The organism is Dyella koreensis (assembly GCF_044904565.1).
GTDB lineage: Bacteria > Pseudomonadota > Gammaproteobacteria > Xanthomonadales > Rhodanobacteraceae > Dyella_D > Dyella_D koreensis.
The window spans coordinates 1-54,364 of sequence record NZ_JADIKD010000009.1 but is presented as its reverse complement, the minus strand read 5'-3'; the positions used below and the strand labels follow the sequence as shown (position 1 = coordinate 54,364).

Below are 54,364 nucleotides of genomic sequence, written 5' to 3'. Positions count from 1 at the left end.
TGCACACCGAGCGATTGGATCTGGTCCTGATCCATCGCCCTGATTATCTGATGGACGCCGCCGCATTGGCCGACACCTTCGCCACGCTCATTCGCGAGGGCAAAGTGCAGCACTGGGGTGTCTCCAATCACAGCACCAGCCAGTTCGCGCTGTTGCACCAGCGGCATCCACTGCTGACCAACCAGGTCGAGCTGTCTCCGTTGCGGATGGATGCGCTGGACGACGGCACCCTCGACCAGGCCCAGCAACTGGGCCTGCGCCCGATGATCTGGTCGCCACTCGGCGGCGGCCGCCTGTTCACTGGCCAGGACGAGCAGGCCATCCGCGTGCGCGAACAGATGACCGCCATCGCCGCGCACCATGACATCAGCCTCGCCACGCTCGCTTTTGCCTGGGTGCTGCGTCATCCCTCCCGTCCTCATACCATTACTGGCACAGGCCGCATCGAAGGATTGCGCGAAGCCATCGCTGCATTGGACGTGCAGCTCGATGCGGAAGACTGGTATGCGATCTGGACGGCAAGCAAGGGTCATCCGGTGCCCTAAACACACATCACATCCAGGCCAAGATGGCCTAGGGTTTGTCTTGTCGACGGTGTACCTTCGGGCCTTCCCGAAATATCCCCTGGGGAGCCAGCCATGGCCAGCCATAACCCGGTCGATGTCGTACCCAGTCGCGAGCAGTTGCTGCATGCCTTGTACGAGGCGGCGGAACTCGAGCACTGCCTCATGTGTACCTATCTCTATGCCGCCTTCTCGCTGAAGTCGTCATTGGATGAAGGTCTGACAGCCGAGCAGCTCGATGCCGTCACGCGCTGGCGGCGCACGATTGTGGAAATCGCCACCGAGGAGATGGGGCATCTGGCATCGGTGTGGAATATCACCGCCGCGCTAGGTGGCGCGCCGCGGGTCGGGCGCTCGAACTTCCCACTTGACCCCGGCTACCTGCCGGCCGGCGTGGTAGTGAAGCTGGCGCCCTTCAACAGAGCCACGCTGCAACACTTTATCTACCTGGAACGGCCCGCCGATTCCACCGAGATGGATGGCGAGGGCTTCGCTCCCGAGCGTGTGTTCGTGCGCGGTGCCGATGGTCCGCGCCTTACACCGATGGGTGTGGATTACGACACCGTGGGCGCGTTCTACGAAAGGCTGGGCGAAAACCTGCGCAAACTGGTCGACGCGCAGGGTGAAGCCAATGCGCTATGCGGTGACCCGGCGCTGCAACTATCCGACGCCGATGTCTCCCTTCCGGGCGCCAAACGCGTGATCTGCCTGAAGACCGCGCTGATCGCCTTCAACGCGATCGTGACCCAGGGCGAAGGCGCGCAGCAGAACGCCGTAGGCTCGCACTATCAGAAGTTCGCGGCCATCCGCGATGAGTATCAGGCACTGCTCGCCGCCGATCCCTCCTTCGTGCCTGCGTTCCCCGCAGCCACCAACCCGGTACTGCGCCGGCCGCCGCGTCCGGAAGGGCGCGTGTGGCTCGAAGATGCCAGGGCCATCGCTACCGTCGATCTGGCCAATAGCGCCTACGGTCTGATGCAGCGCCTGCTCGCTTATACCTATGCGGTCCCCGCGCCGGATCCGGACAAGATGCTGGCGCTGGATCTGTCGATCGGCCTGATGCATGCACTGGTACCGCTGGCCGAGCGCGCGGCGCGGCTGCCCGCCGGCCCATCGAATCCCACCTGCCATGCGGGCGTCACCTTCATTACCTTGCGCGATACCGCAGCGCTGCCGCCTGGCCCCAGTGCGCGCCGCTTTTTCCGCGAGCGCATCCAGCAGCTGGCGGATGCCGCCGTGCGCATGAACGAGGGTGGCGACGCCCGTACCGCCGCGGCGGCTTCGATCCTGTCCCGGCTCGCGCAGAACGCCGTGCAGAACTTCGATCTCGCCAGGCCCGCGCCCTCGGCCGCGGCACCTGTCACCGCGCCGCCTGCTCAACCATCGCCGCCGACTTCCGTGCAGGACGGCATTGAGCAGGTCGAAGGCGAGAAGCTGACCCTGCTGTTCGAAGCAAAGCGTTGCATCCATGCGCGCTTCTGCGTCACCGGCGCACCCACGGTCTTCCTTGCCAATGTGCAGGGTCCGTGGATCCATCCTGACACCATGGATGTGGAGCGGCTGGCGGACATCGCCCATGCCTGTCCCTCGGGCGCCATCCAATACAAGCGGCGCGATGGCCGTCCGGACGAAGCTGCACCGCCGGTCAATCTCGCCGCCACGCGCGAGGCCGGGCCGTACGCATTCCGCGGCGACCTGCGCCTGAACGGTGTGCCCGCCGGTTTTCGCGCCACGCTCTGCCGCTGCGGCGCTTCCAAGAACAAGCCGTTCTGCGACGGCTCGCATCACGACATCGGCTTCAGCGCCACCGGTGAACCACCGACGGGAACGGCAACTGATGCACTCGTTGTGCGCGACGGCCCGCTGCATATCGATCCGCAGACCAATGGCCCATTGAAAGTGCGCGGCAATCTAGAGATCACCAGCGGCACCGGCCGCATGGTGGCGCGAGTCACCAGCGCCTTTCTGTGTCGCTGCGGCGGCAGCCAGAACAAGCCGTTCTGCGATGGGACGCACGCCAAGATCGGTTTTGTGGCGGATTAAGTCGATAACGATCTTCTTCAGACAACCAAGCCATTCGTATCGGGACACCTAATGCACACGAACGAACAAGCGTTGAAGCGTGGCCTGCAGGAACGTCATATCCGCCTCATGGCCCTGGGATCGGCCATTGGCGTAGGTCTGTTCCTGGGCTCGGCCAACGCGATCAAACTCGCCGGGCCGGCGATCCTGCTCTCCTACATCATGGGCGGCGTAGCGATCTTCATCATCATGCGCGCGCTCGGCGAAATGGCGGTGCACAACCCGGTGGCCGGTTCCTTCAGCCGCTATGCGCAGGATTACCTCGGACCACTGCCGGGTTATCTCACCGGCTGGAACTATTGGTTCATGTGGCTGGTGACTTGCGTGGCGGAAATTACCGCCGTCGGTATCTACATGGGCATCTGGTTTCCGGATGTGCCGCAATGGATCTGGGCGCTGGCGGCACTGGCCGCGATGGGTGCGGTGAATCTGGCCGCTGTGAAGGCTTATGGCGAGTTCGAATTCTGGTTCGCCATGATTAAGGTAGTAACGATCGTGCTGATGATCATCGGCGGCGGCGCCATGATCCTGTTCGGCCTCGGCAACCATGGCGTTGCGACGGGCATCAGCAATCTGTGGGCACATGGCGGTTTCATGCCCAATGGCGCGCAGGGCATGTTGATGGCGTTGCAGATGGTGATGTTTGCCTATCTCGGCGTGGAGATGATCGGCCTCACCGCCGGCGAGGCGGACAACCCGAACAAGTCGATTCCCGACGCGATCAACTCGGTGTTCTGGCGCATTCTGATTTTCTATGTCGGCGCGCTGTTCGTGATCCTGTCGATCTATCCCTGGAACGAGCTGGGCACGCACGGCAGCCCCTTCGTGATGACCTTCGAACGCCTCGGCATCAAATCCGCCGCGGGCATCATCAACTTCGTGGTGCTTACCGCCGCATTGTCGTCGTGCAACGGCGGCATCTACAGCACCGGCCGCATGCTCTACAACCTGGCCCAGCAAGGCCAGGCGCCGCGGGTGTTCGCGGTGACCTCGCGCGGCGGCATACCGCATCGGGCCATCCAGATATCCATCATCGCCTTGCTGCTCGGCGTGCTGCTCAACTATCTGGTGCCGGCGAAAGTCTTTGTGTGGGTAACGTCGGTCGCCACCTTCGGTGCGATCTGGACCTGGGGCGTGGTGCTGATCACGCAGATGAAATTCCGGCGGAGCCTGAGTGACGCCGAACGCCAGCGGCTGGTTTTCCGCATGCCGCTCTATCCCTATGCCTCCTGGGTGGCGCTGGCATTCCTGGTGCTGGTGATCGGGCTGATGGCGCATTTTCCGGACACGCGCGTCGCCTTGGTGGTCGGGCCGCTGTGGCTCGTGCTGCTGACGGTGCTGTACTACGTGTTTGGGTTGGGCAAGCGAGAACTCGCCGAGAGCACGGGCTAGGTCAGGCGCATGCGAGCGCCGCAGTCGTACCTGCGGCGTGCGCTGGATGTTTCTTTCAGTCCGAGGCGGAAACCTGGCCTTGCAGTTCCGCGAGCTGACGGCGCAGCGCTTCGTTCTCGGCGGTCAGCTCGATCACGCGCTGGCGTAGTGTGTGGAGCTCGCTGTCGTCTGTTGTGTCTTGCGCGGGCGTGACTTCATCGCGCGGCTTGCGTTTTGCCTCGCGTACGCGCCGGGCAACCTGCTTGAGTTCGTCGCCGCCGGCCACCGCCGCGGCGCGCTGTTCTTCGACCGGTAGGCTGGCCACGGCAGCCGCGGCGTTGATCGAAAGAGTACCGGCTTTCACCGCGGCGACCACTTCTTCCGCGGCCTGCTTGTGGATCTTCTCGATCATGCCGACCTGGCTGTTGCTAAGGCGCGCTTCGCGCGCGATGGCCACACGACTGGGCAGAGGCTCCGGCTTAGGCGCGTCGGCAGGGGTGGCGGCGACGGGAGTGGCGTCTTCGGGCGCATCGCTGACAGCTTCCGCTGCGGCTTGCGCGTGTGCCTGGTCATCGACTTCGCGAGCACCAGCGCGTCGCGCAGCCAGGATTTCCCGCTTGCGCAAGGCCAGTACGCCGCGCTGAAACGGAGAAACGCTGCGGCGGCCCAGATGCTGGTCGATCATCCACAGATGCACATCGGCCATGGAGCGGAACTGGGTGTTCTGGATGGTCTGAAACGGCAGGTCATGCTTGCGGCAAACGCTGTAACGATGATGGCCATCGACAAGCATGTCGCCCCACAGCACCAGCGCATCGCGGCAACCCTCGGCCAGGATGCTCCGCTCCAGCGCGTCGTACTCCTCCGGCGTCATCGGGTCGATATAAGCCTTGAGTTCTTCATTGACAACAATGTCCATGCACGCGAAAACCGGAGAGCCAAAAGGGGGCGCATTGTAGAGAGAGCGAGCCAACTTGACGACCGCTGGTGCCGCCCAGGACGCGTCTTGCTCCGTGTGCAGCCATCCACCATTTGCATGATTGACGCCCCTTCCGGTGGCGCGTAGCGTCATTCAGGTGCCTGGGTGATTTCGCCGGGCACCGGCATCCGACCAACGATGGCAAACATGCGCTGTGCAGTCTCCGCCCGAGCACCAGCGTAGTCACCGGAATTTCGTACAACGCGATGCCGCTCGCTGCCGCTGGTTCTCATGCCGCGGCATCGACTTGGGCGGAGCAAGCCTGCCGCCTGGAACGGGAGCCCACACGTGGGCGCTGATCGCGCGATCAGCAGTCAAGGACCCTGGACCATCTCAACGTAGTGCGGAGGACAAGTCATGGCAATCGCAATGTATCGAAACGCGAAAGTGGTGTTGATCGCGCTGGCGTGTGTCTGCGCCGGACCCGTGTTGGCGCAGGACATGGCGACGGTGGCACCGAAGAACACCAAGGTGCTTGTCGACAACGCGCAAGTAAGAGTGATGGAAGTAAGCGCGAAGCCCGGCGAGAAAATCGGCATGCATTCCCATCCGGGTTCTGTCGTGTACTTCGTCACATCAGGCAAGACCAAGACGACGCTGGCGGATGGAAAGGTGACCGAGTCGGAACACAAGGCAGGGGAGGCCGTGTGGAACGAGCCAGTGACGCACAGTAACGAGAACATCGGCGCGACGGCCGTCAAGGTGATCGTGGTGGAAGTGAAATCGGCGAAGTAGTTGGATGCGGGCGGGAGGGGTATAGACCCGCGGATACAGCAGGTGCCGTTGCACGCGTAGCTTGAAAATAAGAAGGTGGAGGCAGTTGGGTGAATCCAGTCATCGTTGATCACACGATGAGCGACCCGACTGCCTCCATCTCTATGGGGGCCGGGATCGGATAGCGATGACTGAGACAGGTTGAGTCAAGCAGATGCGAGCTGTCTTGACTGACCCCGTTCCTGTGTGGGCACCATGGATGCAAGCGGAGCAATGCAACGATCCTTGTATCCCTGGCTTAGTTCAGAGGTGCCCCATGTCCTTCCAAACGGCCTCCTGTTCCTGCGGGAAACTGCGCATTCAAGTCGAAGGTGATCCGCAAGGGGTCGGCGTTTGCCATTGCTTCGCCTGCCAGCGGAGGACGGGCAGTGTCTTCGCGGCCCTGGCCAGCTATGCCGCTCCGTTCAAGGTCTCAGGCGTTGCCACCGAATACGTTCGCGTCGGCGATCAGGGTGCCAGGTTTATCTACCGGTTCTGCCCCGTCTGCGGGACCACCGTCTTTCATACGGAAGAAGGCGATGACGAATCGGTAAGTGTCGCGGTGGGAGCCTTTGCCGATGCCGGGTTTCCGCCACCGCAGGTATCCGTCTATGACAGTCGCCGGCATTCATGGGTCCGGTTGCCGGCCGATGTGACCGCATTTAGCAAAGACCCCGTGTAGTCACACCCGCGCCGCAGGCAGGAACAGCGGCATGGCCGTTCGTCCCGATCAGAGGATGAGACGACCGATTTTCTGAACAACTATCCGCGGCGGGTCGAGCAGCTACTGTCCGATCCCTAGTCCTGGGTTGCCAACTTTCCAGGCCCCTGACTGCAGGCCGTTGCATCGCTGCGAATATCATGTATACACTGTATACATGACTCGCCTGACGACCGCCGAGAAGATCCTCCGGGCTGCGCACCGCTTGTTCGATAGCGAAGGTGCCGAGGCTGTGACCATGCGCCGCGTAGCCGACGCAGTGGGCATTACGCCGATGGCGATTTATCGCCATTTCCCCAATCGCGATGCTCTGCTGAAACGTCTCTCCGACGACAGCTTCAATAGCGTCGCGCATGAATGGAAGGTGCGTACGCGCAGCCCTGACCTGATCAAACGATTGATGGCATTGGCAGAACCCTATCTGGATTACGCGCTGACGCATCCGCATCTGTTCGACCACGCCTTTTCGGTGCGTCGCGATGATGCGCGGCGCTATCCCGAGGACTTCCGCGCAGGCCTCTCGCCCACGTTCAACGTCATAGTCGACGCGATCGTCGAGGGCATGGCCAAGGGTGTGTTGAAGCAAGACGATCCGCACGACGTGGCGATGGCCATATGGGCGCAACAGCACGGCCTGATTGCCCTCTACCGCGCTGGACGCTTCAGTTATGACGAGGCGCAGTTCCGCGCCTTCTGCAAGCAATCGCTGGGGAGATTGATCGATGGCATCAAAGCCTGATGGTGTCGCGCTGCCGGTCTGGCTGACGGCGACTGCGTTGTCCGCGTTGGCCTGGTGGTTCGGTAGCGGACTACAGCCTGTGTGGTGGGTGGCCTGGCTCGCGCCGTTGCCGGTGCTGTGGCTCGCGCCCCGGGTACGCGCACCCTGGGCGGCGCTGGCCGCCTTTGTGGCGTACGCGGTTGGTGGGCTCAATCTGTGGGCGTATGCGCATACCTACATTGGTCTTCCGCTGCCAGTGATCGTTCTTTTCATCGGTGTGCCCTGCCTCATGCTGATGCTGTGCGTTCTGCTGTTCAGGCGATTGTTGCTGCGCGGCCATGCTCTGGCGGCGGCGCTGGCGGTGCCGACGATGTGGGTCGCCGCCGAATACATCTACAACCTGCTCTCGCCACACGGCACGTTCTTCAACATCAGTTACACGCAGATGGATGCGCTTGCAATCATCCAGCTGGCTGCCGTGACGGGTATCTGGGGTGCCGGGTTCCTCGTTCTTTTCCTTCCAGCCGCTCTCGGCGTGCTGACAGCGCCGAAGATCACGACACGCAACCGTGCATGGGTGGGCGCTGTCGTCGCGGTCTTCATCGCGGCCACTGTTGCCTATGGTGGGTGGCGGCTGCAGGCGCCGGCCACGGCGACGATGCGTGTGGGTCTGGTGTCGCTGGGCCATGGGCAGCCCGCATTGAGCGAAGCCAGGGGGCAGGCGCTGGAGGCGCGTTATGTGGATGCGCTAAACCGGCTGGCCAGCGCCGGTGCGCGGACCGTGCTGATTCCGGAGACCTCGTTCTCGACGGCCGATGCCAGCATCCCGGCCTTTGCGGAGCTGGCGAAACAGCGTGAGCTGACCATAGGTGCAGGAGTCGATTTCAAGGGCGATCTGCAAGGCCGCCGCAATATGCTGATGGTGTTCCAGCCGGGCGTGATGTCGCCGGCTACGTACAGCAAGCATCATGTGCTCATTGGTCTGGAGGATCACACGCCGGGCGACAGCTACACCATGCTCGAGGGAACCCCGCGGACTGGTCTGGCGATCTGCAAGGATCTGGATTTCCATGACACGGGCAGCGCCTATGCCACTCGCCATGCACAACTGTTGCTGGTGCCGGCTTCGGACTTCGTCGTCGATGGTTGGCTGCATAGCCGCATGGCGATCATGCGCGGCGTGGAAAGCGGCTTCGCCATGGCGCGCACCGCACGCTCCGGCCGCCTTACGCTCAGCGACGATCGCGGCCGCGTAGTCGCCGAGGCATCCAGCGAAAAGCAGGATGCCGAGCTGGTAGGCGATCTGCCGCTGCGCGAAACGCAAACGCTGTACGCACGATGGGGCGACTGGTTCGCATGGCTTGACCTGATCGCTCTGGGCGGGTGGTTGCTGCTGGCCTTCATGCCGCATCGCCGGTAGATCCAGCATTACGGCGGCTACGCTGGGCAAGGGGTGCTCTGAGGCGCCCCTTGGGCACCGCGCTATAGGTAAGATGCGCATATGCCTGCAGAGCTCGTTCCGGAAAGCACACTGACCTGTCCGCATTGCGGCTTTCAGGCAGTCGAAACCATGCCGACGAATGCCTGTCAGTTCTTCTACGACTGCAAGGGTTGCGGCGAGCTACTGCGCCCGAAGCCCGGCGACTGTTGCGTGTTCTGTTCTTACGGCGATGTGCCGTGTCCTCCGATTCAACAGCAAAGTTCCTGCTGTGCGAAGCCGGCGGCACGCTAAGCGAAAAACCATTTCCTTCCAAGGATTAATCGATGAGCAAGCCACCCCAGACAGGCGCAGAAGAAGGGCAGGGTGCGGCACCGACCTCGGCCGTGCCGCACATGGGCTCGCATCATTCGCCGGCCGAGCGATTGATCGACAGCCTGGATATCGCGGAGAGCGATGAAGTACTGCATGACTCCGCGTTACGCGATTCGGCGCTGCGCGCACCGAAGTAAGGGACGTTGGCGGGTCCGGCGTGTAGGGATCAGAACCGGTCAGTGCCGGCCAGGTAACGCCATTGTCCGGGCGGCAGGCGCGACATAGGGATGCGGCCGATGCGGATACGCTTGATCGCCAGAACCTTCAATCCGACCGCCTGGCACATGCGCTCGACCATGGTGGGCGAGATGCGCTTCAAGGCGAACCGAAGGTTGTTTTCGTTCTGCCAACTCACCTTGATCGGTGGCAGCGCGTAATTGTCGAAACTGAGCCCGTGATTGAGCAAGGCCAGGCCGTTCGGCGCCAGCGTGCCGGCGACTTCGACCACCAGCTCCTGCTCGATGCGATCGAAGTTTTCTTCCAGATTCCGCTTCACCCGCCAATCCTGCGTAAACACCAGCAGGCCGCTGGCGTGATCGGGTAAAGGCAAGGGCGATTCCAGCCGGGCGAAGTGGCGTTTCAGGGGGCGCACGCCGGAGGTGTCTTCGTCCGTGTGGCTCGCCATGCTGATGAGCGCGCGCGCCTGATCCGTGGTGAGGCCTGCCGGCTTGTGCAGCACCAGGGTGGCGGCTTCGGCCGGCGCCAGTTCGGCGTGCGGGTCGATCTCGACGCGCTGGTCCGTCACCTTGAACTGCGGTTCTTCCACTGTCTCGCCATCCACCCGCACCCAGCCGCCTTCGATATACATCTCGGCCTCGCGCCGCGAGCACTGGGTCATCGCGGCGACGCGCTTGGCGAGGCGGACAGGTTCGGTCATCGACGTGGCCAGAAGGAGGGATGCGGGCATTGTATGCGGCATGGCGCCAGCCGCAGGCGAAATCGTCAGAGATCGCCTGCGCAGGAGCCTTGAACATGCGCCTAGAACCGATACTGCGCGCCTACCGACCACAGCCGCCGCGGCTCCAGCTGCAATCCGTTGACGTGCTGATAGATCGGCAACTGCACAAAGGCGAACGCATCGAATCGCGGCGTGATCTTCATGCCGATGCCGGGACTGAGATACGCCAGCACCGCGCCACTGTTCGGGCGATCCGCTTGCCCACCGCTCTCGCGCTGCTCGCCATGCAGGTTCAGTTGCAGCTGCGGGGTAAAACGTCCGGCATCCAGATAGCGCAGCCCGAAATTGATATTGAGCGAGTTGCCGGGACGGAAGTGATCGCGTGACGTCATCGCGATTTGTGCCATGGCCTGGCCGAAGTAGCCGATCGACTCGGTCACGTAGCCGAACTTGTACACGCCGAGCAGCGCGTCGGTGGTGCCGGTACCCAGTTGCAGGCCACGATCGAGCAGCTCGCCCGCCTGCGGGCCCGAGGCGAAATCCTGCTTGAAGCGCCCGGTCGGCAACTTCAGGCCGAACTGCAGGCCGATGCCGGCGTCTTCGCTCAGCCCCTGGTAGCGCGCGACCACGCGCAGGTCGCCGATGCCGCGCGCGTCGGAGGTGGAGACGTCGGTGTCGCTCGCGGCAATGGTCTGGTGATGGCGATCGGTATAAGGCAGTTGCACCGACAGGCCCCAATAGCGCGAGAAGTTGTAGTCGGCGCCGAGCAGTGTGTTGCGGTTGATGGTCTTCTGCTGCACTTCCTGGTCATTCGGAAACGCGAGCGATGAGCGGTGCACGGTATCGCTACCGCTGATCAGCCGGGACTGGTCGAAGTAGTCCTCGCGCACGCTGAGATGCAAGCCGGTACTGGTGGCATAGCCCTGGCTGGACCAGTCGGAGTTGAGCGAACAGCCGCAGGTGGAGCAGGCCTGTGCGAGGCCGGGTGCGAACGCCGCGGCGATCAGCGCGCTGGCGGCGAGGACGCCCGGCAGGCGCTTTGCGCTCTTGTCCGTGGCGATAAGGGAAAGGAGAGGCATCGGTGGTCCCCGGATATCGATAATGCTTGTAGAAAGCCGGTGTAACGGGCGTGACGCCCGTCCATGGCAAGCGGAAGGTCCCGTCCGTCAGCGACGCTCAGCCCGGCATGGCGGCCGGGCATGCACGCACACACGGCGCATGGCGCCGTCGGGACCGGATCGATCAGGCGCGCGTGGGCGCCGGGGGACCGCGCGGCGCGGCGGCGAGTGTTGCCAGGCGCAACGCCGGCAGAGCGCCTGGCAGGTTGGCCGGCACGGCGGCGACAGGCGGCAGGATCGGCGGGAGCCAGATCGCCCCAGGCAGCATCGGGCTGTAGCCGAGCAGGCCGCAGTAACCGCACTTCTCCAGTGCATGATCGTGCGGCGGCGAAAGCGGCGGAATCTCTTCGGCGTGTTTGCCGCAGTCGGCATGGTGGTGCATGGCCGTCGCATGAGCGGCCGGCAGCAAGGTTTGCGAGATCACCGGCGCAACGATGGTGAGCCACATGGCGGCGATAGCCAGCCAGGCGATCCACCGTCGATGGGTGCGCGAACGAATCACTCGGAATCCCGCAAAGAGACCGGCCAGCTGCCGGACCGCGGGATCATCCCATTCACCCATCCCAGGCGCGCTGCGACACAGCGTCGCGCCGGATGGCGTCAGGAGGACGTAAGGCTTCGATGGCCCGGGCGAAGCGTGCTTCGCCCGGGCGCCTCCTATTCAGGCGCTGACGTTGGTCCAGTGCGCCTTGAGCTCGCGATTGAATTCCTCGGGCCGCTCTTCCGGAAAGAAGATGCGTGCCTCCTTGAATTCCACGCGCTTCCTGGTGCCCGGAATGGTCTGTTGCAACCAGTGCGACCACTGTACGTCGAAGTAGATATCGTCCGTGCCCCAGACAATCAGTGTGGGTGCCTGCAGCAGGCGCAGGCGATCTTCGATGCCGACCGTGTGACGATGATCGAAAGCGTTGACGAAACGCTCGATGTCGCGCGTGCGTTGGGCATTGCGCAGATGCGGCTGCAGGTAAGTGTCGATGGTGTCGTCCGTCACTGCCTCCGGTCGCTCATAAGCAGGGCCCAACGCTTGCGGCGAGCGATAGATGGTCTTGTCGGCGAGCATCGCTTGCAGCGTCTGCGGCAGGCCGCCTGCGGCAACCATCTCCACGAACGGCTTGAAGGCTTCCGGCGGCCAGTTGTCGTGTGCATCGCAATTGGTCAGCGCCAGGCTGCGAATGCGTTCGGGATACAGCGCCGCGAAAATCTGGCAAATGCCGCCGCCGCTGTCGTTGCCGACCAGATCCACCTGGTCGATGTGCAACGCATCGAGGAACTGCGCCAGCATGTGCGCGTTCGCCGTTACCGAGACATCCTGGTCGGCCGCGATCTCCGTATCGCCGTGGGCCAGCAGGTCCACGGCGATGCAGTGGCGCAGGTTGCCGAGTTCCGCCAGCTGGTGGCGCCACAGGTAGCTGTTGAGCAGTACGCCGTGCACAAACAAGGCGACCGGTCCGCTGCCGTGTTCCACGTAGCTGATGGTTCCCGAAGGCGTCTCGACCTGACGCCGGCCCGCGTAGAAGGTTTTGCCGCTCATGGCGCCGGCTTCGCGCTGGCTTCGCGCAATTTCTGTGCGCATTCCTCGCAGCAGACTTCGACGGTGCGGGCGCCGATTTTGACTTTGATGGCGTTTTGGTCGAGGGGGTAGTCGCAGACGGCGCAGGTTTTTTCGTTCATGGGGTGTCTCCTTGGGTGGTGCGGTTTGGGTGTGGTTAGGAGACGCTTTTGGGGGGATTGGTGCTGTCGAAATCTTTAGTGGTTTGTGTCTGCCCTTCGGGGGGGGGGGCTTCAGACACGCTTCCCTACTCGTCATCCCTGCGTAGGCAGGGATCCAGTGGCGTTATCGCCCGGTTGTCGCGTTATCGCGGCCTGGCTCGCCTGCCGCGGGCTTCCGAACCGCTGCCGCGGTCCGGGTCACTTTCTCTTTGCTGGCCCAACCCCCCAAGGGGGCCTAGAGAGAAAGTAACCAAAGAGAAATGGCCTCAGAGCAGGCGGCGTGCTTTGTAGTTGCGCGTTTTCCAGTGCCAGACGGTGGGACGATTTTCTTTCGGGCCTGATCGTCCACTCGTTGACGCCGCGCAACATCTCCCTCTCCCCATTGGGGAGAGGGTTGGGGTGAGGGGCGGGTGCTCGAGATGCCGTCGCTACGAAGCGTTTTTCTTTCGGATGCTGGGGTTCATTGGCTCGCTCGAGCCAATGCATCAGGCCATCCGTTTTCGCGAACGAGCCGCTTTGCTCGCCACCGCTGGCGTACAAGACTTCCCCGTCGCGCTGCAGCAGTTCTCGGTGAGATAGCCCACCAACTCGTCCATGGCTTCAAGAACGGGGGAGTAATAGATGAAGCGGCCGTCTTGCCGGCTGGTGATGAGTCCGGCGTGGACGAGTTCTTTGAGGTGGAAGGAGAGGGTGGCGTTGGCGAGGCCGAGGTGTTCGGCGATGGCGCTGGCGGCCAGGCCGTCGGGGGCGTGTTCGACGAGCAGGCGGTAGACGGCCAGTCGCGACTCTTGGGCGAGTGCGGAGAGGACGGCGATGGCTTGTTTGGTCTGCATGGTCGAGCGATGTGTTTGGGCGGTGATGCTGCGCAGTGTAGGGGGAATGTTTGGCCGGAGTCTGTCGATCAGGCGGTGCGTGTTTCGTACCACTGCTTGCTGGCGGTGACGATGCGTACTACCGACAGCATCACCGGTACTTCGATCAATACGCCCACCACAGTGGCCAGCGCAGCACCAGACTGCACGCCGAACAGGCTTACGGCGGTGGCGACGGCGAGTTCGAAGAAGTTGCTGGCGCCGATCAGCGCGGAGGGTGCGGCGACGCAGTGCGGTACGCCGAGTCGGCGATTGAGCAAGTAGGCGAGGCCCGAGTTGAAGTAGACCTGGATCAGGATCGGCACGGCGAGCATGGCGATGACCAGCGGCTGGGCGAGGATCTGTTGTCCCTGGAAGCCAAACAGCAGCACCAGCGTGAGCAGTAATGCGCCGAGCGAGATCGGGCCCAGCCGGGCCAGCAGGCGTTGCAGCGCATCCGTGCCGCCGTGGGCGAGTGCAACACGGCGCAGCATCACGCTGATCAGCACGGGCACCACGATGTACAGCACAACGGAGAGGATCAGTGTGTTCCACGGCACGGTGATCGCGGAGATGCCCAGCAGCAATCCAACGATGGGTGCGAAGGCAACCACCATGATGGCGTCGTTCACCGCCACCTGGCTCAAGGTGAAGTTGGGTTCGCCGCCGCACAGGTTGCTCCACACGAACACCATGGCGGTGCATGGGGCCGCGGCGAGAAGAATCAGTCCCGCGATGTAGGAGTCCAGCTGCGCTGCCGGCAACCACGCGGCGAATATGTGGCGGATGAAGATCCAGCCCAGCAAGGCCATCGAGAACGGTTTCACTGCCCAGTTGATGAAGAGCGTGACGCCGATGCCTTTCCACTGGCGACGTACGCCGGCCATGGCGCCGAAGTCGATCTTCAGCAACATCGGGATGATCATCAGCCAGATCAGCGCCGCCACTGGCAGATTGACCTTGGCGATCTCCATGCGACCCAGCGCTTCGAACCTGCCGGGCAGTGCATGTCCGAGTAAGGTGCCGGCCGCCATGCACAGCGCCACCCATAAGGTGAGGTAACGCTCAAAGAAGCCGATGCGAGGTGCCTCGCGCGATGCCGCTCCGGAGGCAAGCGCCGTCTGATTCACGCACCGTCCCCGTTGTTGTCTTCGTCGCTCAGCGCACCGATGCCGTCGAGCGCCCGCTTGAGTTCTTCCTGACTCATGGTTTCCACCGGCAGCTTCAGCAGCTCCATCAGGCGGTAGGTGATCAGTGTGTGCGCTTTGCGGAAGGCTTTGTTGATGACGACCGGACTGCCCTTTACCGCGGCAGGATCAGGTAGGCCCCAATGCGTGCGCACGAAGTCGCCGAACAGGACGGGGCAGGGTTCGTTTGCCGCGCTGTCGCAAACGGTGATCACGATATCGAGCGGCGGCGCGTCTTCGCCGACGAAGCGATCCCACGACTTGCTGCTCAGCCCATCGATGGGAATACCCGCTGTCGCGAGTTCTTCGAGCGCGTAGGGATTGACCTGTCCGGTGGGTTTGCTGCCGGCGCTATAGGCCTCGAAGCGGCCCTTACCCAGGTGATTGAGGGTGGCTTCCGACAGGATGCTGCGGGCTGAATTGCCCGTGCAGATAAACAGGACGCGGCAGGGATTCATGGTCGGGTGTCTTGGGTTGACTTCTATATTTCCATAATGATCGAATTATAAAAACATCGCAAGAGATGCTCGCCTCCGCCATGACGATTCCGGATCTCCCCCATATCGCTTTTGACCTGCTTGATACGCCAAGCCTGGACAAGCTGGCCTTGCCGGCGGGTGCCACCCATCCGCCACGCATCCTGATCCTGTATGGCTCGCTGCGCCCGCAATCCTTCAGTCGCAAATTGGCGCTGGAGGCGGAGCGCATTCTCCAGCGCTTTGGCGCGGAGACACGCGTGTTCGACCCGCACGATCTACCGATACTGGATAGCGTGCCGGCCACGCATCCGAAAGTGCAGGAGTTGCGTGCGCTTTCCTTGTGGTCAGAGGGCCAGGTCTGGGTGAGTCCCGAGCGTCATGGCGCGGTGACTGGCGTCTTCAAGAATCAGATCGACTGGCTGCCGCTGGAAGACGGCAGTGTGCGGCCTACCCAGGGGCGCACACTGGCGGTGATGCAGGTGTGTGGTGGCTCGCAGTCGTTCAACGTGGTCAATGCGCTGCGCGTGCTCGGTCGCTGGATGCGCATGGTGACTATCCCGAACCAGTCGTCGGTCGCCAAGGCCTGGCAGGAGTTCGATGAGTACGGCCGTATGAAACCGTCTGCGTTCTACGACCGCGTGGTCGACGTGATGGAAGAGCTGTTCAAGTTCACTTTGATGGTGCGTGATCGCAGCGACTATCTGGTCGACCGTTACAGTGAGCGCAAAGGTGCTGCAGAAGCGCGTGCGCTGGCCGCTGCGGCGAAAGTGGTGGAGGTCGTCGAAGCACCCGCGATGGCCGAGCCTGTCGCGCCGGTGAAAACGCGTGCCTGTTGCGCGAGCGGAGCCTGCTGAGCGACGCGTCAGGCGCGCCGCGCGGATTGCTTGAACTCGGTAGGCGAGCGGCTATACGCCTGCTTGAACGCGGCGGTGAAATGGCTGTGGCTGGAGAAGCCGAGTTCGGCGGCGAGGGCGGAGAGATCGTCGTACTCGCCCAGCAGATCCAATGCGCGGGCGAGGCGCAAACGCAGGTGGTAGCGATAAAGCGGCAGGCCTTCGACTTGCTGGAAAACCTGCGTGAGGTAGACCGGCGAGCAACCCATTTCGGTGCCGATTTCGGCCAGCGTCCAGCGGCGGCCGAGATCACTGGCGAGCAGCACTTTGACGCGATCGGCCAGACGCTGGCGCGCGTGGGTCGCGGCGCTGGCATGCGAGGTGCGCGGACCCAGGCTGCGGGCAACCAAGGTGAGCAGCAGGCCCTCGGCTTCGAGCGGTTCGATGCTGTTGTTTTGCAGGCTGTGGCGCAGCAGGGCGACCAAGGCCTGGGCGCGCGGATCGATCCGTTGATGCTGGCGCAGAAATCCGAGCTTCCCGCCACTTTTCAACAGAGCGCTGGGCGCGAGTTCGTGCAGCAGTGGTTCCGCCAGGGTCAGCGACAGGCTGGCGTCGCCGCCTTCGATGGGATGGCTTACCTGGTAGCCCTCGTCGGCATTGAAGAACAGCACGTGATTGGCGTCCGCCACCGCCTGGTCGCCGCCGACGTGGCGCATGTAGACACCACGGTAGGGGAAAACCAGATGCGTGGCCGACGCGCATTCTTCCGCACTGCGATGACGACAGGTGCCGCTGCACCGGACCGTGCGCACCGCGACGGTGTCTGTGTCCAGCAGGCGACTGACGTCGAACTCAGACATAGTGGAAAGGCCGGATGGCCGAGCGCTTCTCGGGTCGGCCGAAGCTTATCATGCGCTCGCCCAGGCCGAACCGGCCCGGATCTGCATAGCGACCCCGCATGTCTTTCACGCTGAAAACCTTGATCGAAACGATGGAGAAAAACCCTGCGCTGGCCGGAGCTGACCGCTTGCGCCAACGCCTGGACATGCTGGATGAACTCGATGCCTGTCTCATGCGGGCTGGCGATGCCAGCGGTCCGGCGGACGTAGCGCTGCGCCATCGCGCCGAGGCGATCCGCACCCAATGGGAGGCGTTGAATGCAGCGTGCTATGACTTCATGCGCGACGAGATTCGCCAGGGTGTCGCGCCTTCCGGATTGTTGCGTTGGATGAAGGATGCGGCGTTCGAGCCTGGCGACGCCTACGATTTCCGGGACGAACTGCTCAGCGGCGTGCTGGCTTTCGATGAGCCCGATGCCGGCATCGCTGAGTTGCCGAGCGAGATGGTGTTCTACCAGCCAACTCCCGCCCGGCACATCGTCGACATGATCGAACGCACGGGCTTGGGTGATGGCGATGTGCTGGTCGATCTCGGTTCCGGTCTGGGGCACGTGCCCTTGCTCGCGGCGATCTGTACGGGAGCTCGCTGCATCGGCATCGAGCTGGAGCAGGCTTATGTGCAGGCAGCGCAACGTTGTGCGCAGACTTTGCATCTCGGTCGGGTGCGCTTCGTCCAACAGGACGCGCGCGTCGCCGACGTGTCGGAGGGCACGGTGTTCTATCTGTACACGCCGTTCGTGGGTTCGGTGCTGAGTACGGTGCTGGACACGTTGCGGCAGGAGGCATCGGCACGTGACATCCGCATCTGCACCTTCGGCCCCTGCACGGCGACCGTGGCGAAGCAGTCCTGGCTGAAGGCGGTCGATCCGCTGAAGCCAGGGCGCATTGCTGTATTCCGTGCCTCCTGAAAGCGCGCCGTGGTGATGGCGCGCCTTCTTCATGGATGGCGATCAGAAGTGAATCACCGTGCGGATCGACTTGCCTTCGTGCATCAGATCGAAAGCTTCGTTGATGCGCTCCAGCGGCAAGTTATGGGTGATGAACGGATCGAGTTGGATCTCGCCATGCATCGCCTGCTCGACCATGCCCGGTAGCTGAGTGCGGCCTTTCACGCCGCCGAAAGCGCTGCCGCGCCACACGCGACCGGTCACCAGCTGGAACGGGCGCGTGCGGATTTCCTGGCCGGCGCCGGCCACGCCGATGATGACGCTTTCGCCCCAGCCCTTGTGGCAGCACTCCAGGGCGGCGCGCATCACGTCGACATTGCCGATGCATTCGAAGCTGAAATCGACGCCGCCGTCAGTCATCTCGACGATCACGTCCTGGATCGGCTTGTCGTGTTCCTTCGGATTGATGCAGTCGGTGGCGCCCATGCTGCGCGCGAGTTCGAACTTGCCGGAATTGGTGTCGATGGCGAGGATGCGTCCGGCCTTGGCCTGTACCGCACCCTGGATCACCGCGAGGCCGATGCCGCCGAGACCGAACACCGCCACCGTGTCGCCCGCTTTCACCTTGGCCGTGTTGTGCACGGCGCCAATGCCGGTGGTGACGCCGCAGCCGAGCAGGCAGACCTTCTCCAGCGGTGCGGCCGGATTGACCACGGCCAGCGAGATTTCCGGCACCACGGTGTACTCGCTGAAAGTAGAGCAGCCCATGTAGTGATGGATCGGCTGGCCGTTGTACGAGAAGCGCGTGGTGCCATCCGGCATCAAGCCCTTGCCCTGTGTTGCGCGCACTGCCTGGCACAGATTGGTCTTGCCGGATTTGCAGAATTTGCATTCGCGGCATTCGGCGGTGTACAGCGGAATTACGTGATCGCCCGGTTTGACGCTGGTTACGCCTTCGCCGACTTCGACCACGATGCCTCCGCCTTCATGACCCAGCACGGCGGGGAACAAGCCCTCCGGATCGTCGCCGGACAGCGTGAAGGCATCGGTGTGGCAGACGCCGGTGTGAGTGATCTTGACCAGTACCTCGCCCTTTTTCGGCGGCGCGACGTCGATCTCGACGATTTCCAGCGGCTTGCCCGGCCCGAAGGCGACGGCGGCTCGTGATTTCATGGTGTTCTCCGACAGACAACGATAAAAACGATGGCGGGAGCAGGGTCCCGCTTACTTGAGATAAGAGCGGACCAGCTCGGTCATTTCGCGCACGCGCTCGGCGCGGCGTGCTTCGGATGGTGCGGGCGCGCCGAACTCTTCGCGGATATGCGCTTCCATCACTTCGGACATCAGCCCGTTGACCGCGCCACGGATCGCGGCGATCTGCTGCATCACCGGGGCGCAATCCGCACCGGCTTCGAGTGCGCGTTCCAGCGCTTCGATCTGGCCGCGAATGCGGCGCACGCGGCCAAGAACCTTCTTCTTCTCTTGCGGGGAATGGGGCATGGCGGCGGGGCTCGGTCACTATACTGGGGTATAGTATGTTGACCGAGTTGGCGCGGGGTCAACTCAGCTCATTCCCCAGGGCATCCTTTCCATTTTGGAAAAGCTGGATCCTCGGAACGCGTGTATTTGAGCGCAAATTGAAAAGCTAGCATGGCTCGTCGACGTCGCACTCGCGGCGACTGGTTCTCTTCAACGAGGTAACCCCATGCCGTCTTTCTTCCGAGGTCTCTCCGCGGCTGTCGTTCTGTCTCTGGCTGCCGGCAGTGCGCAGGCCGAAACATCTCTACTGCAACCACGCCAGTTGATCATCGATGGCAGCGTGCCGAAGGCGCAGGCCGAGGCGCAGATCCTGGCTGCACGTCGTTATGACACGTTCTGGAATACCGGCGAGGACGCCTTGGCGAACGCCGCATTGGCCACGAACTTCACGGACCGCACACTGCCGCCGGGTCGTGCACAGGGGCCGGCCGGTCCGCTTGCCGTGTCCAGGCTGATGCACGCCGCAGTGCCGGATCTGAGCTGCGAGATCGAACAGATGCTGGTCGTGGGCGATCGTGTGGTGGTGCACCTGCATTTTCGCGGGCACTTCAGCGGACGCTTCAAAGACGTGCAGGGGCAAGGTCAGGCGATCGATTTCATCGCTACCGACATCTATCGCATCGCCGGTGGCCGCATCATCGATAACTGGCATCTCGAGGACAACCTTACCTTGATGCAGCAAATGGGGCTGGTGCCGGCGCCGGAGAAAAAAGCATGAGCCGCGATGAGCCTTTCACTGAGCCCGCCGACGGCCAGGATTCTGTGGTGGTGCCGTACATGCTGCGAAACAACGACATATTGCTGATCCAGGGCCACAACTATTTCGATCAGCTCTACGACGAGGCCGCTACACGTTGCCGCATGATGTCCGTCAGCGTGCACGACCGCTCGCGCGAAATCGAAACCATCTGAGTGGCGTGGCGCCCGTGGCGCCGTGATTTGCATCAACGGAGTATCGAGTCATGAATGCTTTTCCTTCCAAGAAAGTCCTGGTCGTCGGCGGCAGTTCCGGTATTGGTGAAGCCGTCGCCAAGGCCTTCGCCGAGGGCGGCGCCGAAGTCACCATTGCTTCGCGCAGCAAGACCAGGCTGGATCAGGCAGCGCAGGGCATAGGCAAGGAGGTGCAGGTGGCCGTGCTGGATACGGCGGATGTTGCTGCGGTGGAAGCTTTCTTCGCTGACCGTGGGCCGTTCGATCATGTGGTGATATCAGCAGCGCAGACGCCGACGGGTTCCGTGCGCGAGCTACCGCTGGAGTCGGCCCGAGCCGCGCTGGATAGCAAGTTCTGGGGCGCCTATCACGTTGCACGTGCGGCACGTATCGCCGAGGGCGGTTCGTTGACCTTTGTCTCGGGCTTTCTCAGCGTGCGGCCCAGCAAGGGCGCGGTACTGCAAGGTGCGGTCAATGCGGCGCTGGAGGCATTGGCGCGTGGTCTCGCGCTGGAGCTTTCGCCGGTACGCGTCAATACCGTCTCGCCGGGGCTGATCGCGACGCCGCTATGGTCGAAGCTCAGCGATGAAGCGCGCGGCGCCATGTACGAAGCCGCCGCCGAACGCTTGCCCGCGCGGCGTATCGGACAGGCCGAGGATGTAGCCAACGCGGTCGTCTACCTCGCCGCGACACCGTTTGCGACAGGATCGACCGTCTTGGTGGATGGCGGTGGCGCCATCGCCTGAATTTCAGTTTTTCTCAGAGGACAAACGCATGCAGATCGATCTTTCCGGCAAGAACGCCCTGGTTACCGCTTCCACCGCGGGTATTGGTCTCGCCATTGCTACAGGCCTGGCGGCCGCTGGTGCCAACGTGATCATCAACGGCCGTCATCCCGACACGGTGCAGAAGACGGTGGAGAAATTGCGTCACCAGCTGCACGGTGCGAGCTTGCAAGGCGCAGCGGCCGATCTCTCCACGGCGGAAGGTGCGGCGGCGCTGATCAAGGCGGTGCCCAGCGTGGACATTCTGGTCAACAACGCCGGCATCTTTGGGCCCAAGCCATTCTTCGACGTGGATGACGCGGAGTGGGAGCGCTACTTCCAGACCAACGTGATGTCCGGTGTGCGGCTGTCGCGCCATTACATGCAGGGCATGTTGCAGCGGAACTGGGGGCGCGTGGTGTTCATCTCTTCCGAATCGGGACTCAACATTCCGGCCGACATGATCCACTACGGCTTCAGCAAGACGGCGCAGATTTCCGTAGCGCGCGGGTTGGCGAAGCTGGCGGCGGGGACAGGTGTCACCGTCAACAGCGTGTTGCCGGGGCCGACGTTGTCGGATGGCTTCAAGGATATGGTGCGCGAGACGGCGGAGCGCGAAGGGAAGAGCTACGAGCAGATCGGCAAGGAGTTTGTGATGGCGCACCGGTCGAGTTCGATCATCCAGCGCATCGCTACCACCGAAGAAGTGGCGAACATGGTGGTGTATGTGTGTTCGGTGCAGGCGTCGGCGACAACGGGGGCGGCGTTGAGGGTGGATGGGGGTGTAGTCGACACGATCTGAGTCGGCGTTTTATCTCCCTCTCCTAGAGAGCGGGTTGGGCCCTTGTGCTATGCCCTCCTGCTTCGTCATTCCGGCGAACGCCGGAATCCAGTGTCGTTGTCGCTCGGTTGTCGCGTTGTCGCGCACTGGTCCGCCTGCGGCGGGGTTTCGTCTCGCTGCCGCGAGCCGAGTTACTTTTCTTTGCTTGCCCAAAGAAAAGTAACCAAAAGAAAAGGCACCCCTCTTACGCGCCCTCCGGCTTCGCCTGCGACGCGAATCTAGTCCCGTGGGGCGGGTCCGTGAGGGTTGGCCGGGCTTTTCGACACGACATCCCTGTCGTATCGAAAAGGCGCAGGCATCCATGCCTGCGCCCCCTTCGGGGCCTGATCGTCCAACCCTCACCGCTCCACAGGGGACCCAGTTACGGGCTCGCTTACGCATCGCTGCGCAAGAGCTATGTGGGAGTGCGAGCAATGTGTGGTGGTACTGAAACGAAAACGCCCCGCAATGCGGGGCGTTTTTATGAAGCTATCGCGCTTGCTCAGGCTTTCTTGTCGGCCTTGTAGCGCTCGATGCCGGCGACGATTTCCGCCTTGGCTTCGGTGGCGCCGACCCAGCCTTCCACCTTTACCCATTTGCCCTTCTCGAGATCCTTGTAGTGCTCGAAGAAGTGGCCGATGCGCTCCAGCCAGTGGGCGGAGACAGACTGGATGTCTTTGATGTGGGCGTAGCCGGCGAAGATTTTCTCGACGGGGACGACTACCAGCTTTTCGTCGCTGCCGGCTTCGTCGGTCATCTTGAGCATGCCGACCGGATGGCAGCGGATCACCGAGCCCGGGACCAGTGGCAGGGGCAGGATCACCAGCGCGTCGAGCGGATCGCCGTCGCCGCCGAGGGTGCCGGGAACGTAGCCGTAGTTGCAGGGGTAACGCATGGGGGTGGAGAGGATGCGATCGACGAAGATCGCGCCGCTTTCTTTCTCAACCTCGTACTTGACCGGCTCGGCATCCTTGGGGATTTCGATGATGACGTTGATTTCGTTCGGCACGTCGCGGCCGGCGGAGACGAGATGCAGACCCATGGTGGTTCCTTGCTGAAAGGCGGGAGGGAAAGCCGCCAAGGATACGGCAAAGCCTGCTGCGTCGCAGCAGCGGGGCCCGCCAGGGTTCAGGGCATCGTCAGTGCGCGAACGGGCTCAGCGTTGGTACGGGCGCTCGCGCAACCACTTGGTGGCTATCCATTTTTCGCCTTTGGCGACGGGCAGGCCGGCGTGCAGGGAGCTCTGGTCGCCGGTGTCGTAGGCGAAATAGACGGCTGAACCGCGCAGGGCGGTGACGGTGAGGCCGACGGCGGGGAAGGCGGTACCGCCGCCTTCGTCGGGGGTGTTGAGGTACATCACGATGCTGGCGACGCGCTGGCCGCCGCGGGCGGTGACAGCGGTGAAGCCGGGCTGGGTGGGGTCGAACCAGTCGAAGTGCGGCTCGTATTCCTGGCCGGGCTGGTAATGCAGGATCTGCAGGCCTTCACCGTGACTGACCGGAATATCCACCAGCGCGGCGATGCGCTGTTCGATGCGCTGGATCAGTGCCGATTCGCCGATGCGGAAGAACATGCCGTTGCTGGTGCGGCGCTCGTCGGTCTGGTGGCGACCGTCCACATCCACGGTGAGCGAGCGCTGCAGGCGCGGGCGCGCCTGGGCGATCAGGTCGTCGCATTCCGTACCGGTGAGCAGGCCTTCGAGGACGCGCACGGTCGGCGTGTCGACGCTGGTAGTGATGCGCACGGTGTGTTCATCCACGCTCATCTGTGGCGCGACCGGATGGCGCGGCAGCTTGCTGCCGGCGCGCGGTGCGGTGGCGTTGAGCGCGGCAAGCGGAATCTCCAGCACTTCGGAAACGGCACGGCGGCTTTGCTGCGCGTCGTAGCCGGCCTCTTTCATCAGGCGCAGCACGTCCATCGGGCCGTGGCCTGCGCGGGTGGTGGCGAGAATCCACTCGCGCAATTCGGGGCGTGTTTTGTGGAAATGCTTCATGGGCAAGAAGCGGGGAGTGTCATGGAAACACTCCCCACTGACTGGCGGAGAGGGGGCTTACTTTACGTGGTCCCACAGATAGGTGTACTCGAGCGCCTTCATGAAAGCGGACTGTTTGTTGTCCGCCGCGCCGCCATGGCCGCCTTCGATGTTCTCGTAGAAGCTGGTGTCGTAGCCGAGCGCGGCCAGCTTGGCGTACATCTTGCGCGCGTGCACCGGGCCCACGCGGTCGTCGCGGGTGGAGGTGGTGAACAGCGCGGGCGGGTATTTCTGTCCGGCCTTGGCATTGGTGTACGGCGAGAAGGTCTTGAGCCAGGCCCACTCGGCCGGCTTGTCCGGGTCGCCATACTCCGCGATCCACGACGCGCCGGCGGAGAGGTGCGTATAGCGCTGCATGTCGAGCAGGGCCACCTGGCTCACGATGGCGCCGTAGAGCTGCGGATACAGCGTAAGCATGTTGCCCATCAGCAGGCCACCGTTGCTGCCGCCCATCGCGGCGAGGTGCTGTGGCGAGGTGATCTTGCGCTTGAACAGATCCTCCGACACGGCGGCGAAGTCTTCATAGGCGCGCAGGCGGTTGGCCTTCAGCGCGGCCTTGTGCCAGCGCGGGCCGTATTCGCCGCCACCGCGGATGTTGGCGATGACATACACGCCGCCCTTGTCCAGCCAGGCGCGTCCGATGCCGCCGCTGTAACTCGGCTGCAGCGAAATCTCGAAACCACCGTAGCCGTATTGCAGGGTGGGGTTCTTGCCATCGGTCTTGAGGTGCTTCGGCGCGATTTCGAAATAGGGCACGCGGGTGCCGTCCTTCGAGGTGGTGAAGTGCTGGCTGACGTCGTACTTCGCGGCATCGAAGAAGGCCGGACTATGCTTGACCGCCTGCGGTTCGCCGCCATCGATGGCGCCGTAGTACAGCGTGGTCGGCTGCAGGAAGCCGCTGACGGTGAGGAAATAGTCGTCGCTGTCATCGGCATCGATACCGGCCGCGGCGATGGTGGAAAGCTTCGGTGCGCCGCCCAGGCCTTCGCGTTGCCAAGCACCCGCCTGCGGCGTGAGCACTTCGAGCTTGTTCACCACGTTGTCCATCACGTTGAGGATCAGGTGATGGCGTGTCCACGAATAGCCGTCTAGTGCGGTGCTGTCGGTGGGCTCGAACAACACGGTAAGTTCGCGTTTGCCGGCCATGTAATCATCGAATTTCGCCGCCAGCAGCGATCCGGCCTTGTACGGCTTGCCGCCGGCGTTCCAGTCGCTGCGCGGTTCGATCAGCAGCCATTCGCGATGCGCGCGGACGTTGGCGTCGTTCGGCACGTCGATCTTGGTCAGCTTGCCGTCCTTGCCGCGTACATAGGTTTCGCTGTCGTAGAAAGCGATCTGGCGCGCGACGAAGTCCCGTTCAAAACCGGGTGTCCGGTCACGGAAGGCGCTCACAGTCATGTCTTCCGGCTTGCCCTCGTACACCGTGACGGCGCTGCTCAGCGGTGTGCCGCGCTTCCATTCCTTGACGATGCGCGGATAGCTGGAGGTGGTCATCGAGCCGGGGCCGAAATCGGTAGCGACGTAGAGCGTGTCGCGATCCTTCCAGGACACGTTGCTTTTCGCTTCCGGCAGCGTGAAGCCATCCTTGACGAACTGTTTGCCGGGCAGGTCGTACTCGCGCACGACGTCGGCGTCGGCGCCACCGCGCGAGAGCAGGATCAGGCAGCGCTGATAGTCGGGCTTGAGGCATTCGGTGCCGTGCCACACCCAGTTTTCGTTCTCGGCCTTGGACAGCGCGTCGAGGTCGATCACGGTCTCCCACGCGGGCTGGTCCTTGCGGTACTCCGCCAGTGAGGTGCGGCGCCAAAGGCCTTTGGGGTGATCCTTGTCGCGCCAGAAGTTGTAGTAGCGGTCGCCGATCTTTTCGACCATGGGGATGCGCTCGTTGGAATCGAGCACTTCCAGCAGGCGCGCGTCGAGCTGCTTGAACTCGGGCGTCTGCGCGTACTTCTTCACGGTCTCGGCGTTGTGCTGCCGGACCCAGTCCAGCTGCTTGTCGCCGCTGATGTCTTCCAGCCAGAGATTGGCGTCGGCCGCGGCGTCGCCGCTGACCTTGGGGGGAGGAGTAGCTGCGTGGGTCATGCCTGCCATCGATAGAACAAGGAGGAGTGCGAGCGGGTGCTTTTTCACGTGCGAGTTCCCTCTACGACGAGATGCGTTCCGCCATTCAATCAGCCTTGGCCGCATCCGTCACCTGCAGGAAGACACTGCGGAACGCATCGATGCCTTCATCCGCCTCCGCCTTCGGCTGATCCGGCAGGGGGTAGCTGGCGCCCAGGCTCACTTGCAGATGGTGTTGCTCCAGCCAGTCGCGCACATTGGCGGCGCGCTGGGAGGCCAGCTCCGCGGTGCCATGGCCGTCGCTGCTGGCGCGGCCCTCGGCGATCAGATGCTTGATGCTCCAGCGCTGCGCAGCCCAGCTCACCAGCTGCAAAGTCGCGATCTGGTCCGGGCCGATCTCGGCCGAGCCGCGCGCAAACAACACGGGCGGCAATGGCCGCGGCGAGGGCACGATGCGCACCTGCCAGCCGGCGAGACGGGCTTCGAGGGTGTCCTCCATCTGCTTCAGCGAGGCCAGCGATGTGTTGGCGGCGGGCGCGATGGCGAGGGTGAGCGTCTTGGCCGAGGCATCGACGCCTGAGCTGAGCAGGGGCAGCGGGAAATGCGTTATCACCGCGCTGGCGTCGTCGTCGGGAGTTGGTGTGGCGGGTGCATTCGCCAGGTTGGCGCTCAGTGCGGAACGGGACAGATCCGTACGCGTCGGATCGGCCATGATCACCGGTGACAGGCGCAGGGCCAGATTGGGTGGCAAGGCCGCTTTGAGCGCTTGGCGCAGATGGGCGTCGTCTTCCATGTCGTAGTGCTGCGCGGCGAAGGTGACGTCGAGCGCACGGCGCGTGTCGTCGAGCTGCATGTCCAGCACGCGTACGGTCTGCGCGCTGAGCGCACCGGTAAGGGTGCTGCGCACGGTGCCGAGCAAGCGTGTCTGACTGGCGATATCGCCCAGCGCATGCGCCAGCGGCCAGCCCAGCGGCAGCAGCACCGCAAAGCCCACCACCACTTGCCAGGCCACCGCGGCGCGGGTGCCGCGGCCGCTGAAGCCGTACCAGGTACACATCAGGGTGGCACTGAGCGCGATGGTGGCCAGGTTGGTGGTGAACAGCAGCAACGAGCCTTCGGCGATGCGCCACTGGGCGACGGCGATACCGAAACCTACCACCGCCATCGGCGGCATCAGCGCGGTAGCGATGGCGACACCGACGATGGTGCCGCCACGCTGGCGGATCATGGCGTAGCCGCCGGCCAGGCCGGACAGGGTGGCGGCGATCATGTCGAACAGGTTGGGTGTGGTGCGCGCGAGGATTTCCGGCGTGGGAGTGCGCAGCGGCGACAGGCGCACGATCAGGATCGCGATCAGCAGCGCCAGGCCCATGCCGGCGAGCAGGGTGCCCAGCGCGCGGAACACGCGGCGGATATCCAGCATCGCGATGCCGAGGCCCAGCCGCACGATCGGCCCCATCAGCGGCGACACCAACATGGCGCCGATGATCACCGACACCGAGTTGCACAGCAGGCCGATGGTGGCGATGCCTGAGGCCATCGCGCACATGAAGAGATAGCTGCCTTCCAGTTCGCCGTTGTCGTCGATCTCCTGGGCGATCGCCTCGCGGTCGACGGTGGCCGCCTGACGTTTCAACCAGCGACGGATAGTGGTGAGCATGCCGGGTCTCGATGGTGCGGGGAAATGCAACGGACCGATGGGTCGAAAACGCCCCCATGCGATCCAACCGAATACGGAACGCACATGCACAGAACAACGGGCATTACTGGCGTCTTTTCCGTCGCGCCGATGTCGCGCAACGGTCGACCGCCGCCGGGCGATGGGCCCGGAGCGGACGCATTATGTCGCAATGGCTGGCTCGGAAAGCGAGGCCTTCCGTCGCCCTAGCGCGCGGGCCATGCGGCGCACGGCCTCGTCCAGCTCGTTCTCGTCGTGATAGGTAAAGCCAAGGCGCAGGAAAGGCTGCGCGCGCTGCTGGAAGTCGAAGCGGCGGGCGTCGAAGAACAGTACGCCTTCGCGTTCGGCATCGCGCGCCCAGCGAGCCACGTCGATGTCGTCATCGGCACGAGCCCACAAACCCATGCCGCCCTCCGGGACGCGGAAGGTCACGGCGCTGCCGAGATGCCGCGTCAGCGCCGCAGCGAGTGCATCGCGGCGCGAAGCGTAGGTGCGGCGCATGCGTCGTACGTGGCGCAACAGCTCACCGTCCTCGAATAGTTCGGCGATGGCACATTCCATCGCGGCGTCGCCGCGCGCGTCGCTGGCCGCGCGCACGCTTTGCAGGCGCGCGAAGACCGAAGGCGGCGCCAGCACGAACCCGGTGCTCACGCCTGGCGCGAGCAGGTTGGAAAGCGAGCCGACGTAGATCACGTTGGCGCGGCCAGTGCCCGCCGCGATCGGCAGGATCGGTTTGCCTTCGTAGTGAAATTCGTGGTCGTAGTCGTCTTCGATGATGGCGAAGCCGTGACGCAATGCCAGTGTGGCCAGTCGCGTGCGTCGTGCCTGCGACATCACGGTAGTGGTGGGAAATTGGTGATGTGGCGTGAGAAACACGGCGCGGATCTTCTGCCGGAGCAACACCGCTTCCAGTGCGTCCACGTCGAGACCGTCGCCGTCCACCGCGATGGGCAGCAATTGAGCGCCTGCGAGCTTCAGCACGCTCCACGCCGGCGGATAGCCGAAGGCTTCGATGGCCACGGTGTCACCAGGACGGATCAAGGTGCGCGCCACCAGGTCAATGCCTTGCTCGATGCTGCGCGTGACCATCAGGTTGTCGGGCGTCGCCTGCAGGCCACGCGTGCGGGCGAGCATCGCGGCAAGTTCGCTGCGCAGGCGGATATGCCCGCACGGATGCGGCGCCGCCAGCAACATGCGGCCGCGCCGTTCGATCGCGCGGCGGAACGCGCGCGCCAGTTCGCGTGCGGGAAACAGCCGGACATCCGGCGCGCCGTTCGCCATCATCAGTGTACCGGGCGCGGGTGCGTGGCCGCTCGCCGGCAACGGAAGCGGCGGCATCAGCGCGTAGGTGGGTGTCTGTTCTGCCACCGCAGGTGCGGCGGGTAGTGATTGCGCCGGTTCGCTGACGAAGGTGCCGCCGCCGACGCGCGTGCTGACCAGTCCTTCCGCGACCAGCTCGCCGTAGCCCGCGACAATGGTGTTGCGATTCACGCCCAGGCGCAGCGCCAGTTCGCGTGAACCGGGCAAGGCTTCGCCGGGTTTCAGCCGTCCGTTGCGGATGTCGTCGGCAATCGCCCCCGCAAGCTGCAGGAACAGCGGCAGCTCGCGTCCGGGGTCGAGTGCGATGGCAAGCTCCCAGCGGCGCATAAACCGGATTGTAAGCACAACCGGACTACCCGGAATGTGAGAAGTGGAACTCCCGGCGCCCAGCCGCCAGCGCCACCCTGCGGGCCTCCAGCATCACCACAAAGGAGGGTCGTATGCGCCGGCTTTCACATCTTGTTCTCTCCGTAGCCTGCGTCGCGGCGTTGCCCGCGCTGGCGTGGAGCCAGACGCAATACCGGGTATCCCAGCTAGCTGCGCTGGGCGGCACGTTCAGTTCGGGCAACAGCATCAGCGATCTCGGGTTGGTCAGTGGCGCGGCCAATCTCAGCGGCGACCAGGAAGGGCACGCCGCGCTGTGGTTGAACGGCACGGTTTATGACCTTGGCACCCTGGGCGGTCTCAACAGCGATATCCAGTGGCCGGCAAAGAACAACTTTGGCTTGCTCGCCGGTATCGCACAGACCGGCAAGCCCGATCCGCTGGGTGAAAGCTGGAGTTGTTCGGCCTTCTTTCCAGGAGCCACCGCCACCAGTAGCACCTGCCTGGGTTTTGTCTGGGCCTGGGGCCATATGCGCGCGTTGCCCACGTTGGGCGGCAACAACGGTTTCGCCGCCGGCGTGAATGATCTGGGCCAGATCACCGGTTGGGCCGAGAACACGATTCACGATCCCAGTTGCGACACCGCGCATAGCGGCCAGGTGCTGCAGTTCCGTCCCGTAGTGTGGGGGCCGGGGCCGAACCAGGTGCGCGAATTGCCTTTGCTGGATGGCGACAGCTCCGGCGCGGCGACCGCGCTCAACGATAAAGGCCAGATGGTCGGCATCTCGGGTACTTGCGATCAGGCGGTTGGACGCTTTACCGCGCGTCACGCGGTGCTATGGCAGAACGGCAGCGTCATGGACATCGGCAATCTTGGCGGCGTCGCCTGGCACACGCCGATGGCGATCAACCTGCAAGGACACGTTGTGGGCTTCTCCAACGTGTCGGCCGCCGATGGCGGCGCGCTGCACGAACACGCCTTCCTATGGACACGCAGTGGCGGCATGAAGGATCTGGGCACCCTCTATCCCAACGACGTGCATAGCCAGGCCTTCGCCATCAATGTGCGCGATCAAGTAGTGGGGCTGTCATGCACCGCACATTTCGCCAGCTGCCACGCCTTCCTGTGGGAAAACGGCCAGATGAGCGACCTCAACCTGCGCGTGCCCGGCTACGACGGCTTGCTGGCGCAGGCACTGGATATCAACGACGAGGGGGTGATCACCGGGCTGGCGGTGGATGCGGCGACGGGTAACCAGGTGGGCTTTGTCGCTACGCCGGATGGTGGATTCAGCAGCCACGCTTCGCTCGCGGTGCGTCACGCGGCGATGCCGGATCCGATGCGTGACCGCTTCCTGCGCCGCATGAAGCTCGAGGGTGTTGCCGATCTGCCGTGATGATCCGTTCTTACTTTGCCGTCCCCACCAAGAAGAAGACGTTGTAGAAGGATTTTGATTGGGGGTTTTCCTTGAAGCTGGGGCGCATGTCCTGCGCCCCGGCCTTTGATGCCATCAAAGCAGCGGAATCAACAGCAGCGCCACGATGTTGATGATCTTGATCAGTGGATTCACCGCGGGGCCGGCGGTGTCCTTGTAGGGATCACCCACGGTATCGCCGGTGACGGCGGCCTTATGCGCGTCGGAACCCTTGCCGCCGTGATGGCCGTCTTCGATGTATTTCTTGGCGTTGTCCCATGCACCGCCGCCGGTGGTCATGGAAATCGCCACGAACAGGCCGGTGACGATGGTGCCGATCAGCACGCCGCCCAGCGCCTGCGCGCCGGCTTCCGCGCCGCCCAGCCACTTGAAGCCGAACACCACGATCACTGGTACCAGTACTGGCAGCAGCGAGGGGATGAGCATTTCCTTGATCGCGGACTTGGTCAGCATGTCGACGGCGCGCGAGTAATCCGGCTTGGCGGTGCCTTGCATGATGCCGGGGATATCGCGGAACTGGCGACGCACTTCTTCCACCACCGAGCCGGCGGCGCGGCCCACCGCTTCCATCGCCATCGCGCCGAACAGGTACGGAATCAGGCCGCCGATGAGCAGGCCGATGATCACGTAGTGGTTGGAGAGGTCGAAGCGGAAATCGGTGATGTTGAGATGCTGACTGAGGTTGTGCGTGTAGTCGGCGAACAGCACCAGCGCGGCGAGACCGGCTGAGCCGATGGCATAGCCCTTGGTCACGGCCTTGGTGGTGTTGCCCACGGCATCCAGCGGATCGGTGACACCGCGCACTTCCGGCGGAAGCTCCGCCATCTCGGCAATGCCGCCGGCGTTGTCGGTGATCGGGCCGTAGGCGTCCAGCGCCACGATCATGCCGGTCATGCTGAGCATGGCGGTGGCGGCGATGGCGATGCCGTACAGGCCGCACAGCGCGAAGGAGCCCCAGATCGCCGCACACACCGCCAGCACCGGCAGCGCGGTGGATTTCATCGACACACCGATGCCCGCGATGATGTTGGTGGCATGGCCGGTGGTGGACGCCTGCGCGACATGCTGCACCGGCGCGTACTCGGTCGCGGTGTAGTACTCGGTGATCACCACCATGGCACCGGTGAGTGCGAGACCGATCAGCGCGCAGCCATAGAGATGGCCGACGCCATAAGCGGATTCGCCCATCAGCTGACTGGTGATTGGCCAGAAGGCGATGGCGGCGAGGATGGCCGACACGGCTACGCCCGCGTACAGCGCATTCATGATCTTCGGGCCGCGCGCCTTCACGAAGAAGGTGCCGATCACCGAAGCAATGATGGAGGCGCCACCAAGGACCAGCGGGAACAGTACGCCGTTGCTGCCGGTCTGTTCGGCCATCACGCCGCCGAGCAGCATGGTGGCGATCAGCGTCACCGCGTAGGTCTCGAACAGGTCGGCGGCCATGCCGGCGCAGTCGCCGACGTTGTCGCCCACGTTGTCGGCGATCACCGCCGGGTTGCGCGGGTCGTCTTCCGGAATGCCGGCTTCCACCTTGCCGACCAGGTCGGCGCCGACGTCGGCGCCCTTGGTGAAGATGCCGCCGCCGAGGCGGGCGAAGATCGAGATCAGCGAGGAACCGAAGGCCAGGCCGACCAGCGCATGCAGCGCGTGCATGCTCTCGTAGCCCATATGACGGAGCACGGCGTAGTACGCCGTGACGCCGAACAGCGCGAGGCCGACCACCAGCATGCCGGTGATGGCGCCGCCGCGGAACGCCACATTGAGTGCCGCCGCGAGTCCGCTGCGGGCCGCTTCGGCCGTACGCACGTTCGCGCGCACCGAGACGTTCATGCCGATATAGCCCGTGGCGCCGGAGAGGATCGCGCCGATCGCAAAACCGATCGCCGTGCCCCAGTCCAGGGCAAAGCCGATGACAAGGAACAGCACTACACCCACCGCGCCAATGGTGGTGTATTGCCGGTTGAGGTAGGCCCGCGCACCTTGCTGGATCGCCGCTGCGATCTCCTGCATGCGTTCGTTGCCCGGTGATTTTGCCAAGATCCAGCGCACCGAGAGCACGCCATACAGAACTGCCACGACCGCACATGCAAGCACGATCCACAAGCCAAACTGCTGCAGCATCGGAGCCTCCCCATCGGTTGTTAGCTTTCTATGCGGTGTTGCCGCAGGCTTCACCGCGATGGCCGCCTGTTGCGGGCGGTCCGGCGAGTATAGGCAGAGGTTGGCGACCGTTTTGTTGTGCGGCGCAACGCACGGGCGCATGCGCGCATAAAAAAGGCGACGCCCGGGGCCATCGCCTTTAGGGGGAACACCTTCGCTGGGATCAGCGAATGGCCATGTCGAGAATGATGCCGGTGGCGATCCCGACTAACAGGTAGTCGCTGTTGTCGCGGACCCAGTGGTAGCCGCGCGGCGGCGGACGCAGGCGGTAGTAGCCGTAGTCGCGCACGATGTAGGTGGGGCCGTAGTAACGCTCACCGCGCGCCCAGTAATGCGGGCGGTGGTGATAGCCGTAGTAGCGCCGGTCGTCGCGGTAGTAATGGCGGTCGTAGCGGCGGTCATCGCGCCAGCGATCGTGACCGCGGCCATGGTCGCGATCCCGGTCATGGCCGTGTCCGTGGCCCCGGCCATGATCGTTGTCGGCCAGCGCCATGCCGCTGCCGGCGAGCAGGGCGAGGGCAACGAATAGTTTGGAAAAGGTCTTCATATGCGCTCCTCGGACGCCCGGTGGCTGATAGCCAACCGCGGGTAGGACGAATCGTAGGAAATCGCGTCTGAATGGGAGGCCTTTCGTCGAGCTGTCTTTTTCAGCTGATGCTCAGCTGTCATTGCACGGACATGGCTCGTTTATTTAATTGAAATATATGATTTAAAAGGAAATTCTTCTAAAGCCACGAATGGGGCTGCCGATGCAGGGGCAGGTTCCCCGTATTCCCCTCAAGGTCCTGCATGCGCCCGTTTCGCGATCTGCGCCGCCTTTGGCGGCCGCTGCCCCCGCTGCCCCCGCTGTCGCTTCGTCTCCGGCTGATCCTGCGCCTGGCTGGCCTGCTGCTCTTGGTGCTGCTGGTGGGCGGAGCGGCCATCGCCTCCCTGCTGCGCTCGGACCAGCGCATGCGCGCATTGGTGGCTGACTCGCTGAGTCCGGTTTCTGATGTGGGGCGCATCCAGAACAACTACAGCGACAGCCTCAACGCGCTGACACACGCCGGTCTCACGCGCCTGCCTTCCGCGGTGGAGGAAGCGAAGACGCTGATCCAGTCGAACCGCGTGGATATTGAGCGGCGCTGGCACGAATTGCAGGCCAGCGGCCTGGGCCGCGAGCAGGCGCAGTTGCTCGCGCTGACGGACACGCATCGCAAGGCCGCCGAGCAGGTGATGAACGAAGCGATTGGCCAGCTCGACACGGAGCAGTACGACCTGGCCCAGTTGCAGATTGCTTCGGATGTGCAGCCCTCGTTCGCGCCGCTGCACGCGGACTTCGCCAACCTGTTCGCCAAGGCCTTGCAGGCAGGCAACGATGCCGTGGCGGCCGAACATGCCGCAAGCCGGCGCATGCTGGCCTATCTGTTGGTGCTGCTGATCGTCGGTCTGTTGGTGATCGGCGTGAGGTTTGGCCGAAAGGTGTACTGGCGGTCGTGGGGGCTTGTGGCAAGCTGAGTCGATCAAGAGGGACATGCCGATGCGCAAGGGCAAGTGGCTGATGGCCTTGGGGTGGCTGCTGGGCTTTCCGCTCGGCTTGCTGCACGCCACGGTCTCGCCGCCCGAGCAATTGGAATGGCACGGCAAGAATTACAACCTCGCGACGCAGCCATTAGAGCAGCGCTATGCAGGCGAGCAAGTCCGGCCGCGCTTCATGTCCGCTCCTCTCGTGAAAGCAGGCGGCGACCGCGGCTACATCGGCCATTGGCGGTTGGAGGATGATCGGCTCTATCTGCTGGATATCGAGTCCTGGCTTTGCGGCGAAGGTGCAGTGCTCAAGACTGACTGCCGCAAGGTAACCCTCGATGATGTGTTTGGTGATGGCACGAAGGCACCGGTACTTGCCGAGTGGTTCAACGGCGATCTCGTTCTGTCTAGCCAAGAGCCGGTGCGTGAGGCAGCCTATCGGCCAACCATCCGCATCACCCTAAAGGCGGGCAAGGTGACCCATATCGAGATGATCGGTAACGTGCCGTCGCCAACTTCACTCGATGGCGAGCGGAAGGGCGCGGTAAGACCCGAAGGAAACCGCTGACGCATGTTCTGGCGCGTGATCGCAACAATGGCGGCGCTGGCGCTTTTGTTCTATGCCGGTTGTTGCGCCGCGCTCTACTTCAATCAGCGACACATGCTGTACCACCCGGAAGCGACCTGGCGCCTGCACCATGCGCCCGATTTCACGCTGGTCAATGAAGGGGCGACTCTGCGTGGCTGGGTGATGCATGCCGGACAGCCTGGCGCTCTGCTGTACTTCGGAGGCAACGGCGAGCGCATCGAGGATGCCAGGGAGGAGTTGGTGCGATGGTTTCCGCAGCGCACGATTTATCTGCTGCCGTATCGCGGCTATGCCGGTAGCGATGGAGAGCCGGATGAGCGTGCGCTGATATCTGATGCGTTGGCCCTGTTCGATGAGGTCTCGCCGAAGCACACCAGTGTCGCGGTGATCGGGCGCAGCCTGGGCAGCGGTGTGGCGATCCAGCTCGCTGCGCAGCGATCGGTGGAGCGGCTGGCGCTGGTCACGCCTTTCGACAGCATGGTGCGGGTGGCGCAATCGTTCTATCCGTTGATGCCGGTGGACTGGCTGGCTCGCGAACGCTTCGAGTCCTGGCGCTACGCTCCCCGGGTTCGCTGCCCAGTGTTGTTATTGCGAGCAGGAGAAGATCAGCTCGTCGCGGCACGGCGTACCGCCACCTTGGCCGCCAGTTTCGTCACGCCGCCGGCGCAACAAGTGGTGCCCGAGGCCAATCACAACACCATCCAGGAATATACGGACTACCGGGTTGGGCTGAGCCGTTTCATGCAGTGAGGCTACATTGCACTACGGCGATTGGTGGGCCTATTTGCTGCGCCGTTTACGTGTGCTCGAGTCGCGAGTCGCCGGTTGTGCCGAGACAATCTCCCGCAGCCAGGCGCGCAATGCGTCGATAGCCGGGTCGCCAAGTGCATGCGCCGGGCGAACCAGGTGGTAATCGAAGCCATCGAGCTCGGGTCCGAACGGCGTGACCAGGGTTCCGTTGGCCAGGTCGTCCGCGACAAGGGCGGTGTTCAGCAGCGCTACGCCTTGCCCCGCGATGGCGGCATCGATGGCGTGGGTTTCATCGCTGAAGGTGACGCCGCGATGGAAACCTGAGGTGGCCTGTCCGGCATGTCGCGCCCACGCGGGCCAGTCGGGTGGTTCGGGCAGGGTGGGTTGCCACTGGAAATGCAGCAGGGGATGCCTGGACAGATCCTTTGGTGTTCGCAAGCCGAGGCGCGGGCTGCACATGGGGGCGAAGCTGGTATGCAGCAGCTGTTCGCTGTGCAGGTCGTGATAGTTGCCCTTGCCATAGCGGATGGCGGCATCGATCTGCTGCGCGGCGAAGTCGACGACCTGGGTCGAGGCATGCAGGCGCAGGTCGAGATCGGGGTGGCGGGCCTGGAAATCCGCTACGCGCGGGATCAACAGGCGTGCCACGAAAGCTGGTGTAGCGGACACCGTCAACATGCGTCGGCGCTTGGGTTGCAGCAGCGGAGCGACGGCGGCGGCCATGGCATCGAAACTGTCGCGCAGGGCGGGAAAAAGCGCGCGGCCTTCAGCGGTCAGCACCACCTTGCGCACCTGTCGTTCGAACAGCGGCACACCCAGCAGCGTTTCGAGCTGGCGGATCTGGTGGCTGATCGCGGTGGCGGTGACCGACAGTTCGGCGGCGGCAAGGCGGAAGCTCTGATGCCGCGCCGCCGCCTCGAAGGCGCGCAGGGCGGATAACGGCGGCAGACGTCGGCGGCTGGATTCCATGGATGAATTGTACTGATCTATGTGCTGAGAAAAGATCGTTTTTCAGCTCGCATCGTAGCGATCAGCATGTGTCCATGAAATCAACTCATGCATGGGAATGCTTATGACCACGTTGCTACACCTGGATGCCAGCGCCCGCGGCGGTCGCTCGGATTTGCACAGTTTCGGTTCGCATACGCGCCGCCTCACCGCGCGCTTCGTTGAACGCTGGCGTGCGATGGCCCGCGATACCTGCCTGTATCGGGATCTTGGCTATGGTCCGCCCGCGCCGGTGGATGGTGCGTGGATCCATGCGGCCTTCACCCCGCACGCACAGCGCGTGCCGTGGATGCATCAGCGTCTGGCCGAGAGCGATGCGCTGGTGGATGAGTTGATCGGCGCCGAGGTGATCGTGGCAGGTGTGCCGATGTACAACTTCGGTGTGCCCAGCGGGTTCAAGGCCTACATCGACAACATCGTGCGGGTCGGGCGCACTTTCGGTTTCGATCGTGAGCGGGCAGGCCAGCCGTATTGGCCGATGCTGGCGGGGCAAGGGCGCACGCTGGTGCTGTTGAGTTCACGCGGCGACCATGGCTACGGCGAGGGTGGCCGCATCGCGGGGATGAATCACGTCGAGGCCTCGGTGCGCACGGCCTTTGCCTATATCGGCATGACCGATCTGCGCACCGTGGCGGTGGAGTACGACGAGTACGGCGGCGAGGCGCTGGACGAATCCCTGCGCAGCGCCGAGGCGGCGGTCGACCGCCTGGTCGATGCGATGCTGGCCGAGCGCGCCGCCGCCGTGCCGGCTACGGCTTGAACGAAGGCAGCTTGCGTTCCACCGCGATGTTCTTCAGTCGCACATATTTGGGCAAACCGTCCTTGCCATAGGGCAAGGGCGCTTCGCCCTGGATCAGCGGCGCAAGATAGCGGCGCGCGGCGGCAGTGATGCCGAAGCCGTCGCGGGTGAGGAAGTTGTTGGGCATCTTCTTTTCGCGGTTGGCGATCTTGGAGAGCTCCGCCGGCTCGATCTTCCAGCGATACGGCGCATCGCTGCTGCGCACGATCACCGGCATCACCGCGTTCTTGCCGGCCAGCGCGTATTCGACTGCAGCCTTGCCGACGGCGTAGGCCTGGTCGGCGTCGGTTTTCGAGGCGAGATGGCGGGCAGAGCGTTGCAGGTAATCTGGCAGCGCCCAGTGGTACTTGTAGCCAAGCTTTTCCTTCACCAGCGCGGCGAGCACTGGCGCCACGCCGCCGAGCTGGCTGTGGCCGAAGGCGTCGCGGGTGCCGGCTTCGGCGAGAAACTGGCCTTCGGCATTGCGGATGCCTTCGGAGGCGACCACGGTGCACCAGCCGACGCGCTCGACGGTGGCTTTCACTTTGGCAAGGAAGGCGGCTTCGTCGAACACGCGCTCGGGGAACAGGATGAGGTGCGGCGGTGCGTCCGCCCCTTCGCCGGCGAGGCCGGCAGCGGCGGCGATCCAGCCGGCGTGGCGGCCCATCACTTCCAGAATGAAGACCTTGGTCGAGGTGTCGGCCATCGAGGCGACGTCGAGGCTCGCCTCCAGCACGGACACCGCGGTGTACTTCGCCACCGAGCCGAAGCCGGGGCAGCAGTCGGTGACGGCGAGGTCGTTGTCCACCGTCTTGGGCACGCCGATGCAGCGGATGTCGTAGCCCATGGCCTTGCCGAGCTGCGAGATTTTCAATGCAGTGTCGGCCGAGTCGTTGCCGCCGTTGTAGAGGAACCAGCGGATGTCGTGCGCGCGCAGCACCTCGATCAGGCGCTCGTACTCGGCGCGGTTGGCTTCCAGCGACTTGAGCTTGTAGCGGCAGGAGCCGAAGGCGCCGCCCGGCGTGTGGCGCAGCGCGGCGATGGCGGCGGCGGTTTCCTTCGAGGTGTCGATCAGCTCTTCGCGCAGCGCGCCGAGAATGCCGTTGCGCGCCGCATACACCTTCACGCCTTTGGCGCGGGCGGCCTCGATGACCCCGGCGGCAGTAGCGTTGATCACCGCGGTGACACCGCCCGATTGGGCATACAGCAGGCGGCCGGCGGAGGGGCGTGATTGAGGCTTCATAAGAGCGTGCTCCGAGTGGTGGCTGATGCGGTGCGACATTTTGTGACAGGGGAAGACTGCTTGCACAACAGTGACTTGGCGCCAGATACGGCTTTTTCCGGTTTGACGGCACCCCCCGCAGACGCTACTTTGGTTGCTCTTTTCTTGCATCCAGCGACCGCGGCAACGTGCGGCGGCCCGCGGATTTCGTGGAGCATTATGCGACTCGTCCTACTCGGCCCGCCCGGCTCGGGCAAAGGCACCCAGGCGGCGATCCTGAAGAACGCCCTTGGTGTGCCGCACATCTCGACCGGTGACATGCTGCGCGCGGCCGTAGCCGCCGGTACGCCGACGGGCATCAAGGCGAAAGCCGTGATGGATGCGGGTAATCTGGTTTCCGATGACATCCTGCTGGCCATGCTGGAAGAGCGCCTGGCCCAGGACGACGTCAAGAACGGCTTCATCCTCGATGGCTATCCGCGCAACTTGGCCCAGGCCAGCGCGCTCGACGGCCTGCTTGCGAAGATCAAGCAGCCGCTGGATGCCGTGGTGAAGCTGGATGTGCCGAACGAAGACATCATCGCCCGTTGCGAGATCCGCTTCGAGAAGGAGCATCGCAAGGACGACGATCCGGCCGTGGTGCGCGACCGCCTGAGGGTTTACGCCGAGCAGACCGCCCCGGTGGCCGACTTCTTCGAGAAGCGCGGCAAGCTGCAGGTGGTGAATGGCGTGGGCGAGCTGGACGAAGTCACCGCCCGCATCAAGCAGGCGCTCAAACACGAATCGGCCGCCGTCAGCGGCTGATCTCCACGGGCCGCTCTTCAGCGGCCCGTTCTTTCTGGGCGGCGCCCGCCGCGTAAAGCTGAAACAGGTTTTCCATGCGTCTGCATATCCTCGGCATCTGCGGCACCTTCATGGGCGGCGTCGCCGCGCTGGCGCGCGAACTCGGGCTGCCGGTGGAAGGCTCCGACGCCAACGTCTATCCGCCGATGAGCGATCAGCTCGAAGCGCTGGGCATCGGACTGATGCAGGGCTACAAGGCGGAATACCTGCAGGCTTCGCCCGGACACGACAAGCCTGATCTGATCGTGGTCGGCAACGCCATGGTGCGCGGCAATCCCGCCGTCGAATACATGCTCGACGAGCAGCTGCGCTACGTATCGGGTCCGCAGTGGCTGGGCGAGACCTTGCTGGCCGGTCGCGAAGTGCTGGCCGTCGCTGGCACGCACGGCAAGACCACCACCACCAGCCTGCTGGCGCATCTGCTGGAAAGCGCCGGACTGGCGCCGGGCTTCCTGGTCGGCGGTGTGCCGGGCAATTTCGGCATCTCGGCGCGGTTGGGCAAGGGCCGTCATTTCGTGATCGAGGCGGACGAGTACGACAGCGCATTCTTCGACAAGCGCTCCAAGTTCGTGCACTACCGGCCGCGCATCGCGATTCTCAACAATCTCGAATACGACCACGCGGATATTTTTCCCGACGTGGCCGCGATCCAGCGCCAGTTCCATCATCTGGTGCGCACCGTGCCGGGCAATGGGCGACTGATCGTCAATGCGCATGACGCCTATCTCGCCGAGGTGCTGGCGATGGGCTGCTGGACGCCGGTGGAAACTTTCGGCATCGGCAAGGGTGACTGGCAGGCCACGCTGATCGAGGCGGACGGTTCGGCTTTCCGCGTGCATCGCAAGGGTGAACTGATCGGCGAAGTGCACTGGCCGCTGCTGGGCAACCACAGCGTGATGAATGCTTTGGCCGCGCTGGCTGCGGCGACGGCGGCGGGCGCTGATCCGCACTCGTTGCTGGCCGCCTTTGGCAGCTTCGAAAGCGTCAAGCGCCGCATGGAGCTGGTCGGCGAAGTGGACGGTGTGCGCGTGTACGACGATTTCGCGCATCACCCGACGGCGATCGCCACCACACTCGCCGGTCTGCGCGCCAAGGTGGGCAAGGCACGCATCCTGGTGGCTTTGGAGCCGCGCTCCAATTCCATGCGCCTGGGTGCGCATGCGGATGGGCTGGCGCCGTCGCTGGTGGATGCGGATGCAGTGGTGTTCCTGCATCGCCCCGAATTGCCGTGGGATGCGAAGCGCGTCACTGACGCACTCGACGGACGCGGTGCTACGGCACCGACGGTGGATGCCTTGATCGGCTCGCTGCGCGAGCAGACGCAAGTAGGCGACCATGTGGTGTTCATGTCGAACGGTGGCTTTGAAGGCGCCCCGCGCCGTTTCGTGGAAGCCTTGCGCGTTTAAATCAACGGTGCGTCGAAGCAGGGTGCGCGTCGCTGGTACTCGCGTTGCGCCGCATACCAGACGCCGCCACCGAAGCTGATGGTCACCACCGCCAGCGTGATGCCGCCGATCGCATAACCGACGGTGCCGATCAGCCAGTAGCCTCCCCAATACATCGCCATCGAGCCCAGCAGCAGCACCAGATTGACGGCGGCGCGACCGAAGCTGCCCTCGGGGCCGATCAGATGTACCGCCAGCGCGACCAGGCTGGCGGAAGAGGCGACGATGGCGGCGGTCAACAGCATCCGCCCAGGCTCCGCGGCATGCACCAGCACACTGCCGAGCAGGGTGTAAGCCAGCGCGGTGAGTACGCTGATCGGCACCAGGATCAGCAGCGCGTCGACCAGCATCTTCTGGTACTCGGCATGCGTCGTGGGTGCCAGGGTGAGATAGAGGTCGGCGAGGTTGGGGCGCATGCGCAACATGCCGCGTCCAAGCTGCGGAAAGCGGGTCATGGTGAGCAGGATGGCGTAGGCGCCCACCACGGCGGCGTTGAAATGCTGGCGATGCATGATCACGAAGAAATAGATCGCGACCATGCCGGCGACCAGCAGCAGTCGCAGTGCGATGGCTTGCGGATTGTCGTGCGGCAATAGCAGACGGCGGACCAGCATGAGCTTATGAGGTGCGGTCGGGCGCTCTCGGTAACGCCGCAAGGCGAGCTCCATGGCATGTTGCGCGACATAGTCGAACAACCCGGCGATGCGCTTGCCGATGGCGCCGCGCGGCTGCGGTGTCCCGTCGACGGTGGCGGTGCGGCCGAGGTTTGCGTTTTCCAGCGGTGACGGCTCCACGTCGCGATCGTCGATGTGCAGCAGCGGGAGCAGGGTCATGCGCAATAGCAGCACGGTGGCAAGGATCAGCAGTGGCGCTGTCCACGGCGAGATCAGTGCGGCCTTTATGATCTGTCCTGCGAGTTGAGGCATCCAGCCCGCCGCGATGAAAACCACCCAGATCAGCAAGCCCACGCGACGGCCGCAGCCGGTGGCCAGACCCATGGCTGCGACGAACAGCAGCGCGGCGGCGATCAGAACGCCATGCGAGGGAACAAACAGCGCGGCCAGCAAGGCAGGCACGATCACCCATTGCAACACGCTGATCGCGCCGAGCCAGGCAAGCCGCCGGCGAAAGTCGGGCAATAGAAAACTCTCTGGCCTGCACAATCCGCGCAAAACCTGTCCCTGGCCGATATGCCAGAACCAGGAGGCGAATGCTGAGAGGCCTGCACCGAGGAACACGTTTGCCTCGCTGCGGCGCGTATCCAGTGCCATCAAGGTCAGGCCGCCGAGCCACATCAGGATGGCGAGCACGACCAGGATGGGCATGCGCTTCCACAACTGCAGCCACAGTTGCCACACGGCTCTCATGCGAGCTCCACGAACAGATCTTCCAGCGACGGTGTTTCGATGCGCAGACTGGCGCCGAGACTGGCGGCCAGTGCGTGCAGTTCGTTGGCATCCGGATCTTCGAGCAGCAGCTGGAGGTCGGTGCCGCTTGCGCTGGCTTTGAGCAGGCCGGCGATGGCGGGCGTGTTGGTCCAACCTTCCGCGCGGCTGAGCACGGCGCGCAGGAAGCGCTCGCGCAGTTCTGCCAGCGGCCGCGTGAACTGGATGCGGCCGTCGCGCAGCAGCGCGATGTCAGCACCCGCGCGTTCCAGGTCGGCGGTGATGTGGGTAGAAAAGATCACCGTTTTGCCGGGGCGGCGCATGAGGTCGAGCAGTTCGGCCATGAAGGCGCGGCGCGCCTGCGGGTCCAGGCTGGCTACGGGTTCGTCCAGCACGAGCAGGTCGGGTTGCGGTGCGATGGCGCGCACGATCGCCAGCTTCTGGCGCTGGCCTTGCGACAGCTGACCGATCTTCTGCTTCGGATCGAGTTGCCAGCTGTCGAGCAGGCGTGCGACCAGGGCGTGATCCCAGCGGTCATAGAACGCCGCGGTGAAATCCAGATAGGCGCGTACCTTCATCCACGGAAACAGATCAAAGGTCTGCGGCACGAAGCCGATCCGGTGCATGCGCTCGCCACCGGGTTCCAGCATCGGCTCGCCCAACAGTTCGACCCGCCCGCTATCGATGGGTGAGAGGCCGAGCAGGCAGCGCAGCAGGGTGGTCTTGCCGGCACCGTTGCGGCCCAGCAGCCCGATGACGCGCCCGGCGGGCACGCTCCAGTCGAGCGACTGCAACACCTCGCGCTTGCCGAAGGATTTGCGTAGGGCTTCCACGCGCAGCACGGGGCCAGCGTGCGTTCCCGGCAGGCTGACAGGATCGACGAGCGTGATCGGCAGATCGGCGGACATGGACATCCTTAAGGCAACGCTGATGAAGTATCGCGATCGTCACCCGCCCTGTCTGTTCGCAGGCCGCAGGACCGTCGGCGAAGGCAGACGGGGGGTCTGTCGAGACGGCGGGCCGAAGGCATGCGGACAGACAGGGCGGGCCCCACGTATGACATTTCAAAGGTCGGGGTGATGTCTGGAAGGCTCGCAGGCTGCGCCGCGCGGCTTGCCAAGACGGCCAGTCTTCCCTGCGCCACGCGGCGCAGCCTGCGAGCCTTCCAGGCATCATGACGATCGCGATACTTCATCAGCGTTGCCTTCATGACTCCCTGGATCGTTGCGACAATGTGCGGCGGACGAGGCGGGCAGTCCAGTGATGCCTGTCACCCGCCGGGTGCCTGCGCGGGACGGCTTGGCTACACTGGCGGACATGGCTGCCCAGCCCCCGCGTTCCGCATTGCCGCTATTCCCGCTCGCCACCGTGCTTTATCCGCGGGGACAGTTGCAGCTGCGCATTTTCGAGCGTCGCTATCTGGACATGGTGCGCGATTGCGCACGCACTGGCAGTAGTTTCGGTGTCTGCCTGATCCTGCAGGGCCAGGAGGTTGGTGCGCCCGCGGTGCCGGCCGCAGTAGGTACGCTGGCGCGGATCACCGACTTCAGCAATCGCGAGGATGGTCTGCTCGGCATCGTGGCCGAAGGTGGTGGGCGCTTTCGCGTGACGCGGACCCGCGTGCGCTCGGACGGCCTGGTGACCGGCGAGGTGGAGTTGTGGCCTGAAGAAGCTACGCAAGCCGTTCCAGTCGAGTTCGCGTTGTTGCAAACCATTCTGGAGCGGCTGATCGAAAACATGGCGCCGCAATGGCGCCATGCGTCGCGCAGCGATTACGACGATGCCACCTGGCTAGGCTTCCGGCTCGCCGAATTGCTGCCGCTGCAGACGGAGGAGCAACAGCGCATGCTGGAACTGACGGATCCCGTGCGTCGCCTGGCCGAGTTGCGCGACATTCTTCCGCGCTTCCAGAAGGGCTGAGGCAGAAGCGCTCTCTCTGCGCGAGTGCGCTGTCCGTTCTGCCGGTTTGTCGCGCACAGGGTGCGCTCCTACACTGTGGGTTTTCGGCAGAAGGCCAATAGCCATGGGCAGCTTGAGCGGCAAGACCTTGTTCATCACTGGTGCGTCGCGTGGCATCGGCCTGGCGATTGCGCTACGTGCGGCGCGCGACGGCGCCAACATTGCGATCGCGGCCAAGAGCAGTGTGCCCAATCCGAGGTTGCCCGGCACCATCCACACGGCGGCGGCGGAGGTGGAAGCAGCTGGCGGCAAGGCGCTGGCGCTGAAGTGCGATATCCGCGAAGAGGATGAGGTGAAGGCCGCCGTGGCCGCGACAGTGGAGGCCTTTGGCGGTGTCGATATCCTGGTGAACAACGCCAGCGCGATCTGGTTGGCCGGTGCACTGGATACGCCGATGAAGCGCTTCGACCTGATGCAGCAGGTGAATGCGCGTGGCAGCTTTCTCTGCGCACAGGCCTGCCTGCCGCATCTGCTCAAGTCGGCCAATCCGCACATTCTGACCTTGGCGCCGCCGCCTTCGCTCGATCCGAAATGGTGGGCACCGCATACCGGCTACACGCTGGCGAAGATGGGCATGAGCTTTGTCACGCTTGGATTGGCCGGCGAGTTCGGTCCGAAGGGTGTGGCGGTGAATGCGCTGTGGCCGCGCACGATCATTGCGACGGATGCCTTGAACATGATTCCAGGCGTGGCGCTCGAGCGTTGCCGCAAGCCGGAGATCGTCGCGGATGCCGCGCATGCGGTGCTGACGCGTCAGGCGGCCGGTTTCTCGGGCCATTTCCTGATCGACGAGGAGGTGTTGCGCGAGGCAGGCGTCAGCGATTTCGCACCCTATGCAGTCGATGCGTCGCAGTCGTTGCTGCCTGATCTGTTTCTGGGATGAGTGCGATGGATTGTCCGTTCTGCGCCATCGTCGCAGGGCATCTGGAAGCCAGCGTGGTGGCGCAGACCGCATCGGCCGTTGCGTTTCTGGATTTGCGACAGGCTGTGCCGGGCCACGTGCTGGTGGTGCCGCGGGAGCACGTGGAAAACATTACCGCGTTGGAGCCGGCGCTGGCCGGCGAGCTGATGGCGTTGGCGACGCAGGTCGCCAAGGCGTTGTATGCCAGCTTTGATCCGCCGGGACTCAACCTGTGGCAGTCCAACGGCGAGGCCGGCGGACAAGAGGTGCCGCATGTGCACTTGCATGTGCAGCCACGACTGGAGGGCGACGGGTTGTTTCGCGTCTATCCCCATGGTGTGCCGGAGCTGGCGGATCGCGCCACGCTGGATCGGTTGGCCACTTTGATTCAAAGGCACGTGCGGCTTTGAGCGCGTGCCGTTTCACCGAGAGAGGAAGTCATGAAATACCTGCATAGCATGGTCCGCGTCCGCGACGTCGACGCCAGTCTCCGTTTCTTCTGCGAAGGACTTGGCCTGAAGGAAACGCGCCGCATGGAAAGCGAGGCCGGCAAGTTCACGTTGATCTATCTGGCCGCGCCGGAGTCGCCGGAGGCCGAGGTCGAGCTGACCTATAACTGGGGTTCGGAAGAGGATTACGGCAGCGCGCGCAACTTCGGCCATCTGGCGTTCCAGGTGAAGGATATCTACGCCACCTGTGCGCATCTGCAGTCGATGGGTTACACCATCAATCGGCCGCCGCGTGACGGCCATATGGCTTTCGTGCGTTCTCCCGATCTGATTTCGATCGAGCTATTGCAGGACGGTCATCTGCCGCCGCAGGAGCCGTGGGCGTCGATGCCCAACACCGGCGTGTGGTGAGTGCCGCCGGCCGCCGCCGTGGTGGCGGCCGGCGCATGTTTTTACGGTGTTTCGAGCTGTTTTCCCGACTTCTGGCCTCGAACTTCTGGCCGAGTCGACCCACCCATTTGTCGGGTGCCTGTCATTGGCGCGGATGTATATTGTGTGATGCATATCACCATTCTGTAGCAGCCAAGGGGGTGGCCGCCTGCGGAAGTGACCGCCCGGTGCAGTTGGATGCCTGCGCCTAAACCGTCCAAAAACCTGAGAGCAGGTGGGGAGGGCTCGATGGCTGTGACGAAGGGGGACACCAGGCGTTGCATCGTCTGGTTTGGTCAGCCGGCAGGGAACGAACGCGCACGCTTGACGAAGGCGGGTTGGTTCATCCGCGTGGCTGAAGCCGGTGGCCATGGCGGCGTGGGCATGCGCAACGGCAACACGGTGGTGGCACTGGCGGATCTGCGCCAAGGCGATGCGGCGAGCATCGCGGCGATGGAGCGCATGATGGCCGATCACCCTGGCCTCCCATGGTTGTCACTGATCGCGCCGGACATGCCGGCGCAGGAACCCTCGGTCAATCGGATTCTGCAAGCCAGTGCGGATTTCTTTACTGCGCCGGTGGATCTGCAACGCCTGCTCGATTCGCTGGCGCAGCTCGGTGGCGAAGTGCCAGCGCTGGAGCCCGGCGATGTCGGCATTACCGGCCACAGTCAGGCGACGCGCGCGGTGACCGCCAGTGTGCGCAAATACGCGCCGGTGGAATTGCCGGTTCTGATCACCGGTGAAACCGGTACGGGCAAGGAAGTGGCAGCGCGTGCGCTGCATGGTCTTTCCATGCGCAGCGAGCGTCCCTTCGCGGCGATCAATTGCGGTGCATTGCCGCCGAACCTGGTGCAGTCGGAACTGTTCGGTCATGAGCGCGGTGCTTTCACTGGCGCCAATGCACGACGTATCGGCCATTTCGAAACCGCCGCGGGCGGCACGGTCTTTCTGGACGAGGTCGGCGACCTTCCGATGGACGCGCAGACCAGCCTGCTGCGCTTTCTGCAGGAAGGCACGCTGGAGCGTGTCGGCAGCAGCCAGTCGATCAAGCTCGACGTACGGGTACTGGCGGCGACGCATGTCGATCTGGAGAAGGCGGTGGAGCAGGGGCGCTTTCGCGAAGACCTGTATTACCGCCTCAATGTATTGCGTCTGCATATGCCCGCCTTGCGCGAACGCGAGGACGATGTGGTGCTGCTGGCGCAGCACTTTCTGGATGCTTTCCGTGAACAGCACTCGACGCATGCGCGTGCCTTCAGCAGCGCGGCGCGGCAAGCCATGCGCCATTTCGCCTGGCCGGGCAACGTGCGCGAATTGCTCAACCGCGTGCAGCGCGCGGCGGTGGTTGCCGAGGATGCGTTGATCACGGCGGACGATCTGGATCTCGCCGATGTGCCTCATATGCTGGAAGCGCGCACCAGTCTTGGCAGCGCGCGGGTGGCTGCCGAGCGCGACGCGGTGATCAACTGCCTGCGCGAATGCCGCTTCAATATCAGCGAGTGCGCCCGCCGCCTGAAGGTGTCGCGGGTCACTATCTACCGCCTGTGCAAGAAGCACCGGCTGGCGCTGGACGATCTGCGTTAGGCGATCGTCGTCCTCCGGGACAAAAAATTGCCTGGAGTAATTTTTGACGTCGCGCAGCGACGGCCTGCCGCCATGGATGGTCGCAAAAAAAGTCGGAGGGCCCCGGCCTACAGGGGGCGGCCGGGGCCTCCGTTGGTGCCCGGCCACAGGGGTTGCCGGGTTACCGCCCAGATGGCCATCTTGCGACGGCGCAAAGCTTGTTTCACGGATATACGAGCAAGCGCCATGCCAGTGGCTTCCCACATCGCGATGGCAGGAATTTCAACGAGTTGCTGATGTGGTCTGGCGGCCCGGTGTTACACCGCTGTGCCGGGGGCTGGCGGGCCGTTTTGCGTGGATGCCGATGGCAGCGGGCTTTTCCCCTGCATGTGGGGGCTGTAAACATGGCGATACAGTGCACCGCAGGAATGAACAACGGTCGCGCATGGAAAAGGCGGGGCGCAGGTTCTACGATGCATGTACCGCGCGGCGAGCACACACGCCGCTGGCGCGGCCCATTCCCCCGATCCCTTTGATGGCGTTGCCGAACGGCCATGCCAGGAGTCTTTCATGCACCCGCAGGATTCGAAGCCTTCCTCCCTGATCGATCTCGGCAAGCGCTACTGGCTGCCGGTGTACCGACCGCGCGAGGTCGTGCTGGATCATGGCCGAGGCGCGCGGGTGTGGGACACGGAAGGGCGCGAATATGTGGATCTCAGTGCGGGCATCGCGGTGAACGCGCTGGGTCATCAGGACCCGGATCTGGTCGAAGCGTTGACCGCGCAGGCACAGAAGCTCTGGCACAGCAGCAATGTGTTCTATACCGAGCCGCCGCTGCGGCTGGCCGAGGAGCTGGTGACGGCCTCCGGTTTCGCCGAACGTGTGTTCCTGTGCAACTCGGGCACCGAGGCGAACGAGGCGGCGATCAAGCTGGTGCGCAAGTGGGCCGCTTCCAAGGGGCGTCCGCCGGAGCAGCGGGTGATCGTGACGTTCCGTGGTTCGTTCCATGGGCGCACGCTTGCGGCGGTTACGGCGACGGCGCAGCCGAAGTACCAGGAAAACTACGAGCCGCTGCCCGGTGGTTTCCGTTATCTCGATTTCAACGATGTGCCGGCGCTCGAAGCGGCCTTTGCGCATGGCGACGTGGCGGCAGTGATGCTGGAGCCGGTGCAGGGCGAGGGCGGCGTGCTGCCGGCGGCGCCGGGCTTTATCCAGCGCGTGCGCGAGCTTTGTGATCAGTACGACGCTTTGCTGGTGCTGGATGAGATTCAGTGCGGCATGGGCCGTACCGGCACCTTGTTTGCGCACGTGCAGGACGGCGTGACGCCGGACATCGTGACGCTGGCGAAGGCACTGGGTTGCGGCTTCCCGATCGGTGCGATGCTGGCTGGTCCCAAGGTGGCCGAGGTGATGCAGTACGGCGCGCACGGCACCACCTTCGGCGGCAATCCGATGGGTGCCGCGGTGGCGCGCGTGGCGCTGCGCAAGCTGTCTTCGGCGGCGTTGATGGCGAACGTCAAGAAGCAATCGCAGGCGCTGCGCGATGGCCTGGCGGCGATCAATGCCGAGCTTGGTTTGTTTGCCGAAGTGCGTGGCCGTGGTCTGATGCTGGGTGCGGTGCTGAGCGATGCCTACAAAGGCCGCGCAGGCGAAGTGCTCGATTACGCGGCTGCGCATGGCCTGCTGTTGTTGCAGGCCGGTCCGGATGTGCTGCGTTTCGTGCCGCCGCTCAGCATCACCGACGAAGATATCGCGGAGGGCCTGGCGCGCCTGCGCGCCGCGCTGCAGGACTTTCCGCGCGAAAAGTAAGCCTGGTTAGTCGGCACCGTGCTCAAGCGCGGTGCCGCAGCGGCGGCAGAAGTGCGCGTCGGCTTCATGGTCGTCCAGCCGGCAGGAAGCACATCGGATGCGCCGCCGTGCTTCGCGCATGCCGGCGGCAAGTTCGGCGGCGAAGATGCCGGTCGGCACCGCGATGATGCTGTAGCCGACCAGCATGATCACCGAGGTCAGTATCTGGCCCAGCATGGTGTGCGGCGTGATGTCGCCGAAACCCACCGTGGTCATGGTCACGATGGCCCAGTACATCGATTTTGGAATGCTGCTGAAGCCGTTGCCGGGGCCTTCGATCAGGTACATCAGCGCGCCGAAGATCAGTACCAGGGTGAGAATGGTGCTGACGAAGATCAGGATCTTGTGCCGGCTGCGTACCAGGGTGGACCACAGCAGGTTGGACTCATCGACATAGCGCGTCATCTTGAGGATGCGCAGGATGCGCAGGATGCGCAGCGCGCGCACCACCAGCAGGTACTGGCTGCCGACCAGGAACAGGCTCAGGTAGGTCGGCAGTACGGCGAGCAGATCGACGATGCCGAAAAAGCTGCGCATGTAGGCGCGCGGCTTGTTCACCACCGTGATGCGCATCAGATACTCGGCGGTGAAGGCAAGGGTGAATACCCATTCCAGTACGTAGAACAGACGGGACATGCGGTCGTGCAGATCGGATACCGAGTCGAGCACCGTCACCAGGATGCTCGACAGGATCGCGATGATCAGCACCACGTCGAACAGACGGCCGGGGGCATCGTCGTGGCCGAAAATGATGTGGAACCAGCGTGCTCGCCAGGGCGCTCCCGTCGCGGGGCGGAAGGGCAGCGTCATGGTGCTGTGTGGCGTTCTGCTCATGCGGCGCTCCTGCGGATGCGTGGGCATGGTTGGCGTTGTCGCCTCTGCCGATGCTGGCCGGCAGCATAGCTTGGCCGGGCGAAGATTCAGGGCAGGTCAAATGCGGCGAGTGCCTGCTTCATGCCTTCTAATGTTTGGTAGTGATGGGCATGCAGTCCCACCCGCCGAGCGCCTTCCACGTTGGCGGCGCTGTCGTCAATGAAGAAAGTAGCAGCGGGTGTCGTGCCCAGGGCCTCAAGGCAGCCTAGGTAGGCAGCGGCATCAGGCTTGGCGGCGCCGAACTGCGCGGCGGCGAAGGCGCGGCCGGCAAACAGGGGAAACAGTGCCGGCACGATCTGCGGCAGCGTGTCCGCCATCAGTTGCCCGTTGTTGGTCAACAGGGCGACGGGCAGGCGCCTGGCTACGGCGTGTGCGATATCGAGTACTTCGGGGCGGATCGTAGTTGCAGCCCGTCGTGCCGCTACCCAGTCCGCCGCTTCCACCGGATGTGCCAGATGAGTGCTGAGGGCATGCAGGTAGCCGGCGGTGTCCAGGGCGCCGTTGTCGCCGGCTTCTTCGATGCCGGACTTATAGATAGCGGCATGCACTGCTTCCGCAGTGCAGCCGATGGCGTGCGCTAGGTGTTCAACCCGGATCTGTTTGTCGTAATCGGCCAGCACGCCGTCGAGATCGAACAGTACGCAGCGCAGCGCCGGTTTCATCGGACGGGCTTATCCGGCGCGGATCGCGCGAAGGGTCTGGCGGGCCGCTTCCAGTGTGGCGGCGAGGTCTTCGTCACTGTGTGCGCTGGACAGGAAGCCGGCTTCGAACGCCGATGGCGCCAGATATACGCCGCGCTCCAGCATGCCGTGGAAGAAGCGGTTGAACATGTCGGTATCCGCAGCGGTGGCCTGGGCGTAGCTCTCGACCTTCTCGCGGGTGAAGAACAGACCGAACATGCCGCCGACCCGATTGGTGCTGAAAGCCACGCCTTCCCCATCGGCCACGGCTTGCAGGCCATCGGTGAGCAGGCGCGTGCGTGAGGCCAGTGTGTCGTAGAAGCCCGGTGCCTGGATCAGTTCCAGCATGGCCAGGCCGGCCGCCATCGCCACCGGATTGCCGCTCAGCGTGCCAGCCTGGTAGATCGGGCCGGCCGGAGCGATCTGTTCCATCAGGTCGCGGCGTCCGCCATACGCGCCCACCGGCATGCCGCCGCCGATGATCTTGCCGAAGGTGCTCAGGTCGGGCGTGATGCCGTAATGCGCCTGCGCGCCGCCCAGTGCGACGCGGAAACCCGTCATCACTTCGTCGAAGATCAGCAGCGCGCCGTGGCGCGTGCAAAGGTCGCGCAGGCCTTGCAGATAGCCTTCCTTCGGCGGAATGCAGTTCATGTTGCCGGCGACCGGTTCGATGATCAGGCCGGCGATGTCGTCGCCGTGCTCGGCAAACAGTGCTTTGGCGGCGTCGAGATCGTTATAGGCCAGGGTGAGCGTGAGATCGGCGTTCGCCTTCGGTACGCCTGGCGAGGTCGGCACACCGAAAGTCAGTGCGCCGGAGCCGGCTTTCACCAGAAAACTGTCGCCATGGCCGTGGTAGCAGCCTTCGAACTTCACGATCTTGCTGCGGCCCGTGGCGCCGCGGGCGAGGCGAATCGCCGACATGGTGGCCTCGGTGCCCGAGTTCACCATGCGCACCATGTCGATTGACGGCACCAGGCGGGTAATGGTTTCCGCCATGGTGATTTCGGCTGGGCAAGGCGTGCCGTAGGAAAGGCCGTTCTTCACTGCGCGCTCGACAGCTTCGCGCACATGCGGGTGGTTGTGGCCGACGATCATCGGGCCCCACGAGCCCACGTAGTCGATATAACGCTTGCTTTCCACGTCCCACAGATAGGCACCGTCCGCGCGAGCGGTGAAGAACGGTTCGCCGCCGACCGACTTGAACGCGCGCACGGGCGAATTCACGCCGCCCGGCATCAGCTGTTTGGCGCGCTCGAAGAGTTCGTGGTTGGTGGTCATGGGGCAATTCCGGAGGTCGAGGTATAGAGGTCGGTGAAGCGTTGAGCGGCTGCGCGTATGTCGCCAGCGCCAAATACGGCGGAGATCACGGCAAGGTAATCGGCGCCTGCTTCGACCAGAGATGTGCCATTGTCCGGCGTGATGCCGCCGATCGCCACTCGCGGCACACCCAGCGCGGCGCTCTGCCGCAGCAAATCCGGTGGGGCGCGGCGCGCGTGAGGTTTGGTGGGAGAAGGGAAGAAGGCGCCGAACGCGATGTAGTCCGCACCGGCCGAAGCAAGTGCGCGGGCGCGTTCCAGCGAGTCGTAGCAGGAGACGCCGATGATGGCGCCGGGGCCGAGCGCCACGCGCGCGGCGGCCAGATCGGCATCGGTTTCGCCAAGATGTACGCCATCTGCACCCACTGCGGCGGCCAGGGCGACGTCATCATTGATGATCAGCGGCGCAGCGTGGCTGGCGCAAAGCTGTCGGAGTGCGGCCGCCTCTGTGCGGCGTCGATCCCCGTTGGTGGTCTTGTCCCGGTATTGCACCAGGCGAGCGCCTCCGGCGAGTGCCTGCGCTACCGCGGTCAGAAGGTCATCGCGCGGCCCGTCGGTGATGACATACAGGCCGCGATGTTGAAGTTTCGGGTGCATAAGCTGTGGTCTGTTGCCGCCGTACGCTTCCGCACGGCCTATGGAGTTGCGAGAATGCGACTCTTGTTCCCTTTATCAAGCAGCGCACCGATGAGTCAGAGCTCCACCGAAACCGGCAACTTGCGTAAATGGATGTGCGTGGTCTGCGGCTTTATCTATGACGAGGCCGAAGGGTTGCCCGAAGAGGGCATCGATCCGGGTACTCGTTGGGCGGATGTGCCGGATACCTGGACGTGCCCCGATTGCGGCGCGACCAAGGACGACTTCGAGATGGTCGAGATCGACTGATTTTCTCCCGAGTTCGTCCCTAAGCGGCCCGAATTTGCCATTTCCTTGACCGAGCCGCGTGTTGTGATGCTCCTGCGCCCCCTGAAGGAGGGGCGCAGCAAGCAGGGAGTCATCACATGCAGCAATTCATACCGTTCGAAGACGACTGGGATGCTTTGGCCAGCCTGCATCCCGATTCGCTGATTCCCTATCGCGTCGGCGTGCCTTGCGCACATGACCTGGCCGCAGCGGCCGCTCACTGCACCGTGCCGACGGCGCCCTCCACCGTCAATTCATCGCCGATCGACGCGCCAATGCGCCTCGCCGTGCCGGCGGGCAGCTCCAGGACATAACGCGCGGGCGCATCGCTGGGATAAGCCGGGCAGGGATCGCCCTTGCAGGGTGGTACGTCGAGCTGCATCGAGACCATTTTGCGGCTGGCATCGAAGTAAAGGATGTCCAGCGGGATGAGCGTGTTCTTCATCCAGAAGTAGCGCTGGTCGCTGTCTGGAAAGACGAACAGCATGCTGTGATCGGCGGCCAGCGCCGTGCGCATCATCAGGCCGTGCGCTCGCGCGGCGTCAGTAGTGGCGAATTCCGTAGAAAAGCGCTGGCCGTGTAACGTCACGGCGGGTGCGGAGGCATTCGGAGCGGCAGCGGCGCATCCGGCGATGGCGAACAACAACGGCGCTAGCAGGCGTTTCATTGCTTATCGGCTCTCATCAGTGATGGGTGGCGCGAGTGTAGCGTCCGCACCGAGTGTCATCGCGCTGAAAAAAATTGAGTGGAACCCCTTCCCAGGTTCCAGGATGGGCGCTATGATTCTCGCCCCTTCGACGAGACGCCCTCCGTTGAAGGTTCCACAGCCACCGACGCGTTGAAAAATTTTTCGTATCGGGTGTTGACGGACTAGAAAGACGATGTAGAATGGGCGGCTCACCCGGGACGAAACGTCTCGGGGCGATCGGAAGAAACGGTCGCAAGTGATTGATCTTTGACAGTGTGCGCAGGTGACTTGTGTGGG

57 protein-coding genes (1 of these 57 cut by a window edge) are annotated in these 54,364 nt (G+C 63.9%); 29 read left to right on the top strand and 28 right to left on the bottom strand.

What is annotated here, in order from left to right; genetic code table 11:
• The 3 genes from ISS97_RS07725 to ISS97_RS07715 form a co-directional block, all read left to right on the top strand.
• Positions 1-545, top strand: partial view of an aldo/keto reductase gene (locus tag ISS97_RS07725; protein ID WP_379985452.1) — the 3' portion only. It extends 349 nt beyond the left edge of the window; 545 of the gene's 894 nt are visible here — the last part of the coding sequence; the start codon falls outside the window, past its left edge; it ends in the stop codon at positions 543-545.
• Between the two features lie 93 nt (positions 546-638).
• Positions 639-2,606 carry a ferritin-like domain-containing protein gene (locus ISS97_RS07720; RefSeq protein WP_379985454.1) on the top strand — a complete coding sequence of 656 codons (1,968 nt, stop codon included), beginning with the start codon at positions 639-641 and terminating at the stop codon, positions 2,604-2,606.
• 51 nt (positions 2,607-2,657) lie between these two features.
• A complete protein-coding gene (locus tag ISS97_RS07715; RefSeq protein WP_379985456.1) occupies positions 2,658-4,037 on the top strand; it encodes an amino acid permease in 1,380 nt (459 codons plus the stop codon).
• A 55-nt stretch (positions 4,038-4,092) separates the two neighbouring features.
• Here the strand turns inward: ISS97_RS07715 and ISS97_RS07710 are convergent, their stop codons facing one another.
• A complete protein-coding gene (locus ISS97_RS07710) occupies positions 4,093-4,935 on the bottom strand; it encodes a plasmid replication/partition related protein (RefSeq protein WP_379985458.1) in 843 nt (280 codons plus the stop codon).
• 417 nt (positions 4,936-5,352) lie between these two features.
• Between ISS97_RS07710 and ISS97_RS07705 the strand changes: the two genes are divergently transcribed.
• The 6 genes from ISS97_RS07705 (at position 5,353) to ISS97_RS07680 (ending at position 9,137) form a co-directional block, all read left to right on the top strand.
• Entirely contained in the window at positions 5,353-5,730 is a 378-nt protein-coding gene (locus tag ISS97_RS07705; protein WP_379985460.1) for a cupin domain-containing protein, read from the top strand.
• A 295-nt stretch (positions 5,731-6,025) separates the two neighbouring features.
• Complete coding sequence (locus ISS97_RS07700) at positions 6,026-6,430, top strand: GFA family protein (RefSeq protein WP_379985462.1); 405 nt, start codon at positions 6,026-6,028, stop codon at positions 6,428-6,430.
• A 196-nt stretch (positions 6,431-6,626) separates the two neighbouring features.
• On the top strand, positions 6,627-7,208 hold the full coding sequence (locus ISS97_RS07695) for a TetR/AcrR family transcriptional regulator (protein ID WP_379985464.1): 582 nt from the start codon (positions 6,627-6,629) through the stop codon (positions 7,206-7,208).
• Complete coding sequence (locus ISS97_RS07690) at positions 7,192-8,607, top strand: nitrilase-related carbon-nitrogen hydrolase (RefSeq protein ID WP_379985466.1); 1,416 nt, start codon at positions 7,192-7,194, stop codon at positions 8,605-8,607. Before ISS97_RS07695 ends, ISS97_RS07690 begins: the two co-directional genes overlap by 17 nt.
• 81 nt (positions 8,608-8,688) lie before the next feature.
• Positions 8,689-8,919, top strand: coding sequence for a GDCCVxC domain-containing (seleno)protein (locus ISS97_RS07685; RefSeq protein WP_379985468.1), 231 nt, complete (start codon positions 8,689-8,691; stop codon positions 8,917-8,919).
• A 32-nt stretch (positions 8,920-8,951) separates the two neighbouring features.
• Positions 8,952-9,137, top strand: coding sequence for a hypothetical protein (locus ISS97_RS07680; RefSeq protein ID WP_379985470.1), 186 nt, complete (start codon positions 8,952-8,954; stop codon positions 9,135-9,137).
• Between the two features lie 29 nt (positions 9,138-9,166).
• Here ISS97_RS07680 and ISS97_RS07675 read toward each other — a convergent pair whose 3' ends face one another.
• From ISS97_RS07675 to ISS97_RS07640, 8 genes are all read right to left on the bottom strand, one after another.
• Positions 9,167-9,877: an rRNA pseudouridine synthase gene (locus tag ISS97_RS07675; protein ID WP_379985472.1), complete on the bottom strand. Its 711-nt coding sequence runs from the start codon at positions 9,875-9,877 to the stop codon at positions 9,167-9,169.
• Between the two features lie 101 nt (positions 9,878-9,978).
• Positions 9,979-10,977 carry a transporter family protein gene (locus ISS97_RS07670; RefSeq protein WP_379985474.1) on the bottom strand — a complete coding sequence of 333 codons (999 nt, stop codon included), beginning with the start codon at positions 10,975-10,977 and terminating at the stop codon, positions 9,979-9,981.
• Positions 10,978-11,140: 163 nt separating this feature from the next.
• Complete coding sequence (locus ISS97_RS07665) at positions 11,141-11,518, bottom strand: DUF2946 domain-containing protein (protein ID WP_379985476.1); 378 nt, start codon at positions 11,516-11,518, stop codon at positions 11,141-11,143.
• Between the two features lie 159 nt (positions 11,519-11,677).
• Positions 11,678-12,547: an alpha/beta fold hydrolase gene (locus ISS97_RS07660; RefSeq protein WP_379985478.1), complete on the bottom strand. Its 870-nt coding sequence runs from the start codon at positions 12,545-12,547 to the stop codon at positions 11,678-11,680.
• Positions 12,544-12,687: a hypothetical protein gene (locus ISS97_RS07655; protein WP_379985479.1), complete on the bottom strand. Its 144-nt coding sequence runs from the start codon at positions 12,685-12,687 to the stop codon at positions 12,544-12,546. Before ISS97_RS07655 ends, ISS97_RS07660 begins: the two co-directional genes overlap by 4 nt.
• Before the next feature lie 524 nt (positions 12,688-13,211).
• Complete coding sequence (locus ISS97_RS07650; protein WP_379985481.1) at positions 13,212-13,559, bottom strand: ArsR/SmtB family transcription factor; 348 nt, start codon at positions 13,557-13,559, stop codon at positions 13,212-13,214.
• A 68-nt stretch (positions 13,560-13,627) separates the two neighbouring features.
• A complete protein-coding gene (arsB, locus tag ISS97_RS07645) occupies positions 13,628-14,656 on the bottom strand; it encodes an ACR3 family arsenite efflux transporter (RefSeq protein WP_379985535.1) in 1,029 nt (342 codons plus the stop codon).
• A 47-nt stretch (positions 14,657-14,703) separates the two neighbouring features.
• Entirely contained in the window at positions 14,704-15,222 is a 519-nt protein-coding gene (locus ISS97_RS07640) for an arsenate reductase ArsC (RefSeq protein ID WP_379985483.1), read from the bottom strand.
• 80 nt (positions 15,223-15,302) lie between these two features.
• On the opposite strand from ISS97_RS07640, the gene arsH reads away from it, so the two are divergent.
• Positions 15,303-16,097, top strand: a complete 795-nt coding sequence (gene arsH / locus ISS97_RS07635) for an arsenical resistance protein ArsH (RefSeq protein ID WP_379985536.1) — start codon at positions 15,303-15,305, stop codon at positions 16,095-16,097.
• Between the two features lie 8 nt (positions 16,098-16,105).
• Here arsH and ISS97_RS07630 read toward each other — a convergent pair whose 3' ends face one another.
• Positions 16,106-16,936 carry a helix-turn-helix domain-containing protein gene (locus ISS97_RS07630; RefSeq protein WP_379985485.1) on the bottom strand — a complete coding sequence of 277 codons (831 nt, stop codon included), beginning with the start codon at positions 16,934-16,936 and terminating at the stop codon, positions 16,106-16,108.
• Between the two features lie 98 nt (positions 16,937-17,034).
• Here ISS97_RS07630 and ISS97_RS07625 point away from each other — a divergent pair, with 98 nt between their 5' ends.
• Entirely contained in the window at positions 17,035-17,883 is an 849-nt protein-coding gene (locus tag ISS97_RS07625) for an SAM-dependent methyltransferase (RefSeq protein ID WP_379985486.1), read from the top strand.
• A gap of 42 nt (positions 17,884-17,925) precedes the next feature.
• On the opposite strand, the gene ISS97_RS07620 is transcribed toward ISS97_RS07625, so the two are convergent.
• Together ISS97_RS07620 and frmR are read right to left on the bottom strand one after the other, a co-directional pair.
• Positions 17,926-19,035: an S-(hydroxymethyl)glutathione dehydrogenase/class III alcohol dehydrogenase gene (locus ISS97_RS07620; protein ID WP_379985487.1), complete on the bottom strand. Its 1,110-nt coding sequence runs from the start codon at positions 19,033-19,035 to the stop codon at positions 17,926-17,928.
• Positions 19,036-19,086: 51 nt separating this feature from the next.
• Complete coding sequence (frmR, locus tag ISS97_RS07615; protein ID WP_379985488.1) at positions 19,087-19,362, bottom strand: formaldehyde-responsive transcriptional repressor FrmR; 276 nt, start codon at positions 19,360-19,362, stop codon at positions 19,087-19,089.
• A gap of 205 nt (positions 19,363-19,567) precedes the next feature.
• Here frmR and ISS97_RS07610 point away from each other — a divergent pair, with 205 nt between their 5' ends.
• From ISS97_RS07610 to ISS97_RS07595, 4 genes are read left to right on the top strand one after another with little or no spacing between them, the layout of a single operon-like run.
• Positions 19,568-20,119, top strand: coding sequence for an ester cyclase (locus ISS97_RS07610; protein ID WP_379985489.1), 552 nt, complete (start codon positions 19,568-19,570; stop codon positions 20,117-20,119).
• Positions 20,116-20,313 carry a polysaccharide deacetylase family protein gene (locus tag ISS97_RS07605; RefSeq protein WP_379985490.1) on the top strand — a complete coding sequence of 66 codons (198 nt, stop codon included), beginning with the start codon at positions 20,116-20,118 and terminating at the stop codon, positions 20,311-20,313. The genes ISS97_RS07610 and ISS97_RS07605 overlap by 4 nt, the downstream gene beginning before the upstream one ends.
• A gap of 50 nt (positions 20,314-20,363) precedes the next feature.
• Positions 20,364-21,077 carry an SDR family oxidoreductase gene (locus ISS97_RS07600; RefSeq protein ID WP_379985491.1) on the top strand — a complete coding sequence of 238 codons (714 nt, stop codon included), beginning with the start codon at positions 20,364-20,366 and terminating at the stop codon, positions 21,075-21,077.
• A gap of 28 nt (positions 21,078-21,105) precedes the next feature.
• A complete protein-coding gene (locus ISS97_RS07595; protein WP_379985492.1) occupies positions 21,106-21,897 on the top strand; it encodes an SDR family NAD(P)-dependent oxidoreductase in 792 nt (263 codons plus the stop codon).
• Positions 21,898-22,417: 520 nt separating this feature from the next.
• Here ISS97_RS07595 and ppa read toward each other — a convergent pair.
• The 5 genes from ppa to pdxR all read right to left on the bottom strand — a co-directional run bounded on the left by ppa (position 22,418) and on the right by pdxR (position 29,333).
• On the bottom strand, positions 22,418-22,957 hold the full coding sequence (gene ppa / locus ISS97_RS07590) for an inorganic diphosphatase (RefSeq protein ID WP_379985493.1): 540 nt from the start codon (positions 22,955-22,957) through the stop codon (positions 22,418-22,420).
• 114 nt (positions 22,958-23,071) lie between these two features.
• The gene (locus ISS97_RS07585) at positions 23,072-23,908 is read right to left on the bottom strand and encodes a 2OG-Fe(II) oxygenase (RefSeq protein WP_379985494.1); all 837 of its coding nucleotides are present in this window, start codon (positions 23,906-23,908) and stop codon (positions 23,072-23,074) included.
• A gap of 57 nt (positions 23,909-23,965) precedes the next feature.
• Positions 23,966-26,038 carry a prolyl oligopeptidase family serine peptidase gene (locus tag ISS97_RS07580; RefSeq protein ID WP_379985537.1) on the bottom strand — a complete coding sequence of 691 codons (2,073 nt, stop codon included), beginning with the start codon at positions 26,036-26,038 and terminating at the stop codon, positions 23,966-23,968.
• Between the two features lie 76 nt (positions 26,039-26,114).
• Entirely contained in the window at positions 26,115-27,668 is a 1,554-nt protein-coding gene (locus tag ISS97_RS07575; RefSeq protein WP_379985495.1) for a TIGR00341 family protein, read from the bottom strand.
• 180 nt (positions 27,669-27,848) lie between these two features.
• Positions 27,849-29,333, bottom strand: a complete 1,485-nt coding sequence (gene pdxR, locus ISS97_RS07570; protein ID WP_379985496.1) for a MocR-like pyridoxine biosynthesis transcription factor PdxR — start codon at positions 29,331-29,333, stop codon at positions 27,849-27,851.
• A 113-nt stretch (positions 29,334-29,446) separates the two neighbouring features.
• On the opposite strand from pdxR, the gene ISS97_RS07565 reads away from it, so the two are divergent.
• Positions 29,447-30,727, top strand: coding sequence for a hypothetical protein (locus tag ISS97_RS07565; protein ID WP_379985498.1), 1,281 nt, complete (start codon positions 29,447-29,449; stop codon positions 30,725-30,727).
• A 114-nt stretch (positions 30,728-30,841) separates the two neighbouring features.
• On the opposite strand, the gene ISS97_RS07560 is transcribed toward ISS97_RS07565, so the two are convergent.
• Positions 30,842-32,890 (bottom strand): sodium-translocating pyrophosphatase, encoded by a 2,049-nt coding sequence (locus ISS97_RS07560; RefSeq protein WP_379985499.1) that lies wholly within the window; start codon positions 32,888-32,890, stop codon positions 30,842-30,844.
• Between the two features lie 202 nt (positions 32,891-33,092).
• On the bottom strand, positions 33,093-33,476 hold the full coding sequence (locus ISS97_RS07555) for an RcnB family protein (protein ID WP_379985501.1): 384 nt from the start codon (positions 33,474-33,476) through the stop codon (positions 33,093-33,095).
• A gap of 242 nt (positions 33,477-33,718) precedes the next feature.
• Between ISS97_RS07555 and ISS97_RS07550 the strand changes: the two genes are divergently transcribed.
• The 3 genes from ISS97_RS07550 to ISS97_RS07540 are packed head-to-tail and all read left to right on the top strand — an operon-like array spanning position 33,719 to position 35,774.
• Positions 33,719-34,426, top strand: coding sequence for a Tar ligand binding domain-containing protein (locus ISS97_RS07550; RefSeq protein ID WP_379985502.1), 708 nt, complete (start codon positions 33,719-33,721; stop codon positions 34,424-34,426).
• A gap of 22 nt (positions 34,427-34,448) precedes the next feature.
• Positions 34,449-35,003 carry a hypothetical protein gene (locus ISS97_RS07545; RefSeq protein ID WP_379985503.1) on the top strand — a complete coding sequence of 185 codons (555 nt, stop codon included), beginning with the start codon at positions 34,449-34,451 and terminating at the stop codon, positions 35,001-35,003.
• A 3-nt stretch (positions 35,004-35,006) separates the two neighbouring features.
• The gene (locus tag ISS97_RS07540) at positions 35,007-35,774 is read left to right on the top strand and encodes an alpha/beta hydrolase (RefSeq protein WP_379985504.1); all 768 of its coding nucleotides are present in this window, start codon (positions 35,007-35,009) and stop codon (positions 35,772-35,774) included.
• Positions 35,775-35,804: 30 nt separating this feature from the next.
• Here ISS97_RS07540 and gcvA read toward each other — a convergent pair whose 3' ends face one another.
• The gene (gene gcvA, locus ISS97_RS07535) at positions 35,805-36,743 is read right to left on the bottom strand and encodes a transcriptional regulator GcvA (RefSeq protein ID WP_379985505.1); all 939 of its coding nucleotides are present in this window, start codon (positions 36,741-36,743) and stop codon (positions 35,805-35,807) included.
• Positions 36,744-36,846: 103 nt separating this feature from the next.
• Here gcvA and ISS97_RS07530 point away from each other — a divergent pair, with 103 nt between their 5' ends.
• Positions 36,847-37,542: an FMN-dependent NADH-azoreductase gene (locus tag ISS97_RS07530; RefSeq protein WP_379985506.1), complete on the top strand. Its 696-nt coding sequence runs from the start codon at positions 36,847-36,849 to the stop codon at positions 37,540-37,542.
• Here the strand turns inward: ISS97_RS07530 and ISS97_RS07525 are convergent.
• Positions 37,532-38,803: a 6-phosphofructokinase gene (locus ISS97_RS07525; protein ID WP_379985507.1), complete on the bottom strand. Its 1,272-nt coding sequence runs from the start codon at positions 38,801-38,803 to the stop codon at positions 37,532-37,534. The genes ISS97_RS07530 and ISS97_RS07525 overlap by 11 nt on opposite strands.
• A gap of 198 nt (positions 38,804-39,001) precedes the next feature.
• On the opposite strand from ISS97_RS07525, the gene ISS97_RS07520 reads away from it, so the two are divergent.
• Positions 39,002-39,586, top strand: coding sequence for an adenylate kinase (locus tag ISS97_RS07520; RefSeq protein WP_379985508.1), 585 nt, complete (start codon positions 39,002-39,004; stop codon positions 39,584-39,586).
• Between the two features lie 74 nt (positions 39,587-39,660).
• A complete protein-coding gene (gene mpl, locus ISS97_RS07515; protein ID WP_379985509.1) occupies positions 39,661-41,031 on the top strand; it encodes a UDP-N-acetylmuramate:L-alanyl-gamma-D-glutamyl-meso-diaminopimelate ligase in 1,371 nt (456 codons plus the stop codon).
• Here the strand turns inward: mpl and ISS97_RS07510 are convergent.
• Both ISS97_RS07510 and ISS97_RS07505 read right to left on the bottom strand, forming a co-directional pair.
• Positions 41,028-42,437, bottom strand: coding sequence for a hypothetical protein (locus ISS97_RS07510; protein WP_379985510.1), 1,410 nt, complete (start codon positions 42,435-42,437; stop codon positions 41,028-41,030). The genes mpl and ISS97_RS07510 overlap by 4 nt on opposite strands.
• The gene (locus ISS97_RS07505) at positions 42,434-43,363 is read right to left on the bottom strand and encodes an ABC transporter ATP-binding protein (RefSeq protein ID WP_379985511.1); all 930 of its coding nucleotides are present in this window, start codon (positions 43,361-43,363) and stop codon (positions 42,434-42,436) included. Before ISS97_RS07505 ends, ISS97_RS07510 begins: the two co-directional genes overlap by 4 nt.
• A gap of 409 nt (positions 43,364-43,772) precedes the next feature.
• On the opposite strand from ISS97_RS07505, the gene ISS97_RS07500 reads away from it, so the two are divergent.
• From ISS97_RS07500 to ISS97_RS07475, 6 genes are all read left to right on the top strand, one after another.
• Positions 43,773-44,375, top strand: a complete 603-nt coding sequence (locus ISS97_RS07500; protein ID WP_379985512.1) for an LON peptidase substrate-binding domain-containing protein — start codon at positions 43,773-43,775, stop codon at positions 44,373-44,375.
• Between the two features lie 103 nt (positions 44,376-44,478).
• Positions 44,479-45,297 (top strand): SDR family oxidoreductase, encoded by an 819-nt coding sequence (locus ISS97_RS07495; protein ID WP_379985513.1) that lies wholly within the window; start codon positions 44,479-44,481, stop codon positions 45,295-45,297.
• A gap of 5 nt (positions 45,298-45,302) precedes the next feature.
• Positions 45,303-45,725, top strand: a complete 423-nt coding sequence (locus ISS97_RS07490; RefSeq protein WP_379985514.1) for an HIT family protein — start codon at positions 45,303-45,305, stop codon at positions 45,723-45,725.
• A gap of 30 nt (positions 45,726-45,755) precedes the next feature.
• On the top strand, positions 45,756-46,175 hold the full coding sequence (locus ISS97_RS07485) for a VOC family protein (protein WP_379985515.1): 420 nt from the start codon (positions 45,756-45,758) through the stop codon (positions 46,173-46,175).
• Positions 46,176-46,442: 267 nt separating this feature from the next.
• On the top strand, positions 46,443-47,780 hold the full coding sequence (locus ISS97_RS07480) for a sigma-54 dependent transcriptional regulator (RefSeq protein WP_379985516.1): 1,338 nt from the start codon (positions 46,443-46,445) through the stop codon (positions 47,778-47,780).
• A gap of 549 nt (positions 47,781-48,329) precedes the next feature.
• Positions 48,330-49,568 (top strand): acetylornithine transaminase, encoded by a 1,239-nt coding sequence (locus ISS97_RS07475; RefSeq protein ID WP_379985517.1) that lies wholly within the window; start codon positions 48,330-48,332, stop codon positions 49,566-49,568.
• A gap of 6 nt (positions 49,569-49,574) precedes the next feature.
• Here ISS97_RS07475 and ISS97_RS07470 read toward each other — a convergent pair whose 3' ends face one another.
• The 4 genes from ISS97_RS07470 to thiE form a co-directional block, all read right to left on the bottom strand.
• Positions 49,575-50,441, bottom strand: coding sequence for an ion transporter (locus ISS97_RS07470; RefSeq protein WP_379985518.1), 867 nt, complete (start codon positions 50,439-50,441; stop codon positions 49,575-49,577).
• Between the two features lie 86 nt (positions 50,442-50,527).
• Positions 50,528-51,142: an HAD-IA family hydrolase gene (locus tag ISS97_RS07465; protein WP_379985519.1), complete on the bottom strand. Its 615-nt coding sequence runs from the start codon at positions 51,140-51,142 to the stop codon at positions 50,528-50,530.
• Positions 51,143-51,151: 9 nt separating this feature from the next.
• Complete coding sequence (gene hemL, locus ISS97_RS07460; RefSeq protein WP_379985520.1) at positions 51,152-52,438, bottom strand: glutamate-1-semialdehyde 2,1-aminomutase; 1,287 nt, start codon at positions 52,436-52,438, stop codon at positions 51,152-51,154.
• A complete protein-coding gene (gene thiE, locus ISS97_RS07455; RefSeq protein ID WP_379985521.1) occupies positions 52,435-53,073 on the bottom strand; it encodes a thiamine phosphate synthase in 639 nt (212 codons plus the stop codon). The genes hemL and thiE overlap by 4 nt, the downstream gene beginning before the upstream one ends.
• A gap of 90 nt (positions 53,074-53,163) precedes the next feature.
• Here thiE and ISS97_RS07450 point away from each other — a divergent pair, with 90 nt between their 5' ends.
• Complete coding sequence (locus tag ISS97_RS07450) at positions 53,164-53,361, top strand: rubredoxin (RefSeq protein WP_379985522.1); 198 nt, start codon at positions 53,164-53,166, stop codon at positions 53,359-53,361.
• 235 nt (positions 53,362-53,596) lie between these two features.
• Here ISS97_RS07450 and ISS97_RS07445 read toward each other — a convergent pair whose 3' ends face one another.
• Positions 53,597-54,046, bottom strand: a complete 450-nt coding sequence (locus tag ISS97_RS07445) for a DUF192 domain-containing protein (RefSeq protein WP_379985523.1) — start codon at positions 54,044-54,046, stop codon at positions 53,597-53,599.
• Between the last annotated feature and the right edge of the window lie 318 nt (positions 54,047-54,364).

Bases quoted from the DNA above. Each gene is read 5' to 3' on its own strand.
- ISS97_RS07660 (WP_379985478.1), bottom strand. From the start codon at position 12,547: ATGAGCGGCAAAACCTTCTACGCGGGCCGGCGTCAGGTCGAGACGCCT.
- ISS97_RS07650 (WP_379985481.1), bottom strand. From the start codon at position 13,559: ATGCAGACCAAACAAGCCATCGCCGTCCTCTCCGCACTCGCCCAAGAG.
- ISS97_RS07640 (WP_379985483.1), bottom strand. From the start codon at position 15,222: ATGAATCCCTGCCGCGTCCTGTTTATCTGCACGGGCAATTCAGCCCGC.
- hemL (WP_379985520.1), bottom strand. From the start codon at position 52,438: ATGACCACCAACCACGAACTCTTCGAGCGCGCCAAACAGCTGATGCCG.
- ISS97_RS07510 (WP_379985510.1), bottom strand. From the start codon at position 42,437: ATGAGAGCCGTGTGGCAACTGTGGCTGCAGTTGTGGAAGCGCATGCCC.
- ISS97_RS07485 (WP_379985515.1), top strand. From the start codon at position 45,756: ATGAAATACCTGCATAGCATGGTCCGCGTCCGCGACGTCGACGCCAGT.
- ISS97_RS07490 (WP_379985514.1), top strand. From the start codon at position 45,303: ATGGATTGTCCGTTCTGCGCCATCGTCGCAGGGCATCTGGAAGCCAGC.
- ISS97_RS07565 (WP_379985498.1), top strand. From the start codon at position 29,447: ATGCGCCGGCTTTCACATCTTGTTCTCTCCGTAGCCTGCGTCGCGGCG.
- ISS97_RS07545 (WP_379985503.1), top strand. From the start codon at position 34,449: ATGCGCAAGGGCAAGTGGCTGATGGCCTTGGGGTGGCTGCTGGGCTTT.
- ISS97_RS07655 (WP_379985479.1), bottom strand. From the start codon at position 12,687: ATGAACGAAAAAACCTGCGCCGTCTGCGACTACCCCCTCGACCAAAAC.
- ISS97_RS07520 (WP_379985508.1), top strand. From the start codon at position 39,002: ATGCGACTCGTCCTACTCGGCCCGCCCGGCTCGGGCAAAGGCACCCAG.
- ISS97_RS07715 (WP_379985456.1), top strand. From the start codon at position 2,658: ATGCACACGAACGAACAAGCGTTGAAGCGTGGCCTGCAGGAACGTCAT.
- ISS97_RS07690 (WP_379985466.1), top strand. From the start codon at position 7,192: ATGGCATCAAAGCCTGATGGTGTCGCGCTGCCGGTCTGGCTGACGGCG.
- ISS97_RS07685 (WP_379985468.1), top strand. From the start codon at position 8,689: ATGCCTGCAGAGCTCGTTCCGGAAAGCACACTGACCTGTCCGCATTGC.
- ISS97_RS07470 (WP_379985518.1), bottom strand. From the start codon at position 50,441: ATGAGCAGAACGCCACACAGCACCATGACGCTGCCCTTCCGCCCCGCG.
- ISS97_RS07630 (WP_379985485.1), bottom strand. From the start codon at position 16,936: ATGTCTGAGTTCGACGTCAGTCGCCTGCTGGACACAGACACCGTCGCG.
- ISS97_RS07480 (WP_379985516.1), top strand. From the start codon at position 46,443: ATGGCTGTGACGAAGGGGGACACCAGGCGTTGCATCGTCTGGTTTGGT.
- ISS97_RS07555 (WP_379985501.1), bottom strand. From the start codon at position 33,476: ATGAAGACCTTTTCCAAACTATTCGTTGCCCTCGCCCTGCTCGCCGGC.
- ISS97_RS07710 (WP_379985458.1), bottom strand. From the start codon at position 4,935: ATGGACATTGTTGTCAATGAAGAACTCAAGGCTTATATCGACCCGATG.
- ISS97_RS07505 (WP_379985511.1), bottom strand. From the start codon at position 43,363: ATGTCCGCCGATCTGCCGATCACGCTCGTCGATCCTGTCAGCCTGCCG.
- ISS97_RS07540 (WP_379985504.1), top strand. From the start codon at position 35,007: ATGTTCTGGCGCGTGATCGCAACAATGGCGGCGCTGGCGCTTTTGTTC.
- ISS97_RS07600 (WP_379985491.1), top strand. From the start codon at position 20,364: ATGAATGCTTTTCCTTCCAAGAAAGTCCTGGTCGTCGGCGGCAGTTCC.
- thiE (WP_379985521.1), bottom strand. From the start codon at position 53,073: ATGCACCCGAAACTTCAACATCGCGGCCTGTATGTCATCACCGACGGG.
- ISS97_RS07595 (WP_379985492.1), top strand. From the start codon at position 21,106: ATGCAGATCGATCTTTCCGGCAAGAACGCCCTGGTTACCGCTTCCACC.
- ISS97_RS07605 (WP_379985490.1), top strand. From the start codon at position 20,116: ATGAGCCGCGATGAGCCTTTCACTGAGCCCGCCGACGGCCAGGATTCT.
- ppa (WP_379985493.1), bottom strand. From the start codon at position 22,957: ATGGGTCTGCATCTCGTCTCCGCCGGCCGCGACGTGCCGAACGAAATC.
- gcvA (WP_379985505.1), bottom strand. From the start codon at position 36,743: ATGGAATCCAGCCGCCGACGTCTGCCGCCGTTATCCGCCCTGCGCGCC.
- ISS97_RS07525 (WP_379985507.1), bottom strand. From the start codon at position 38,803: ATGAAGCCTCAATCACGCCCCTCCGCCGGCCGCCTGCTGTATGCCCAA.
- ISS97_RS07530 (WP_379985506.1), top strand. From the start codon at position 36,847: ATGACCACGTTGCTACACCTGGATGCCAGCGCCCGCGGCGGTCGCTCG.
- ISS97_RS07475 (WP_379985517.1), top strand. From the start codon at position 48,330: ATGCACCCGCAGGATTCGAAGCCTTCCTCCCTGATCGATCTCGGCAAG.
- ISS97_RS07610 (WP_379985489.1), top strand. From the start codon at position 19,568: ATGCCGTCTTTCTTCCGAGGTCTCTCCGCGGCTGTCGTTCTGTCTCTG.
- ISS97_RS07700 (WP_379985462.1), top strand. From the start codon at position 6,026: ATGTCCTTCCAAACGGCCTCCTGTTCCTGCGGGAAACTGCGCATTCAA.
- pdxR (WP_379985496.1), bottom strand. From the start codon at position 29,333: ATGCGCCGCTGGGAGCTTGCCATCGCACTCGACCCCGGACGCGAGCTG.
- ISS97_RS07670 (WP_379985474.1), bottom strand. From the start codon at position 10,977: ATGCCTCTCCTTTCCCTTATCGCCACGGACAAGAGCGCAAAGCGCCTG.
- mpl (WP_379985509.1), top strand. From the start codon at position 39,661: ATGCGTCTGCATATCCTCGGCATCTGCGGCACCTTCATGGGCGGCGTC.
- ISS97_RS07585 (WP_379985494.1), bottom strand. From the start codon at position 23,908: ATGAAGCATTTCCACAAAACACGCCCCGAATTGCGCGAGTGGATTCTC.
- ISS97_RS07705 (WP_379985460.1), top strand. From the start codon at position 5,353: ATGGCAATCGCAATGTATCGAAACGCGAAAGTGGTGTTGATCGCGCTG.
- ISS97_RS07550 (WP_379985502.1), top strand. From the start codon at position 33,719: ATGCGCCCGTTTCGCGATCTGCGCCGCCTTTGGCGGCCGCTGCCCCCG.
- ISS97_RS07560 (WP_379985499.1), bottom strand. From the start codon at position 32,890: ATGCTGCAGCAGTTTGGCTTGTGGATCGTGCTTGCATGTGCGGTCGTG.
- ISS97_RS07580 (WP_379985537.1), bottom strand. From the start codon at position 26,038: ATGGCAGGCATGACCCACGCAGCTACTCCTCCCCCCAAGGTCAGCGGC.
- ISS97_RS07695 (WP_379985464.1), top strand. From the start codon at position 6,627: ATGACTCGCCTGACGACCGCCGAGAAGATCCTCCGGGCTGCGCACCGC.
- ISS97_RS07500 (WP_379985512.1), top strand. From the start codon at position 43,773: ATGGCTGCCCAGCCCCCGCGTTCCGCATTGCCGCTATTCCCGCTCGCC.
- ISS97_RS07575 (WP_379985495.1), bottom strand. From the start codon at position 27,668: ATGCTCACCACTATCCGTCGCTGGTTGAAACGTCAGGCGGCCACCGTC.
- ISS97_RS07620 (WP_379985487.1), bottom strand. From the start codon at position 19,035: ATGAAATCACGAGCCGCCGTCGCCTTCGGGCCGGGCAAGCCGCTGGAA.
- frmR (WP_379985488.1), bottom strand. From the start codon at position 19,362: ATGCCCCATTCCCCGCAAGAGAAGAAGAAGGTTCTTGGCCGCGTGCGC.
- ISS97_RS07680 (WP_379985470.1), top strand. From the start codon at position 8,952: ATGAGCAAGCCACCCCAGACAGGCGCAGAAGAAGGGCAGGGTGCGGCA.
- ISS97_RS07675 (WP_379985472.1), bottom strand. From the start codon at position 9,877: ATGACCGAACCTGTCCGCCTCGCCAAGCGCGTCGCCGCGATGACCCAG.
- ISS97_RS07450 (WP_379985522.1), top strand. From the start codon at position 53,164: ATGAGTCAGAGCTCCACCGAAACCGGCAACTTGCGTAAATGGATGTGC.
- ISS97_RS07495 (WP_379985513.1), top strand. From the start codon at position 44,479: ATGGGCAGCTTGAGCGGCAAGACCTTGTTCATCACTGGTGCGTCGCGT.
- ISS97_RS07445 (WP_379985523.1), bottom strand. From the start codon at position 54,046: ATGAAACGCCTGCTAGCGCCGTTGTTGTTCGCCATCGCCGGATGCGCC.
- ISS97_RS07625 (WP_379985486.1), top strand. From the start codon at position 17,035: ATGTCTTTCACGCTGAAAACCTTGATCGAAACGATGGAGAAAAACCCT.
- ISS97_RS07465 (WP_379985519.1), bottom strand. From the start codon at position 51,142: ATGAAACCGGCGCTGCGCTGCGTACTGTTCGATCTCGACGGCGTGCTG.
- ISS97_RS07720 (WP_379985454.1), top strand. From the start codon at position 639: ATGGCCAGCCATAACCCGGTCGATGTCGTACCCAGTCGCGAGCAGTTG.
- arsH (WP_379985536.1), top strand. From the start codon at position 15,303: ATGACGATTCCGGATCTCCCCCATATCGCTTTTGACCTGCTTGATACG.